Source organism: Stenotrophomonas sp. (assembly GCF_050737575.1).
GTDB lineage: Bacteria > Pseudomonadota > Gammaproteobacteria > Xanthomonadales > Xanthomonadaceae > Stenotrophomonas.
Map to the genome: position 1 here is coordinate 168,436 of NZ_JBOHXW010000007.1, position 57,088 is coordinate 225,523.

General features: G+C 64.0%; 52 protein-coding genes (2 of these 52 running past the window's edge). 17 read left to right on the top strand and 35 right to left on the bottom strand.

Annotated features, from left to right (window positions below):
• A protein-coding gene (locus ACREP4_RS14250; RefSeq protein WP_431596842.1) for a heavy metal translocating P-type ATPase crosses the window boundary here: on the bottom strand, nt 1-2,031 show its 5' portion. 468 nt of this gene lie to the left of the window's left edge; only the first 2,031 of its 2,499 coding nucleotides appear in the window; it begins with the start codon at nt 2,029-2,031; the stop codon falls past the left edge of the window.
• Nucleotides 2,032-2,234: 203 nt separating this feature from the next.
• Here ACREP4_RS14250 and ACREP4_RS14255 point away from each other — a divergent pair, with 203 nt between their 5' ends.
• On the top strand, nt 2,235-2,432 hold the full coding sequence (locus ACREP4_RS14255; protein ID WP_431596843.1) for a heavy-metal-associated domain-containing protein: 198 nt from the start codon (nt 2,235-2,237) through the stop codon (nt 2,430-2,432).
• 130 nt (nt 2,433-2,562) lie between these two features.
• Here ACREP4_RS14255 and ACREP4_RS14260 read toward each other — a convergent pair whose 3' ends face one another.
• Nucleotides 2,563-3,006, bottom strand: a complete 444-nt coding sequence (locus tag ACREP4_RS14260; RefSeq protein WP_431596844.1) for a hypothetical protein — start codon at nt 3,004-3,006, stop codon at nt 2,563-2,565.
• Nucleotides 3,007-3,150: 144 nt separating this feature from the next.
• On the opposite strand from ACREP4_RS14260, the gene ACREP4_RS14265 reads away from it, so the two are divergent.
• Entirely contained in the window at nt 3,151-3,540 is a 390-nt protein-coding gene (locus ACREP4_RS14265) for a DUF6165 family protein (protein ID WP_431596845.1), read from the top strand.
• Nucleotides 3,541-3,726: 186 nt separating this feature from the next.
• On the opposite strand, the gene ACREP4_RS14270 is transcribed toward ACREP4_RS14265, so the two are convergent.
• The 6 genes from ACREP4_RS14270 to ACREP4_RS14295 all read right to left on the bottom strand — a co-directional run bounded on the left by ACREP4_RS14270 (nt 3,727) and on the right by ACREP4_RS14295 (nt 9,779).
• Entirely contained in the window at nt 3,727-4,743 is a 1,017-nt protein-coding gene (locus ACREP4_RS14270; protein ID WP_431596846.1) for a hypothetical protein, read from the bottom strand.
• A 40-nt stretch (nt 4,744-4,783) separates the two neighbouring features.
• Nucleotides 4,784-5,692 (bottom strand): c-type cytochrome, encoded by a 909-nt coding sequence (locus tag ACREP4_RS14275; protein ID WP_431596847.1) that lies wholly within the window; start codon nt 5,690-5,692, stop codon nt 4,784-4,786.
• Nucleotides 5,689-7,035 carry a c-type cytochrome gene (locus tag ACREP4_RS14280; protein ID WP_431596848.1) on the bottom strand — a complete coding sequence of 449 codons (1,347 nt, stop codon included), beginning with the start codon at nt 7,033-7,035 and terminating at the stop codon, nt 5,689-5,691. Before ACREP4_RS14280 ends, ACREP4_RS14275 begins: the two co-directional genes overlap by 4 nt.
• 215 nt (nt 7,036-7,250) lie before the next feature.
• Entirely contained in the window at nt 7,251-7,412 is a 162-nt protein-coding gene (locus ACREP4_RS14285; RefSeq protein ID WP_431596849.1) for a hypothetical protein, read from the bottom strand.
• 82 nt (nt 7,413-7,494) lie between these two features.
• Nucleotides 7,495-8,700, bottom strand: a complete 1,206-nt coding sequence (locus ACREP4_RS14290) for a hypothetical protein (RefSeq protein WP_431596850.1) — start codon at nt 8,698-8,700, stop codon at nt 7,495-7,497.
• Nucleotides 8,700-9,779: an SPFH domain-containing protein gene (locus tag ACREP4_RS14295; RefSeq protein ID WP_431596851.1), complete on the bottom strand. Its 1,080-nt coding sequence runs from the start codon at nt 9,777-9,779 to the stop codon at nt 8,700-8,702. The genes ACREP4_RS14290 and ACREP4_RS14295 overlap by 1 nt, the downstream gene beginning before the upstream one ends.
• Before the next feature lie 122 nt (nt 9,780-9,901).
• On the opposite strand from ACREP4_RS14295, the gene ACREP4_RS14300 reads away from it, so the two are divergent.
• Nucleotides 9,902-12,244, top strand: a complete 2,343-nt coding sequence (locus ACREP4_RS14300) for a membrane-bound PQQ-dependent dehydrogenase, glucose/quinate/shikimate family (RefSeq protein ID WP_431596852.1) — start codon at nt 9,902-9,904, stop codon at nt 12,242-12,244.
• Between the two features lie 262 nt (nt 12,245-12,506).
• Here ACREP4_RS14300 and bioD read toward each other — a convergent pair whose 3' ends face one another.
• Together bioD and bioA are read right to left on the bottom strand one after the other, a co-directional pair.
• Nucleotides 12,507-13,157 (bottom strand): dethiobiotin synthase, encoded by a 651-nt coding sequence (gene bioD, locus ACREP4_RS14305; RefSeq protein WP_431596853.1) that lies wholly within the window; start codon nt 13,155-13,157, stop codon nt 12,507-12,509.
• Nucleotides 13,154-14,446, bottom strand: coding sequence for an adenosylmethionine--8-amino-7-oxononanoate transaminase (gene bioA, locus ACREP4_RS14310; protein ID WP_431596854.1), 1,293 nt, complete (start codon nt 14,444-14,446; stop codon nt 13,154-13,156). Before bioA ends, bioD begins: the two co-directional genes overlap by 4 nt.
• A 209-nt stretch (nt 14,447-14,655) precedes the next feature.
• Between bioA and ACREP4_RS14315 the strand changes: the two genes are divergently transcribed.
• The gene (locus ACREP4_RS14315; protein WP_431596855.1) at nt 14,656-14,940 is read left to right on the top strand and encodes a hypothetical protein; all 285 of its coding nucleotides are present in this window, start codon (nt 14,656-14,658) and stop codon (nt 14,938-14,940) included.
• 67 nt (nt 14,941-15,007) lie between these two features.
• On the opposite strand, the gene ACREP4_RS14320 is transcribed toward ACREP4_RS14315, so the two are convergent.
• The 4 genes from ACREP4_RS14320 to ACREP4_RS14335 form a co-directional block, all read right to left on the bottom strand.
• The gene (locus ACREP4_RS14320; RefSeq protein ID WP_431596856.1) at nt 15,008-16,060 is read right to left on the bottom strand and encodes an NAD(P)-dependent alcohol dehydrogenase; all 1,053 of its coding nucleotides are present in this window, start codon (nt 16,058-16,060) and stop codon (nt 15,008-15,010) included.
• Between the two features lie 218 nt (nt 16,061-16,278).
• Nucleotides 16,279-16,587, bottom strand: coding sequence for a hypothetical protein (locus ACREP4_RS14325; protein ID WP_431596857.1), 309 nt, complete (start codon nt 16,585-16,587; stop codon nt 16,279-16,281).
• 126 nt (nt 16,588-16,713) lie between these two features.
• Nucleotides 16,714-16,977: a hypothetical protein gene (locus ACREP4_RS14330; protein ID WP_431596858.1), complete on the bottom strand. Its 264-nt coding sequence runs from the start codon at nt 16,975-16,977 to the stop codon at nt 16,714-16,716.
• Nucleotides 16,978-17,225: 248 nt separating this feature from the next.
• Nucleotides 17,226-17,936: a TorF family putative porin gene (locus ACREP4_RS14335; RefSeq protein WP_431596859.1), complete on the bottom strand. Its 711-nt coding sequence runs from the start codon at nt 17,934-17,936 to the stop codon at nt 17,226-17,228.
• A 300-nt stretch (nt 17,937-18,236) separates the two neighbouring features.
• On the opposite strand from ACREP4_RS14335, the gene ACREP4_RS14340 reads away from it, so the two are divergent.
• On the top strand, nt 18,237-19,220 hold the full coding sequence (locus ACREP4_RS14340) for an HPP family protein (protein ID WP_431596860.1): 984 nt from the start codon (nt 18,237-18,239) through the stop codon (nt 19,218-19,220).
• Nucleotides 19,221-19,236: 16 nt separating this feature from the next.
• On the opposite strand, the gene ACREP4_RS14345 is transcribed toward ACREP4_RS14340, so the two are convergent.
• Nucleotides 19,237-19,755, bottom strand: a complete 519-nt coding sequence (locus ACREP4_RS14345; RefSeq protein WP_431596861.1) for a hypothetical protein — start codon at nt 19,753-19,755, stop codon at nt 19,237-19,239.
• Between the two features lie 206 nt (nt 19,756-19,961).
• On the opposite strand from ACREP4_RS14345, the gene ACREP4_RS14350 reads away from it, so the two are divergent.
• Complete coding sequence (locus tag ACREP4_RS14350) at nt 19,962-20,321, top strand: DUF1428 domain-containing protein (RefSeq protein WP_431596862.1); 360 nt, start codon at nt 19,962-19,964, stop codon at nt 20,319-20,321.
• A 48-nt stretch (nt 20,322-20,369) separates the two neighbouring features.
• On the opposite strand, the gene ACREP4_RS14355 is transcribed toward ACREP4_RS14350, so the two are convergent.
• The 12 genes from ACREP4_RS14355 to ACREP4_RS14410 form a co-directional block, all read right to left on the bottom strand.
• On the bottom strand, nt 20,370-21,029 hold the full coding sequence (locus ACREP4_RS14355) for a glutathione S-transferase family protein (protein ID WP_431596863.1): 660 nt from the start codon (nt 21,027-21,029) through the stop codon (nt 20,370-20,372).
• A gap of 87 nt (nt 21,030-21,116) precedes the next feature.
• On the bottom strand, nt 21,117-22,244 hold the full coding sequence (locus tag ACREP4_RS14360) for an alpha/beta fold hydrolase (RefSeq protein WP_431596864.1): 1,128 nt from the start codon (nt 22,242-22,244) through the stop codon (nt 21,117-21,119).
• Nucleotides 22,245-22,461: 217 nt separating this feature from the next.
• Nucleotides 22,462-23,964 (bottom strand): vWA domain-containing protein, encoded by a 1,503-nt coding sequence (locus tag ACREP4_RS14365; RefSeq protein ID WP_431596919.1) that lies wholly within the window; start codon nt 23,962-23,964, stop codon nt 22,462-22,464.
• A gap of 215 nt (nt 23,965-24,179) precedes the next feature.
• On the bottom strand, nt 24,180-25,544 hold the full coding sequence (gene hglS / locus ACREP4_RS14370) for a 2-oxoadipate dioxygenase/decarboxylase HglS (RefSeq protein WP_431596865.1): 1,365 nt from the start codon (nt 25,542-25,544) through the stop codon (nt 24,180-24,182).
• Nucleotides 25,545-25,741: 197 nt separating this feature from the next.
• Nucleotides 25,742-26,314, bottom strand: a complete 573-nt coding sequence (locus ACREP4_RS14375) for a hypothetical protein (RefSeq protein WP_431596866.1) — start codon at nt 26,312-26,314, stop codon at nt 25,742-25,744.
• A gap of 2 nt (nt 26,315-26,316) precedes the next feature.
• Nucleotides 26,317-27,060, bottom strand: coding sequence for an HAD family hydrolase (locus ACREP4_RS14380; protein WP_431596867.1), 744 nt, complete (start codon nt 27,058-27,060; stop codon nt 26,317-26,319).
• Between the two features lie 206 nt (nt 27,061-27,266).
• Nucleotides 27,267-27,596, bottom strand: coding sequence for an EF-hand domain-containing protein (locus ACREP4_RS14385; RefSeq protein ID WP_431596868.1), 330 nt, complete (start codon nt 27,594-27,596; stop codon nt 27,267-27,269).
• A gap of 222 nt (nt 27,597-27,818) precedes the next feature.
• A complete protein-coding gene (locus ACREP4_RS14390; RefSeq protein ID WP_431596869.1) occupies nt 27,819-28,199 on the bottom strand; it encodes a hypothetical protein in 381 nt (126 codons plus the stop codon).
• Between the two features lie 52 nt (nt 28,200-28,251).
• Entirely contained in the window at nt 28,252-28,986 is a 735-nt protein-coding gene (locus ACREP4_RS14395) for a M15 family metallopeptidase (RefSeq protein ID WP_431596870.1), read from the bottom strand.
• On the bottom strand, nt 28,940-30,496 hold the full coding sequence (locus tag ACREP4_RS14400; protein ID WP_431596871.1) for a serine hydrolase: 1,557 nt from the start codon (nt 30,494-30,496) through the stop codon (nt 28,940-28,942). Before ACREP4_RS14400 ends, ACREP4_RS14395 begins: the two co-directional genes overlap by 47 nt.
• 60 nt (nt 30,497-30,556) lie before the next feature.
• Entirely contained in the window at nt 30,557-33,598 is a 3,042-nt protein-coding gene (locus ACREP4_RS14405) for a TonB-dependent receptor (RefSeq protein ID WP_431596872.1), read from the bottom strand.
• Nucleotides 33,599-33,656: 58 nt separating this feature from the next.
• On the bottom strand, nt 33,657-35,075 hold the full coding sequence (locus ACREP4_RS14410) for a transglutaminase-like domain-containing protein (protein WP_431596920.1): 1,419 nt from the start codon (nt 35,073-35,075) through the stop codon (nt 33,657-33,659).
• Between the two features lie 211 nt (nt 35,076-35,286).
• Between ACREP4_RS14410 and ACREP4_RS14415 the strand changes: the two genes are divergently transcribed.
• From ACREP4_RS14415 to ACREP4_RS14430, 4 genes are all read left to right on the top strand, one after another.
• A complete protein-coding gene (locus ACREP4_RS14415) occupies nt 35,287-36,747 on the top strand; it encodes an SH3 domain-containing protein (RefSeq protein ID WP_431596873.1) in 1,461 nt (486 codons plus the stop codon).
• Entirely contained in the window at nt 36,744-37,841 is a 1,098-nt protein-coding gene (locus ACREP4_RS14420) for a dipeptide epimerase (RefSeq protein WP_431596874.1), read from the top strand. The genes ACREP4_RS14415 and ACREP4_RS14420 overlap by 4 nt, the downstream gene beginning before the upstream one ends.
• 1,015 nt (nt 37,842-38,856) lie before the next feature.
• Nucleotides 38,857-39,705: a MurR/RpiR family transcriptional regulator gene (locus ACREP4_RS14425; RefSeq protein ID WP_431596875.1), complete on the top strand. Its 849-nt coding sequence runs from the start codon at nt 38,857-38,859 to the stop codon at nt 39,703-39,705.
• A gap of 130 nt (nt 39,706-39,835) precedes the next feature.
• Nucleotides 39,836-41,125 (top strand): dicarboxylate/amino acid:cation symporter, encoded by a 1,290-nt coding sequence (locus ACREP4_RS14430; RefSeq protein WP_431596876.1) that lies wholly within the window; start codon nt 39,836-39,838, stop codon nt 41,123-41,125.
• A gap of 78 nt (nt 41,126-41,203) precedes the next feature.
• Here the strand turns inward: ACREP4_RS14430 and yiaA are convergent, their stop codons facing one another.
• The gene (yiaA, locus tag ACREP4_RS14435; RefSeq protein WP_431596877.1) at nt 41,204-41,650 is read right to left on the bottom strand and encodes an inner membrane protein YiaA; all 447 of its coding nucleotides are present in this window, start codon (nt 41,648-41,650) and stop codon (nt 41,204-41,206) included.
• Between the two features lie 160 nt (nt 41,651-41,810).
• On the opposite strand from yiaA, the gene ACREP4_RS14440 reads away from it, so the two are divergent.
• On the top strand, nt 41,811-42,968 hold the full coding sequence (locus tag ACREP4_RS14440) for a PQQ-dependent sugar dehydrogenase (protein ID WP_431596878.1): 1,158 nt from the start codon (nt 41,811-41,813) through the stop codon (nt 42,966-42,968).
• A gap of 254 nt (nt 42,969-43,222) precedes the next feature.
• Here the strand turns inward: ACREP4_RS14440 and bglX are convergent, their stop codons facing one another.
• The 4 genes from bglX to tsaD form a co-directional block, all read right to left on the bottom strand.
• Nucleotides 43,223-45,397 (bottom strand): beta-glucosidase BglX, encoded by a 2,175-nt coding sequence (gene bglX / locus ACREP4_RS14445; protein ID WP_431596879.1) that lies wholly within the window; start codon nt 45,395-45,397, stop codon nt 43,223-43,225.
• 155 nt (nt 45,398-45,552) lie between these two features.
• Entirely contained in the window at nt 45,553-46,815 is a 1,263-nt protein-coding gene (locus tag ACREP4_RS14450) for a mechanosensitive ion channel family protein (RefSeq protein WP_431596880.1), read from the bottom strand.
• 124 nt (nt 46,816-46,939) lie between these two features.
• Nucleotides 46,940-47,299 (bottom strand): dihydroneopterin aldolase, encoded by a 360-nt coding sequence (gene folB / locus ACREP4_RS14455; protein ID WP_431596881.1) that lies wholly within the window; start codon nt 47,297-47,299, stop codon nt 46,940-46,942.
• A 116-nt stretch (nt 47,300-47,415) separates the two neighbouring features.
• Nucleotides 47,416-48,450, bottom strand: a complete 1,035-nt coding sequence (gene tsaD, locus ACREP4_RS14460) for a tRNA (adenosine(37)-N6)-threonylcarbamoyltransferase complex transferase subunit TsaD (protein WP_431596882.1) — start codon at nt 48,448-48,450, stop codon at nt 47,416-47,418.
• 123 nt (nt 48,451-48,573) lie between these two features.
• On the opposite strand from tsaD, the gene rpsU reads away from it, so the two are divergent.
• From rpsU to ACREP4_RS14490, 6 genes are all read left to right on the top strand, one after another.
• The gene (gene rpsU, locus ACREP4_RS14465) at nt 48,574-48,789 is read left to right on the top strand and encodes a 30S ribosomal protein S21 (protein WP_002808376.1); all 216 of its coding nucleotides are present in this window, start codon (nt 48,574-48,576) and stop codon (nt 48,787-48,789) included.
• Between the two features lie 144 nt (nt 48,790-48,933).
• Complete coding sequence (locus ACREP4_RS14470; protein WP_431596883.1) at nt 48,934-49,380, top strand: GatB/YqeY domain-containing protein; 447 nt, start codon at nt 48,934-48,936, stop codon at nt 49,378-49,380.
• Nucleotides 49,381-49,652: 272 nt separating this feature from the next.
• Nucleotides 49,653-50,549 carry a YihY/virulence factor BrkB family protein gene (locus tag ACREP4_RS14475; protein WP_431596884.1) on the top strand — a complete coding sequence of 299 codons (897 nt, stop codon included), beginning with the start codon at nt 49,653-49,655 and terminating at the stop codon, nt 50,547-50,549.
• A 257-nt stretch (nt 50,550-50,806) separates the two neighbouring features.
• The gene (gene dnaG / locus ACREP4_RS14480; RefSeq protein WP_431596885.1) at nt 50,807-52,540 is read left to right on the top strand and encodes a DNA primase; all 1,734 of its coding nucleotides are present in this window, start codon (nt 50,807-50,809) and stop codon (nt 52,538-52,540) included.
• Between the two features lie 19 nt (nt 52,541-52,559).
• Nucleotides 52,560-53,048 carry a beta-lactamase hydrolase domain-containing protein gene (locus tag ACREP4_RS14485; protein ID WP_431596886.1) on the top strand — a complete coding sequence of 163 codons (489 nt, stop codon included), beginning with the start codon at nt 52,560-52,562 and terminating at the stop codon, nt 53,046-53,048.
• 43 nt (nt 53,049-53,091) lie between these two features.
• Nucleotides 53,092-54,066: a bile acid:sodium symporter family protein gene (locus tag ACREP4_RS14490; RefSeq protein WP_431596887.1), complete on the top strand. Its 975-nt coding sequence runs from the start codon at nt 53,092-53,094 to the stop codon at nt 54,064-54,066.
• Nucleotides 54,067-54,177: 111 nt separating this feature from the next.
• Here the strand turns inward: ACREP4_RS14490 and ACREP4_RS14495 are convergent, their stop codons facing one another.
• From ACREP4_RS14495 to ACREP4_RS14505, 3 genes are all read right to left on the bottom strand, one after another.
• Nucleotides 54,178-54,993, bottom strand: coding sequence for a calcium-binding protein (locus ACREP4_RS14495; protein WP_431596888.1), 816 nt, complete (start codon nt 54,991-54,993; stop codon nt 54,178-54,180).
• Between the two features lie 251 nt (nt 54,994-55,244).
• Nucleotides 55,245-56,138 carry a heme o synthase gene (cyoE, locus tag ACREP4_RS14500; RefSeq protein ID WP_431596889.1) on the bottom strand — a complete coding sequence of 298 codons (894 nt, stop codon included), beginning with the start codon at nt 56,136-56,138 and terminating at the stop codon, nt 55,245-55,247.
• 4 nt (nt 56,139-56,142) lie between these two features.
• Nucleotides 56,143-57,088, bottom strand: partial view of a COX15/CtaA family protein gene (locus ACREP4_RS14505; RefSeq protein WP_431596890.1) — the 3' portion only. Its footprint extends 218 nt past the window's final position; 946 of the gene's 1,164 nt are visible here — the last part of the coding sequence; its start codon lies off the right edge, out of view; the stop codon is at nt 56,143-56,145.

Sequence of the window (57,088 nt, forward strand, 5' to 3'; positions counted from 1 at the left end):
GGCTTCGGCCGTGCGGCGGTTGTCGCCGGTGATCATGGCGACCTTCAGGCCCAGCGCATGCAGGCTGGCGATGGCGGCGCGGGTGTCGTGCTTGATCGGATCGGACACGGCGATGATCGCCGCCAGCTTTCCGTCCAACGCGGCATACAGCGGCGACTTGCCCTCTTCGCCCAGTTGCTTGGCGATACCGGCAAAACCGCTGACGTCCACGCCCAGCGTCTGCATGAAGCGGTCTGCGCCCACTTCCACGCGCACGCCCTGCACCTGGGCACGCACGCCGTAACCGGTGACCGATTCAAAGGCATCCACGGCCGGCAACGGCAGGCCGTCCTGTTGCGCGGCGTTGACGATGGCGCGGGCGATGGGATGTTCGGAACGGTCTTCCACCGCCGCCACCTTGGCCAGCACGTCGCTACGCTCGAAGCCGCCGGCCAATTGCAGGTCGGTCAGCAACGGGCGGCCTTCGGTCAGCGTGCCGGTCTTGTCCACCGCCACGACCTGCGCTTCCTTCAGCAACTGCAGCGCCTCGCCCTTGCGGAACAGCACGCCCAGCTCAGCGCCGCGACCGGTGCCGACCATGATCGAGGTCGGCGTGGCCAAACCCATCGCACACGGGCAGGCAATGATCAGCACCGCCACCGCGTTGACCAGACCGAAAGTCAGCGCCGGCTCGGGGCCGAACAACAGCCACACCAGGAAGGTCAGCGCGGCCAGGCCCATCACCGCCGGCACGAACCACAGCGTGATACGGTCCACCAGCGCCTGGATCGGCAGCTTGGCGCTCTGCGCTTGCTCCACCAGGCGGATGATCTGCGCCAGCACCGTGGCGCCGCCCACGGCGGTAGCGCGCACGCCGAGCGTGCCGGTCTGATTGACGGTGCCGCCAATGACGCCGCTGCCGGGGGTTTTCTGCACCGGCACCGGCTCGCCGCTGATCATCGACTCATCGACATAACTGTCGCCGTCGATCACCTCGCCATCCACTGCGATGCGTTCACCCGGGCGCACGTCGATCACATCACCGTTGCTGATCTGCTCCAGCGGCAACTCGACCACGCTGCCATCGCGGCGCACGCGGGCGGTCTTGGCCTGCAGCGTGAGCAGCCGCTTGATGGCTTCGGAGGTGCGGCCCTTGGCCTTGGCTTCGAGCATGCGCCCGAGCAGGATCAGGGTGACGATCACCGCGGCGGCTTCGTAATACACGTTGACCGTACCGGCCGGCAGCAGGCGCGGGGCGAAGGTCGCCACCAGCGAGAAGCCATAGGCGGCCAGTGTGCCGACCGCCACCAGCGAGTTCATGTCCGGCGCGGCGCGCAGCAGCGCGGGAATGCCCTTCTGATAGAAGCGGCGGCCCGGGATCACCAGCACCAGCGTGGTCAACACGAACTGCAGCAGCCAGCTGTTCTGCATGCCCAGCGTGCCGGCGATGAAATGGTGGAACGCCGGCACCAGATGCCCGCCCATTTCCAGCGCGAACACCGGCAGGGTCAGCACCGTGGCCAACAGCAGGTCGCGTTTGAGCACGCGCAGTTCGTCGGCGTGGCGCTGGGCCTGTGCGTCTTCGTTGTTGACCGCGCGGTCGAGCAGCTTGGCGGTGTAGCCGGCCTTGGCGATGGCGGCCACCAGTGCGGCCGGCATCAGCGAGGCATCGCCCTGCACGGTTGCGCGTTCGGTGGCGAGGTTGACGCTGGCCGACTGCACACCGGGCAGCGCCAACAGCGCGCGCTCGACCCGGCCGACGCAGGACGCGCAGGTCATGCCTTCGATTTCCAGCTCCAGCGGCGCGGAGGCGGTGACGTTGTAGCCGGCCTTGCGGATGGCCTGCACCAAGGCTTGCCGGGGCACGCTGCCGTCGGTCTGCACGCTGGCGCGCTCGGTGGCCAGATTCACGCTGGCCTTGCTCACGCCCGGCACAGCGGCCAATGCCCGCTCCACTCGGCCCACGCAGGACGCGCAGGTCATGCCTTCAATCACCAGGTCTTCCATTTGTTGGGCGCCTGCTGCCTTGCCCATCTCGGCCGTGCTCGTCATCGGCATGTCTCCGCGTCTCTACTGTTGCCGGCACGGTAAAGCTTCCCATGACAGGAAGGTCAAGCAGGTGATGGAGCGGGTTCAGTTTGCGGCCATCAGAACGGGAAATCCCCGGCGCCGGGCAGCCGATGCACGTCGCACAGCGCTTGACCTTGCCATGATGGCAACCCACATCCTGCACCGGAACCCAACGGAGACACCCCATGAAACTGCATATTGAAAGCATGACCTGCGGCGGCTGCGCACGCAGCGTGACGGCCGCGGTGAAGGAAATCGACCCGGCTGCCACGGTGGAAATCGATGTGCCGAGCCGCATCGTGCAGGTGCAGACGAGCGAGCCGAGCGAGCGCATCACCCAGGCCCTGACCGAAGCCGGCTTCCCGCCCAAGCTGCAGGACTGACAGAAACTCCGGTAGGAGTGGCTTCAGCCGCGACGCAGGCGGTGTTGCGGATCGCAGGGCAACGTCGATCACGCGGTTGCATGGATGCGCCGCCGCAGATGGATTCGTGGCGTCGCGGCTGACGCCGCTCCTATCGGTTTGCAGCGTGAGTTGTGTCCACGGGCACGGCCCGCTTCCAGACTTCACGCTCCACGCGGCGCTCGCCTTCCCAGCGTTCCAGCGTCCACACATCGCCTTCCAGCGTGTAACGGAATTCATAGCTGCCGCCGTTTTCCAACGGGTAGGACGCCATCAGCGGCGTCTCCACATAGCGCCCGTCGTCAACGCGATACGTGCCCGAGCCGCCGGCCCAGAATTTGCCGTCGCTGGTGGTGGTGAAGGCAAAGCGGCCATCGGCCAATACCTTGGTGCCGGCCAGCTTCTGGCTGGCGTAGGCCACCGGCACGCCGTCCTTGTTGATGAATTCCCCGGACTGCAGCTGCCACGCGCCCTGCAACGACGTGGCTTGGCTTGCATCGGCACAAAACGCGGCAGCGGCCAACAGCACCGCACTCACACAGACACGCAACGACATCGGCAACTCCCCGGTGATCAGCAGCGCGCATTGTGCGCAAGGCGTGCGCGGCTTTGCCAACACCGGTTCATTGGCAACCTTTGCCCGGGCGGGCCGGTGCGGGGGCGCTATCATTGCCGCCATTCCTGAAACGGCAGCCGCAACGTGCAGACCATCCTGACCCCGGTATCGATTGGCGAACTGATCGACAAGATCACCATTCTCGAGATCAAGGCCGAGCGCATCACCGATGCCGCCAAGCTGGCCAACGTGCGCACCGAGCTGGACGGCCTGTGGCCGCTGTGGCTGGAACAGCAGACCGTGCGGCCGACGCTGGGTGCGCTCAAGGATCAGCTCAAGGCGATCAACGAGCGCATGTGGGACATCCAGGACCGGCTGCGCGACAAGGAAGCGGTGCAGGATTTCGGCGCGGAATTCATCACCCTGGCGCGTGGCGTATACGGCACCAACGGCGAGCGCGTGGCGGTGAAGAACGACATCAACCGCGTGGCCGGTTCGGCGCTGGTGGAAGAGAAGCAGTACCAGGGCGAGTGAGGGCTGCGGTTGAATCCTTCTCCCCCGGGAGAAGGTGGCCCGAAGGGGCGGATGAGGGCGACGTTGCCGGTTATCCATCACGGCGCGTGGCGGCGCGTTCGTCGTAAGCAACCTCAAAAGCGCCCCCTCACCCCAACCCCTCTCCCGCACGCGGGAGAGGGGCTTTAAGCAGGGCTTCAAGCTGCGCTAGAACGCAATCTGCGCCCACACGCCGGCTTCGTGGCTTTCCAGCTTCTTCTTTGCCGTCTGCTGCTCCACGCGCTTGCCGACCATTGCCAGACGCAGGTGTTTGCTCGGCTTCCACTCCACGCCCACCTGCTGATACCGCTCGCGGGTGCGCGGGTCGATATCCAGGCTCATGCGCGTGTCGTCGTAGCGGGCAAACATCGCGTATTGCGGGGTGAACTGGTAGCTGCTCCAGGCGGACCAGGCGCGCTGGTCGTCGTTGCCCGGCTTGGTGATGCGGGTCCAGTCTTCGGCACGGACGTACTGCGCGCCGACGCGTGCACGTTCGCCGACCCAACTGGCCATTGCGTTCCAGCGCTGCGCGGTGTGTTCGTGCGGCAGATCGCCTGAATCCTGCGCGCGGGTGCCGCGATAGCCGCCCATTGCCAGTTCGACGCCCTTGACCGGGGTCCAGCCCACGCGCGCTTCCACATCGGCACGGTTGCCCAAGCGCGGCTTCTGGAAGCCACCGCCGGTGACCACCGATGCGGCATAAACAAAATCACCTCGGCTGTACTGACCATGCACACCGTAATCGGCAGGCGTGCCCAGCTTGGTCCGCGCGATCAGGCCGGCGTCCACGTAGCGGAACCCTTCGCGTACCGATTCCTGTGCGATCCACGGCGTCGGTGCGTTGCCCAGCCGCAACCAGCTGCCCTTGCCGAAGCTGCGCTGCAGGTAGGCATGGCGCAACCACAGGTCGCTGACATCACTGTTGCGCAGCCACTGCACATCGGTGGTCACCTGCGCCGACCAGTTCGCGTTGAAGCGGTGGTCCACGGTGATGAAGGTGCGCTTGAGCTCCATCGCCAAGCCTTCGTCGGCGGTTTCCACACCGTCGCGATCCAGCTGGCTGGCGTTGACGAAAATCTGTGCCGATACCTTGGTGGCCGATGCGGACTCCTCGGCGTGGACCAGCATCGGCATACAGGCCAAGGCCAACGCGGCGGCCAACGTGCCACGGGAAACAAACTGCATCACTACTCTCCTGAAGCCAGCCCTTGCTGGCGGTATGCGCTCAATAACGTGCGTCTTTGGGTTTCTTGTCGCGCGGCCAATCGTTGGCCTTGCCGGCGAAATCGGGGCGTGGCTTGTGGATGAAGTACTCCGCCACATCCACCGCATCCTGGTCACTCATCACACCCTGCCCGTACGGCGGCTCGCGGTTCACGCCCAGCGGCATGTTGTGTTTGACGAACGCAGCGGCCTTGTACAGCCGGGCCATGCCGGCGCCGATGTTGAACGAGTCGTCCCCCCAGAGCGGCGGGAAGATGTACTCATTGAATTGATCTTTGATGCCCTCGCCGTTGTCGCCGTGGCAACTGGCGCATTGCGCGGCGTAGATCACCTCACCGCGCGCCATGTCCGGCTGCAGCGAGCTATCAATCGGCCCTTCGGTCTTGCCCGACACCTTGGCACCCTGCGGAATGCCGTTACCCAGCCAACGCATGTAGGCGAGCATGCCCTGCATTTCCGGTGACTCCACCGCCAACTTGGTGCCGTTCATCGAGCGCACGAAGCAGCCATTGATGCGCTCGGGCAGGTCGACTTCCTTGCTCGGGCGCGGCATGTAACGCGGATACGTGCTGCCGGTGTTGATGTAGTGATTGCGCAGCGGCGCCTTGCCCTGCGCCATGTGGCAGGAGTTGCAGTTCAGGCCATTGCCGACGTTGTCCGGCAACAGCCGCGCGGTATCGCTGAGCAGGCGCCGGCCCAGCATCACCGACTCGGCATTGGCCAAGCCGGCAATTTCCTCGGCGCTGGGCGCCAGGTAGTGGCCGATCACCGCGCCCTGTTTGTCGAGGATGTCCATCGGCTGCGGCGCGGGCGCGTCCAGATTCGGGTGCATATGCATGTACCAGGCGGCTGCGCCGGCACTGCCGACCAGTGCCACAGCAAGGGCCGCAATCATCAGTTTTGCGTTCATTGCGCGGCCTCCTCCGGCAGGTAATGCACGGGTTTGTCGGCCACCACGCGGCGCATGCGCGCGATGTCGTCGGCGCTGACGGCGCTGGCGTGGTTGCCCCAGCCATTGCGGATGAAGGTCATGATCTGCGCCAGCTCGCGATTGGAGACATGCGCGAAGCCGGGCATGGTGAACGCCATGCGATCGTGCGGCGTGTGCGGTGTTTCGCCGCCGGCCAGCGTCACTTGAATCAGTGAACTCGGGTCGTCGGCAAACACGATGGAGTTGCCGGCCAGCGCCGGGTAGATGCGCGGTGCGCCCTTGCCGTCGGCACGGTGACAGGCCTGGCAATGTTCCGAATAAGCCAAGGCACCGGGCACGCGGTAATCCCCGTTGCGCAACGCTTCGGTGGTGAGATCCTGCTTGGGTTTCCACTGCTGCGCATGGCCTTCGCGCGGCGGCAGTTGCTTGAGGTAATGCGCCATCGCCTGCAGGTCATCGGCGGTCATGTGCTGCGTGCTGTGCTCCACCACATCGGCCATGCCACCGAATGCCGCCGAGCGATCGGTACGCCCGGTGCGCAGGAACTGCACGATTTCATCCTCGTCCCATGACGCCAGGCCGGTGCCTTCGTCACGCAGATTCTTGGCGTACCAGCCTTCCAGCACCGAGCCGGACAGGAACTGGCGACTGCTGTCATCACCCAGCGCCTTTTCCTGGAACGCCAAGCCACGCGGCGTGTGGCACGCACCGCAATGGGCGAAGCCTTCCACCAGATACGCGCCGCGTTGTGCGCTGGCGTCCAGCGCTGGATCAGGCGTATGCGTGCGCGGGCGCGCAAACATCAGCTGCCAGTACGACAACGGCCAGCGCATGTTCGCCGGCCACGGAATGGTGGCATCTGCATTGCCCTGCGCCACCGGCTGCACCGACGACATGAAGTACGCGTACAGCGCCTTGATCTCGTCATCGGAGCTGATCATGTACGACACATACGGCATGGCCGGATACAGCGGCTGGCCATCGGCACGGATGCCGCGACGCACCGCGCGCTCGAAATCGGCATAGCTGTAGCTGCCGATGCCCTGCGTGCGGTCCGGGGTAATGTTGGTCGAATAGATCGTCCCCATCGGCGTCTGCATGCCCAAACCACCGGCATAGGGCTTTCCGCCCGGGGCGGTATGGCAGGCGGCGCAATCGGCGACCCGCGAAAGATACTCACCGCGCTGGATCAACTGCGGATCATTGATATCCACCGTGGCGCGCTGCGGTGGAGCAAACCACAACGGCGTTGAGCGCGCGATTCCATAGGCCGCCGCCACGCCGGTCACCATCACCAGCACCACTTTTGAGAGCTTTCTCATTGCATCTTTTCATTTGAAGCTGCCGCATTCTCGGCCGGCCCGCCAGGCGTTGCCCTGATCCAAATCAATAGAGACGCACTCGGTTGCAGCGCCGCGCACAGGCAACGCAACCGCAATGCAGTGCTCGGCAGGTCGTTATCGACACCACCGGCGTTGCAGCGCCCACAAAAAAGGCCAAGCAGTGCCTGGCCTCGTACGTTGCGTGATTGGGTGTTTCAGCCTGCGGCGCTGGCGCTGCAGAACGGTTGGCGGGCTTGCAGGATGACGGTTTTCATCGAAAGGCACTCCGGGCAAACCCGTTCCAGTACCTTGATCACCGGCGCATACACCGCCTTGCACTTGTTGCACTGGACGATTCCAGCCGTGTTGGCTTCCATGAGCCTCCCTCTTCTTCCATACGAACCCGCACGATATGCGGGCCATCGTGCGGTTTTTCAAGCTGCAACCTGAACGCGCCGGTTATTGCAGCATGCCCATCACGTACAGCAGCACCAGTAGACCAAGCATGCCGGCCAGCACCGCGAAGAAGATTTTCCACGCGCTGTACGGCCGCTCGCCTGCGATCTCGCCGGTATAGCCGTTACCCAGCACCTGGAAACTGCGCGAGCCGTAGGTGTAGCTGACCAGCCACACCGGCACCAGGATGTGCTTGAAGGTGCGGTTGCGGTAATCGGCCTGCACCTGCAGGTTGCGGTAGGTGTCGCCAGGCACCTGCTCGGCACACAACTGGCGTGTCTGCGACTGCATCTGCGCTTCGCCCTGCTGTGCGGCCTGACGCAGGTCAACCTGATAGCGTTCCACCGTCCAGCCGCGCACGAACTCGGGCGAATACGGCTTCAAATCGCTGGTGGTGGGGAAGCTGCCGATCTTCTGCAACAGCTCCGGATGCACGCCGACGGTGCCGGGCACCAGCTCATCGTCGAAGAAATGCTGTAGCGCGCCCGAGGCAGGTTCCCAGCGCGTGCGCTGTTCCTGCCGGGTCTGCGTGTTGCCCTGCGAATCGTGGTAACTGACGGTGACGTAGTAGTGATAGCCCGCCTCGGCCGTCCAACGCGCAGCGACATTCGCGTCGAACGTCCAGTACGGCAGGTACATGCCCTTTAGCGTGTCGGTGAGCGCGGCGCTCTTGAGCCGATTCGGCGCGAACCAACGGTTGCCATACCACTTGCGAATGGCATCACGCACCTGGCCGTCACTGATTCGGAACGGCAACAGGCTTTGCGGCGTGATCGCATCACCCAGCGATTCATGCGCGATGATCGATGGCGAGCCGCAGAACTCGCAGCGGTCGGCCACTTTGCCATCGACGAACACCGAGATGGCGTGGCAACTCTGGCATTGCACCTCGCGCGGTTGCGTACCGTAACCGCGTTGCGACTGCGGGGTGCTGGCCATGCTCTGCAACATGCCCAACACGCCGTTCTTGGCATCGCCGGTGGGCGGCAACGGCGGCGGTTGTGCGTCCTGCGCCTGCATCCGCGCCAGCGCTTCAAGCAGATCCTGCTCGACCACGCCGGCGCTGCCATCGCCCATCCCTTCAGCAGCCTCCGACAGCGGCACGATGGTGCCGCAGTACGGGCAGGCCAGTGCCTGCTTGGCCGCATTCCATTGCAGATCCCCGCCGCATTCCGGGCAGGGATGTTTACCGACCGTCACTTTGCCCATCAGCCGCGCAGGAACTCTTCAAGTGCCGAGCGCGCGATGCGGGTGGCGTTGCCGATCTTGCGGGCTTTCAGGTCACCCGCGGTGATGGCGGCCATGACGTCTTCCACCGACACCGACAGCGCCTGTGCGGCCTGCTCCGGAGTCAACACATCCAGCGTGGCAGCTGCATCGGCAGCGGCCGGCAACGGCGGCGGACCGCCTGCTGCAGGTGCGGCCGGGGCGCCTGTCTGCATGCTGCGCATCATTTCCTGCGCCATGCCAAAGCCCATCGCCATCTGCGCCGGCACCGCTGCGGCAGCGGCACCTTCGCCGCCCTCGCCCATGCCGTGGCCCATCTGGTATTTGACGTAGTCGTTGAGGTTGCCGATCACGCTCATGCTGGAACGCTTGTCGATGGCCTCTTCCACTTCCGGCGGCACCGACACGTTTTCCAGCACGAAGCTGGTGATCTCGATGCCGTACTTTCCGGTCATCGCCGGGTTGATGATCGGCAGCAGCGCTTCGCCCAGTTCGGAGTAACGCGTGGCCACATCCAACGCCGGCACACCGGCCTTGGCCAGTGCTTCAGTGAACACGCTGACGATGCGCGAACGCATGGTGTCGGCGAATTCGTCCAGGCGGAAATTCTGGTCGGTGCCGGCGACTTCCTTGAGGAACTTCGGCGGATCGACAATGCGGAAATCGTAGGTGCCGAACGCACGCAGACGCACCACGCCGAAATCGGCATCGCGCATCATCACCGGGTTGGACGTGCCCCACTTGTTGCCGGTGAACAGGCGCGTGTTGAGGTAATAGACGTCGCATTTGAACGGCGACTCAAAACCGTATTTCCAGCCCAGGATGGTGGACAGCACCGGGATGTTCTGGGTGCTGAGGGTGTGCTTGCCCGGGCCGAACAGATCGGCGTACTGGCCGGCGGCCACGAACTGCACGGTCTGCGATTCGCGCACGATCAACTGCGCGCCGTTCTTGATCTGGCGGTCGTCGTCCGGCCAGCGGTAGGACAGCGTGTCACGCGAGTCATCGGTCCATTCGATGATCTCGATCAGTTCCTTCTTGATGAAGCCCAGAATGCTCATGGCGGTTCCCCAGCGGACAGAGCGCCGATTCTACGTCGAGTGGATGCACGCCGCCGAGATGACACCGCGCATACAGGCAACAGCGCAGCATGACGGCATTGTCGAGGTCGCCGGAGCGCACCATGCGGATACTCACACTGCTTCTCACCACCCTGTTCGGGCTTGCCCTGGCCATCGGCGGTACGCGGCTGCTCACCCTGCACGGCAGCCCGTTCTACCTGTTCAGCGGCGTGCTGCTGTTGGCGGTGGCCTGGGGGCTGTGGCGGCACCGGCGCTGGGCGAGTTGGCTGTATGCCGGTTGGCTGCTGGTACTGCTGGCCTGGTCGTTGTGGGAAGCCGGCCTGTACTGGTGGCCGCTGGCCACCCGGTTGGGCGTACCGGTCTTGCTGGGCCTGCTGATCGCACTGCCGGCGTCGCGCCGCTCCAGCCCGCATGGCTATACCGGCCCGGCCGGCTGGCCGGTGCTGCTGTGTGCGCTGCTGATGGCGGCGGTGGCGTTTGCCGGCATTCCACGGCACCTGCATGAAATCGACGGCCAGCTGCCGATGGACATCGTCAACGCCGCTGCCTCACTGGGCGATGACGCGCCGCCGCCGGGCGAATGGCATGCCTATGGCCGCAGCGATTACGGCCAGCGCTTCTCGCCGCTGGAGCAGATCACCCCGGCCAATGTCGGCCAACTGCAACTGGCCTGGCAGATGCGTACTGGCGACATGCGCCTGCCTGAAGACGTGGGCGAAACCACCTATGAAGTCACCCCGCTGAAGATCGGCAACACGCTGTACCTGTGCACGCCGCACAGCCTGGCCATCGCGCTGGATGCCGACACCGGCAAGGAGCGTTGGCGCTTTGATCCGGCGGCGGGCATGGAGCCGCAACGTCAGCATCAAACCTGTCGTGGTTTGTCGTACTTCGTTGATCCGGTGACGCCGACTGCAACGACGACGGCCAGCAGTTGTGCCTCGCGCGTGTTTCTACCCAGCGCGGACGCAAAACTGCACGCACTGGATGCACAGACCGGCCAGCACTGCACCGACTTCGGCAACAACGGCGTGCTGGATCTGCTGCACAACATGCCATTCAAGCAGCCGGGGTATTACTACTCCACGTCGCCGCCGTTGGTTGCTGGCGGCAAGGTGATCGTGGCTGGTGCGGTCAATGACGACTACGCCATCGATTCGCCGTCCGGCGTGATCCGCGCCTACGACGTGCACTCCGGCAAGCTGCTGTGGAACTGGGATTCGGGCAACCCCACGCAGACCGCACCACTCGACCCGAACGACCCGACGCAAACCTACACCGCCAGTTCGCCGAACAGTTGGGCAGTGGCCAGTGCCGACGAAGCACTGGGCCTTGCGTACTTCCCGATGGGCAACCGCACGCCGGACCAACTGGGCATGTACCGCTCAGCGGCCGAGGAAAAATACGCCTCGTCGGTAGTCGCGCTGGATCTGGCCACCGGCCAGCCGCGCTGGGTACACCAGTTCGTCCATCACGATCTGTGGGACATGGACACGCCCGCGCAACCGGTGCTGGTGGATCTGGATCTGCCGCAAGGCCGCGTGCCCGCGCTGGTGCAGCCAACCAAACAGGGCGATGTGTACGTGCTCGACCGTCGCGACGGCAGCGCGTTGTTGCAGGTCAACGAACGCCCGGCATCGCAGCATGTGGATATTCCCAAGCAGACCACCTCGCCCACGCAGCCGTACTCGGCGTTGAGCTTCGAGCCCAAGCCGCTGCGTGAAGCCGACATGTGGGGCGCCAGCCTGGTGGACCAGATGCTGTGCCGCATCCAGTTCCGCACGCTGCGCTACGACGGCCGCTACACCCCGCCGACACTGCAGGGCAGCATCATCTACCCGGGCAATTTCGGTACGTTCAACTGGGGCAGCGTGGCCGTGGACCCGCGCCGACAAGTGATGTTCGGCATGCCGACGTATCTGGCGTTCGTCTCCCGGCTGGTGCCGAAACAAGACGCCAGCGGCCGCGAGATGAACAAGGGCGAGCACGGCCTCAACGAAAACAAGGGCGCTGATTACGCCGTGGAAATGACGCCCTTCATGTCGCCGCTCGGTGTGCCGTGTCATGTGCCGCCGTGGGGCACGGTCGCCGCAGCGGATCTGCGCACCGGCAAGATCGCCTACCAGCACCGCAACGGCACCATCCGCGATCTCTCTCCCCTGCCGCTGCCGATCCGCATCGGCGTACCGGGCATTGGCGGCCCGTTGCTGACCGCCAGCGGCGTGGCCTTCATGAGCGCGGCCACCGACAACAACTTCCGCGCCTATGACCTGGCGACCGGCAAGGTGCTTTGGGATGTACGCATTCCCGCCGGCGGGCAAGCCACACCGATGACCTACCTCAACAGCCGGGGTGAGCAGATGGTGCTGCTGGTGGCCGGCGGGCATGGCTCCACCGGGACCAAGGCGGGGGATTATGTGTTGGCTTATGGGTTGAGGAAGTAGTGCTTTAACCCCTCTCCCCTTGCGGGACGAAGAGGAGCGCTTGCGAACCACTGGTTCGCGCTCCGATGAGTGCCCTTGCGCTGGCGCGAGGGCCGGGGCGCGGAGCGGGGGTTGGGGAGAGGGGCGACCAAAGCCGTGGAGTTCTTCGATCTTCTCGATTGGTTCGAAGATCAGAGTGTCGCTGTTGCTGTTGCTGTAGAAGACAAGAAGCAACCCCTCTCCCCAACCCCTCTCCCACAAGGGGAGAGGGGCTTTACGCTCCTTACCCCAGATCCATCTGCGGCACGTCATACCACTGCGCCGACGGGAAGCGCTGCGTTACCCACTCACGAATGAAGTTGCGGCTATCCGCCGCAATCACCTCGTCACTGCTGTCATCACGGCTGTTCCAGGCCACGCCATGCAGTGAAATGCCACGCGCGGCGATCGCCTCCAGCGACAGCAAGGTGTGGTTGATGCTGCCCAATCGGCCGGACGTCACCAGCAACAACGGCCAACCCTGTTGCGCGACGTAATCAATCGTCAGCAGCTGTTCGGTCAACGGCACCATCAGGCCGCCGGCGCCTTCCAGCAGCACCTTTTCGTAGCGTTCGCACAGCCGCGCGGTCGCGCGTTCGATGGCGGCGACATCCAGCGTGCGGTTCTCCAGTCGCGCCGACAGATGCGGCGAGGCCGGATACGCGAACAACACCGGCATCGTGGTGCCGTCGCGGTCTTCGTCGAACAAGCCCGTGCCCATGATGCGACGGTGCAGCAGGATGTCGTCCGAGGCGCCCACGCACCCGGTCTGCACCAGCTTCTGGGTGATGACCTCCTCGCCCTGCTCGGCCCATTGCCGCGCCAGCCAGCCCGTCACCACGGTCTTGCCGATTTCGGTGTCGATACCGCTGACGAAAATCACCTGGCCGTTCATGCGCGCATATCCTCTGCTTCCAATCCGGCCACCAACGCGACCATGCCGTCGCACAGCTGCTGCAGCTGTGCATCGTTGATCACATACGGCGGCATCACGTACACCAATCGGCCAAACGGGCGGATCCAGATGCCCTGCTCCAGCATGCGCTGCTGGATGCGTTCCAGCCGCAGTGACGCCTTCAATTCGATCACGCCAATCGCACCGAGCACGCGGACGTCGGCCACTTGCGGCAGCGCGCGGGCCGGCGCCAAACGTTCCTGCAATGTCTGTTCGATGGATGCCACACGCGCTTTCCAATCCTGCGACAACAGCAACTGCGTGGATGCCAATGCCACCGCGCAGGCCAACGGGTTGGCCATGAAGGTCGGGCCGTGCATGAACACGCCGGGATCGCCGGACGCGATGACATCGGCGATCTCGCGCCGGGTGATCGTCGCGGCCATCGTCATGTAGCCGCCGGTCAATGCCTTGCCGATGCACAGAATGTCCGGGGTGATGCCGGCGTGTTCGCAGGCGAACAAACGTCCGCTGCGACCGAAGCCGGTGGCGATCTCATCGCAGATCAGCAGCACCTCATGTTCGCGACACAGCCGCGCCAGTTCGCGCAGGTACTGCGGGTGATAGAAGCGCATGCCACCGGCGCCCTGCACGATGGGCTCGATGATGAAGGCGGCCAGTTCATCGCCGCGCTCGGCGAACAATTGCTCCACCGGTGCGATATCGGCAGCGTCCCACTTACCGTCGAACGGTGTCTGCGGCGCAGGTACAAAGCAGCGCGCGGGCAAGGACGCGCCAAACAAACCATGCATGCCGTTGACCGGATCACACACCGACATCGCGTTCCAGGTATCGCCGTGATAGCCCGAGCGCGTGGTGGCGATATTGTTCTTGCGCGGCATGCCGCGTGCGGCCTGATATTGAACCGCCATCTTCAGCGCCACTTCCACCGACACCGAGCCGGAGTCGGCATAGAAAATCGCATCCAGCGGTTTGGGCACGATTTCCAGCAACAGCTTGCCCAGTGCGATGGCCGGCTCGTGGGTCAGGCCGCCGAACATCACATGCGACATGCGCCCGAGCTGGTCGATGGCGGCCTGGTTCAACACCGGGTGGTTGTAACCGTGGATGGCGCACCACCACGAGGCCATGCCGTCGATCAACTTCGGGCCGTCCTCCAGCTGCAGCAACACGCCATCGGCGCGCGCGACCTTGAGCACCGGCACCGGGCTGCCGAGCGCGCTGTACGGGTGCCACAAATGCTCACGGTCGAAGGAATCAATCAGCATCGTTCATCAATCACGCCGCTGAGGGGCGGCTTGGGGGCCGTACCTTACCGCTTGCCGGGGCCGCCTGCATGCATCAGCAGGCGCTGGCAATGGAAGCGGTGTCGCCACTTCCCATTCACTTCACGCTGGCCCCATCGAATGCGCACACGGCCTCGGTAGTTTCAGTCAACTGCAGCGCATGTCGCGCTGCCTTGCCAGTGAGCAGCGCCATGATGGAAGTTCTGATCTCGATATTCGCCCTGCCCGCCGCGCTCTACTTCATGTTGATGTTGATCGTGGGCTTCTTCAGCCGGCTGCTCTTTGACGCCATCGCCGTGTTGAGTTTCCTGTTCCTGCTGATGTCGTGGCTGGCCAGCAGTGGGCTTGATGCGCTGGTGCTGTTCGCCATGACCTGCGCGCATGCTGCCATCACCGGCTTTGCACGATCACGACTGCCGCACATGGAACGCAGTTACCAGCGCGAAGCGGGTTCGCAAGCGGACGGCAGTCGCTGAAGACCGCCGTCCGTTCGCAGGTTCAGCGTCGGTAGTGCGAGTACACGCGTCCGCAGTGCGATATCGCTTACTGCTGTGCCGGCAACGACGCCATGTCGATCACGAAGCGGTAGCGCACATCGGATTTCTCCATGCGCTCATAGGCGTGGTTGATCTCGTCCATGCGGATCATTTCGCAGTCCGGCAGGATGTTCTTTTCCGCGCAGAAATCCAGCATTTCCTGGGTTTCACGGATGCCGCCAATCGGCGAGCCAGCAACACGGCGACGGCCCAGCAACAGCGGCACGCTGCTGATCTCATCCATCGGGCCAACCTGGCCGACGATCACCAAGGTGCCGTCCACATCCAGCAGCGGCAGGTAGGGATTCAGTTCGTGCTTGACCGGCACGGTGTCGATGATCAGGTCGAACGCCGACTGTGCCTGCGCCATCGCCTGCGCATCGCTGGACACCAGCAGACGGTCGGCGCCCAACGCCAAGGCATCTTCCTGCTTGGACGGGCTGCGGCTGAGGACGGTGACTTCAGCACCCAGGCCCACGGCCAGCTTCACCGCCATGTGGCCCAGGCCACCGAGACCGATCACGCCAACGCGGCTGCTCGGCCCAACATTCCAGGTGCGCAGCGGCGACCAGGTGGTGATGCCGGCGCACAGCAGCGGGGCAGCACGCGCCAGATCCAAACCTTCCGGCATGCGCAGGCAGAACTCTTCGCGCACCACCAGGTGCTTGGAATAGCCGCCGTGCGTGTGCTCACCGGTGATGCGGTCCGCGCCGGCGTAGGTGCCGGTGTTGCCTTCGCGGCACAGCTGTTCTTCGCCCTTATGGCACTGGTCGCACGCCATGCAGCTGTCGACCATGCAACCGACCGCGACGTGATCGCCCAGCTTGTAGCGGGTGACATCGGGGCCGACCTCGATCACCCGGCCGACGATTTCATGGCCCGGCACGATCGGGTAATAGCTCCAGCCCCAGTCATTGCGCGCGGTGTGCAGGTCCGAATGGCAGACGCCGCAGTAAAGGATTTCCATCGCCACATCATTGCCACGCAGTTCGCGGCGCTCGAAGGCATACGGCGCCAGCGGTGAGGTGGTATCGAAAGCGGCATAACCGAGGGTTTTCATGGATGACATCCTGTGACGGGCAAAACGGGAAACCCGTGCGGGGCCGGCAACAACGGCCAGTCAGCACGGGACAGGCGACAAGTCTAGACAGTTGTCCGTGACGGATTAAGCCGTGCCGGTGGTTTCCGGTCATGCGTGGCTCATCCGTCGTGCGGCGGCTTCGACCCTTTCACAGGCCGGCGACATTCCGGCTTCCGTCGCCGACTACGCGCAGCGCGTCATGGCACTTCCGCAGGATTGGGCGCCGTTACATCACCGAGCCGCTCCCAGCACAGCTGGGCGATCTGGGCAGAAACACCCGCGCTGTTCTTCGACTGCGGCAAAGGAAGATGTGCATGCAGGTCTGTAAGCCGTGCATTGCGTGATCCGCGCGGGTCGCGCAGGTAGATGTCGCAGGCAAGCTTGATGACGGGCGCGCAATCGTTGCGGAACGAGTCACCCATCATTGATCCGCCGTTGAAGCGCTCCTGCCAGTACGACAGCTCGCTGACCACGTTGACAAAGTCACGGTCTCTCAAGCCATTCATGTGTGTGCTCCAGATGCTGCCAGCTCACGCACAGTCGCTGCATTGTCGATGAAGGGGCCTGGTGCGGCGCTCCGTTTCCGATCTGCGCGAAAGTACCTGCCTGGCTATGTCGCTTCCACGTCGGGATCAGCGTTGCTTGTAACCGGCCTGCAGTTCTTCAAGCTGCGCGGCAGCGGACATCATGCCGCCGATCCGATCAAGCAGTGAATCGATACTGCTGCGATGCGCAGGTTCGTTGGGTGAGCCGGAAGTGGCTCGCAGCGCACGCCGGGTAAGAATTGCCAGAGACCGGAGCTTGTCCAGTCGCTGTGAGTACGACCACGTGTGCGTGGATGTGACCATCTCCTGCGCCAACTCATCCAGGTCGGCACGGGCTTCTTCATAGTTCATACGTCACATCCTGAGCACAAGAAGCACTCAATGTCTTTGCAGCATAGGCCCTTTGTGCGTCGAAGGCGTGACGATGAAGATGAACGACGCTTTCAACGCACCGCGCACAGCAGGCGTCCCGCACCTGCGGCCTGCTTGAGAGCACCGCAAGGTTGCCGCGATGCCACTCACGGCGCCGGTCCTTACGTTCGTCAGAGCGGCCCGGACATCGCAATTCCCCGGCCGCCTTGACAAAAAAAGTACGGTACTCAGAAGGCGCCCTGCACCGCCACTTCCCAACGGCTGCCGGCGAAATCGTCGCCAAACAGATCACGCGCGTGCCGGTCGGTGGCATGAGCGCTGACCCGCAGCTCCAACGGTGCGGCAATCGCCCAGATTGCACTCACCTGCCCGTGGGCGTAACCGCCGCCGGGCGCGTCCTGCAGCGTGTAGTAGCCGGCCATCGCTTCCAGACGCAGGCGCTCCTTCACCGGCACGCGCGCGCCGAGCTGGCTGTACAGGCCATCCTGCGTGGTGCCCAGTGCTTCCGGCGACCATGCCAGCGACAGCCAGTAGTTGTTCTTCCAGGTGAGCGTGGTGTTGAGCTCGGTCCAGTTCAAATCGACCGTGGTGGACGGATAGCGGTAATGCAGCACGTTGGCATCCAGCGCCCAGTCCTCGCTCAGCTGCTTGCCCCAGCCCACGGTGAAATCCAGTTCGCTGCTGGCATGGGTGTCGGGTGCGAACTCGACACTGGAGCCCCATGCCGATGCATAGAAGCCGCTTTCGGTGGGGACTTTGAAACCGGCCTGCGCCGCGGCATCGCCGTGGCTTTGGGTGGAACCACGCCAGACATAGTCGCTGGTGAGGGCTGCATTGCCGCTGATGTCGTGCGCGGTGGCCATACCGGCAGCGGCCAGCAGGATCAGCAGAACGTGGCTACGACGCAGCATGCGCCGTGAATGTTGAAAGGCGTTCATCGGGTTTCCAAAGTGGCCACGCACACTGCGCGGCCCTGTGGAAATGATGTCGCCACGGCCCGTAAACCGACGATGGCGAGGCCGCCACTGCGCCATCAAATCTGCGTAAAAGATCGCCGCTCGCAGGCGCGGAACAGGCCGCGAAGCGGATGAAGCCGCTCCTACAATCCGTGGCGTGCTGCCTTGCCGGCATATCGACCCAACCCATCGCTATCAGCCATAGGGCCATTGGCCTGCAAACGCACGTTACGGCGGCCGATAACACCGGCAAAATAGCCCGCCCTCCCCTGCCCCATGCTGATGAAGTCCCTGTCCCCGCTCCTGCAATCGCTGCGCAATTGGCTGAGCATTGAGCGCAACCAGACCAATCACGGCGAGAAGTGGATATCGGCGGTGGGCGCGTTGATCGGCATCACCGTGGTCTACCAGTTGACCCATTGGTGCTTCCCGGATGGCTTTGGCGGCTCGCCCGGCGGCGCGATCCTGCTGGCCTCGATGGGTGCTTCAGCGGTCCTGGTGTTTGCCGTGCCGCACGGTGCGTTGTCGCAGCCGTGGTCGGTGATGGCCGGGCACCTGGCTTCGGCGTTCATCGGCGTGAGCTGCCAGAAACTGGCGCCCGATCAGGTCTGGACCGGCGCGCTGGCGGTGGGCCTGGCGGTCGGTGCCATGCATTACCTGCGCTGCATCCATCCGCCCGGCGGCGCCACCGCGCTGGCGGCGGTGATCGGCGGCAGCGACGTGCACGCCTTGGGCTACCAGTACCTGCTGACGCCGGTGGCGATCAATGTCGCCGCCATCCTGACCGCAGCGGTGTTGTTCAACGCTTGCTTTGCGTGGCGGCGTTATCCGGTGCACCTGCATCGCCGGCGGCAACACGCCGCGCCGCCAGTGGCCTCGGCGCAACGCAGCGTTGATCTCACCCAGGAAGACTTCCACGCCGCGATCAGCCAGCTCAACTCGTTCGTGGACATCACCGACGACAACCTCACCGAGCTGTTGGAACTGGCCAAGCAGCATGCCGAACGCGATGCGCTGCACCCGGCGCTGATCGAAGCCGGACGCTATTACAGCAATGGCCGCCTGGGCCGCGCCTGGAGCGTGCGCCGTGTCTCGGTGACGCCGGCGCTGGACGGCCCCGCGCCGCAGCGGCTGGTGTACGCCGTGGTGGCCGGCAACGGCATCGGCGACATCGGCCATGCCACGGCGAACGATCTGCGCCAATGGGCGCGGTTCGAGGTGGAACTGCAGCAGGGTGGCCGCTGGGCCAAATTGCAGCCCAGCTGACCCGACAGCGGTGTAATCAGCCCGCGTTCCAGTGACCGCCGCCGTGCGCACAGCTGGCAGGCAAGTCCGCCAGATCCTGCCCGGTACGCTCGTAGTAATAGCCGTCGAACTTGCCGCCAAACAGCTGCGCGCAGCTGCCCTGTGACGGCGACGGGCAGGCGTCCATGTACGTCACCTCGCCGGCCTTGCCGCCCATCTGTGCGGAAGTCTGCGCCAGCCCTTCGCAAACGCGCTTCAGATCCGCTTCGCTGGAAGCAGCGGTGGTCTGCACGCAATCGCGCGAGCGGATGGTCTTGCCCATGAGCGTGAACTCACCGGCGATCATGCAGGCATGCGTGTCTGCTGCAGCCGGCGCTACCGGCTTGTGGATGACGCTACCTTCGCTGGCTACCGGTGCGGGCGAGGCCGGTGCTTCCGGCGCGGCCTCGGGCGCTGTGCTCGCGGCGGGTGCCGGTGCGCTGCCGCCACAGGCGGCCAAGCCCAACAGACACGTCATTGCCAACACGGTGTACCGGTATTGCCTGGTGATTTTCATACTGCCTCCATGCGTGATTGGATGAAGTGCCCGATGGTAAACCGCAGTCGCAACATGAATCGGCACTGCCGCACAGACAGCTTTTACCCTTCGCACCGTCTCGACACTTTCACAACGGCCCGGGGTGGACAGTGTTCGCCCCGGCGCGCCCACTGCCGTGGACTTGAAGGCGGCCATGACGGCTGCCGTTATCAGCGGAGATTCCCATGTCCTACATCGATGGTTTCGTTGCCGCCGTGCCCACGGCCAACAAAGAAAAATTCCTTGCGCATGCACGCACCGGCGATGCGGTATTCATCGAATTTGGCGCCTTGCGCGTGGTGGAATGCTGGGGTGATGACGTGCCACACGGCCAGCTCACCGACTTCTTCCGCGCCGTGCAGGCCAAGGACGACGAAACCGTGCTGTTCTCCTGGATCGAATGGCCCGACAAGGCCACGCGCGATGTCGGCATGCAGAAAATGATGGACGACCCGCGCATGGATCCGGCCAAAAACCCGATGCCGTTCGACGGCAAGCGGTTGATCTATGGCGGCTTCACGCCGTTGCTTGAACTGAGCAGATAACCCACGCCAGCCGCTGCGGTCCGCGTGATCGTTACCGCGACAAGCACATCAATCGCGGTCCGGTGCGCCCAGTGGAAACAGCGGTCGATACGGCCGCGCTTCTTCCACGGCGCGCGCGAAAGATGGGCGCGCCAACAGGCGTGCGCGGTAGGCGCGCAGCAACGGGTACGCCTCGCCAATGCGATGCACCCAGTCGGCATAGAACAACGATGGTGCGGCGGCACAGTCGGCCAGGGTGAAGGCATCGCCGCAGGCCCAATTGCGACCCGGCAATTGTGTTTCGGCCCAGGCGTAGCCCAGCTCCAACTTGTCGCGCGCGTGCGCCAGTGCATCGCGCGCCTTGTCCACATCGCCGGTCAGTGCGCCGCCCACTGCATGCTGCACCGGGCTCATCACATGCAGGTCGAAGAAGCGATCAAGAAAGCGCGCGTCCAGCGCTTGTTGTGCATCGTCTGGCAGCAGGCGCACCGCGCCGGGCCGGGTCTGCTGCAGGTACTCGATGATGATGCTGGTCTCCACCACCGCGTTGTCGCCATCCAGCAATAACGGAAACTTGCCGACCGGCCAACGCCGCAGCCATTCGGCGGCATGCTCGGGCGTTTCCGGGCCAAGACAGCGGAACTCGAAGGGAATGTCGTTCTCGTACAGCGCAATCAACACCTTCTGCGTGTACGAAGAGAACGGATGTCCATAGAACGCCAGTGACATGACCTCACTCCTTCGGGGGACAAACATGCCCCGGCGGCGACCGTTGTAACGCTGCCCTGCAGACCATGCAACTGCCGCCGTCGGCGATCAGATCGGTGCCGGGCAATCACTGCGTGCGGGCTGGCCGGCAAAGCGCTGCGCGATCCAATCCAGTGCGTCATTGGCCGAGGCGATAGCCGTGGTCGCATGGCCGGTGCCGGGCAAAATCAGGTAGCGCGCAACCACACCGCGTTGACAACTGCGCTCAAAAAAACCACGCGTCACCGGCGAGGTAACCAGCTTGTCACCGTCGGATTGAACCACCAGCAACGGCGGGCTGCCGGCTTCCAGCGCATGCAACGAGTTACGCGCGATCAAGCCGTCCCACGGCGCCCGCCCACTCAGGTCCAGGCTGCCCAAGCGCACGCGCAGCCGCAGCACCCGCAGCAGCGCGGCGGCGGACAGTCGATCGCCTTCGCAGGCGTTGGTCGCACGTTCGATGACCCCGCGCGTGGTGCGGTCGGCAATGGTGGAAATATCCGCGCCATACACCTTCGACCAACTTTCTGCGGTGAAGGCGGTAAGCATCGCGCGCACCGTGACATCGGCCTGCTTCATGTTCTCGGCCAGATCGGTGGGCGGCGATACCGCGGCGATGCCCAGCAACTGCAATTCCGGCGCATACGACGCGGCGCGCCGACCGCTGAACAACGCCGCATGGCCGCCTTGCGAATGACCCCACGCAACCACGCGCTGCCCGGCGTGCGCCGCTGCGAAGTTGCGGGCGGCGCGTACTGAATCCAGCACCGCCGCTGCCGCCGCATCGCCCACCAGATACGCATGCGGGCCACGCGTCCCCAAACCCGGATAGTCGCTGGCCACCACCACCCAACCGCGCGCGAGCATGTCGGCAAGGCCGGGAATCTGATCCAGCGTGCGGATCGGCGTGCAACTGGGGGCAATGCCCACGGTGCCGTGCGCCCAGGCCACCACCTCGCGGCCGGCCGCCGGCGCTGCGCCATCGGGCACCACCAGCACGCCGCTGGAGTGCGTGCTGTCGCCGTCAACATCGGTGGTTTCGTAGCGGATGCGCCATGCCTTGGCGCCAACGGGTGCATCACTCATGGACTTGGCACTGAGCAACCGCCCAGGCGCGGCGGTAACAGACATCGATGCCATGCCGCACATCGCGATCAACAACACGCACGCCAGCACTCGATGGAACGCCATTTCCATGCCACCCGCTCCATTGAACAAAGGATCTCCCGCCCTGCTCCCCGCAATCACTGCCGGCGGCTGTGGCGGATCGTAACGGAACGGCTGTGAATGGGCGTCATGCGGCCGGACCGGCCGCCGTTGCTTGGCCGAACGCGAGCGCGCTGCACAAGCCGCTCCCGTCGTTCAGTGGCGGCGAGCCGCCACGATCATCTTACGAACGCAATCGTTGCCAACTTCAATCGGCGATGTTGGCGACCGGCTTGGCCGGTTCAATCATCGCCTTGCCCGCGCGCAGCAGCTGGATGAACTGCGCACGCTCCCCTTCAGCATCCTCACCACGCGCGGCGCGTGCGGTTGCTTCAATCTGATCCCAGTTCCAACCCGGCATGCGCTCGCCGCCGCGCAGCGCGTCGGCAAAGCCGGCCACCGCCGAGGCAAAGCGCAGTGATTCGCTGGGCGTGGCCTGCAGGCTGCTGGCCAGGATCGGGCGGGTGATCAAGGCGCTGGTGTCGTTGCCCGGCAGCTTGTAACGCAGCCGCACCTCGGCCACTTCATTGCCGTGCGCGGTGGTGCCGCTGGGCTTGTCGCCATAACGCAACGCCGGGAGCTGCTCGGCGCCACTGCCAACCGGCACGATTTCGTACAGCGCGGTCACTTCGTGGCCCGGGCCGATATCGCCGGCATCCACCTTGTCGTTGGCAAAATCTTCGTTGTTGAGCACGCGGTTTTCATAGCCGATCAAGCGGTACTCGGACACACGCGCCGGGTTGAACTCGACCTGGATTTTCACGTCGCGGGCAATGGTGAACAAGGTGCTGCCCATCTCACGCACCAGCACCCGGCGCGCTTCGGACAGGCTGTCGATATAGGCGTGATTGCCATCGCCGACATCGGCCAGCCGCTCAGCCATCGCATCGTTGTAGTTGCCGGTGCCAAAGCCCAGCGTGGTCAGTGCCACGCCGCTCTTGCGCTGGTCGGCCACCAGCGTTTCCAGTGCCTGACGATTGGCCACGCCCACGTTGAAATCACCATCGGTCGCCAGGATCACGCGGTTGGCGCCGCCGGGCACAAACGATTGCTTGGCCATGGCATAGGCCAGTTCGATGCCGGCACCGCCGTTGGTGCTGCCACCGGCCTGCAACTGCTCCAGTGCGGCGAGAATCTTGCCGCGCTGATCGCCGCTGGTCGGCTCCAGCACAAGCCCGGCCGAGCCGGCGTAGGCAACAATGGCGACACGATCCTGCTTGCGCAGCTGCGGTATCAACTGTGCGAACGCGCGCTTGAGCAGCGGCAGTTTGTCGTCCGAATACATCGAGCCGGACGTATCGATCAGGAACACCAGGTTCATCGGCGGCAGGCTGTCCTGCGCCTGCTCGTAGCCCTTGATGCCGATCATCAGCACCTGCTTGCGCTTGTCCCACGGCGCGCTGGCCAGCTCGGTGTGCACGCGGAACGGTACGGCTTTGTCGGCCGGCACGGCGTAGTGGTAATCGAAGTAGTTGATGAACTCTTCGGCGCGCACCGCATCGGCTGGCGGTCGCACGCCACTTTCAAGCATGCGCCGCACATTGCTGTAGCTGCCGGTGTCTACATCCACCGAGAACGTGGAAACCGGCTGTTCGGTAGTGCGTTTGACCGGATTGTCCTCCGGCCGCTCGTAGACCTCGGTATTGACCTCAGGCACCACGCGCGCGCCCGACACGGCAATCGGACTCTGGCGCGGGGCCGCCGACCGCATCATTCGTGCCGGCGCCGGTGGCGAGGGCGGTGCAACCATGTAGTGGCTCGCAGGTGCTTCAGCGACCTTCTTTGAACACGCGACCAGCAGCATCGCCGCCATCACTACCACGACACCTGTGTGCAACCGCATGGGCCAACTCCTTGCCTCGGGATGGGCCGGAGCATACCGCTCCGACCTCGACATTCAAGTCATCGCCCAGGCTTTTGCCCGATTCACGCCGTCAGGTTGGCCAACGATTCAGCCTGCAGCCGCGAGTAGATGGCGAACTCATCACTGACGCTCGCACCCAGTGCCTGCTCGAACGCATCGCGGTTGGCGCGTGCGGCATAGGCGCGCTGTTCGCCGCCGCCCAGGTTGGACTGGAAGATGCCTGCGGCGCTGACTGGCAGGAAATCCTCGTAGATGATCGGGTCGGCCGTTGCCAGCCCGCGTTCGATCAGCACCTCGGCGGGCAGGTTTCGCTCGCTGGCCGGCACGGCGTGCCCTGCTTCGGTCAAGGCATAGCGGTAGTAGCCCAGACCTTCGCGACGCAGCACCGCGTGGTCATCGGGGAAGCCCGCGAAGGCCGCTTCAAGGCGCTGCACATAATCGCCGCCCGTGCTGCCCGCACCGCCGTTGTCACGCGCCTGTGCCAGCAGCGTGTCGTACAAGGCGCGACCCTTCGGCGTCAGCGCCAGGCCGCGCTGTTCAATCTCACCGAAGCGCGCGGTGTGGGTGCCGGCTTCGTTGTCGTCGCTGCCGGGGAAATGCACCATTTCCTCCAACGCCTTGAAGCTGGTCTGGCGCAGCAGAATCGGGCAGGCACGACGCGGCGGGCCTTCAATCACTGCCTTGGCCGCCAAGCCACGCGTCTGCATCTGCGCCTGCGCTGCATCGATGTCCAGCGTGCGCGGGGTGAGGTGATTGATGTGCGGGCCACGGAAGCTGACCACATCGGCCACCAGACGATGCGCGCCGTGCAGCGCGTGGTAGGTCTGCAGCGACACGGTGGCCTCGTTGTGCCAACGGAAGGTTTCCAGCGCCTCGACCACAAAACGCCAGGCGTCGTCTTCGCTCAGACCGCCGTCACGCTCGCACTGTTCAATGAGCTGCAGCGCGCCGGGCGTAAAGATATTGCGGCGGGAAAGAATCTCCGCCGCCTGCGCACGCAGGGCTTCGTTCTCGATCAGCTCAAGGCGCAGCAACGAGGTGAACACCCGGAACGGATTGCGGTTGAGCGACTCGCCGTCCACCGGCCGGAACGCGGTGGAATGCACCGGCACCCCCGCAACCGACAAGTCGTAATAGCCCACCGGCTGCATGCCCATCACCGCGAACAGGCGGCCCAGCGTGGCCAGTTCCTGCGCGGTGCCGACGCGGATCGCGCCGTGGCGTTCCACGTCCAGCCGATCACGTTCGCCGCTGCGCTGCATCTGCTCGGCCAGCGCCGGCTGCGCGGCAAGCACATCGGCATTCACCTCCCCCACCAATTCCACCAGCGTGCCGTACAGCGGCACCTCGGTGCGGTACATATGCGACATCGCCTGCGAGAACAGGCTACGAATGTGATCGGAGGAAACGAAACGGTCGGCAGTCATGACGAAGTGCGCAGGTACTGAATCGAAGGAACCGGCATTTTCGCCCGGAATGGCAGGCGGCGACCATCTGCAGGGCAGCAATTGGCGTAGGAGCGGCCTCGGCCGCGAAGCTCGCAATGCAATCGCAGGCAAAGCCGCGGGCAATTACAGACGATCAGGCGTCGGCATCCGTGTCGACTTTGCGCCTGAAAGCGCTGCTACCCGCCCGTCTTGCGAGCAGCCGCATCGCGTTGTGCGCGGTCGCCCAGCTGCCGCTTGAGCAGCGTATCCAGCGTGATCGGGCGGTCCCAATGGTCGTAGCTGGCGACGATGGCGTGACGCAGCGCGCGCCACTGCAGGTTTTCCGGCGGTGGCTGCAGGCTTTCCAGCACCGCCTTCCAGGTGGCGCCGGGCATGCTGCTGCGGGCGCGCACCAGGGTGCTGCATGACATGTCGGCCACATGTGCCCAGAAGCAGGCGAAATACGCATCCGCCGGCTTCCAGCCGTGGTTGCGCAGCAGTGCTTCCACATAGGCCGGGCGTGCACCGGCATAACGCGAGAGTTCGTCAATGAACGCGTCGGGATAGCGCACCGCATAGGCGTTGATGTCCGCCAGTTGCCGATCAACCCAGGCGTCACCGGTTGCCGCCGCGTACTCGGCAACAGCGGGAGTCGCTGCAGTCGATTGCTGCGCCTGTACCGCCAATGGCATCGCGGTCAACGCGCCCAGCAGCAGTGCGCAGCAGACAGGCCACTGCCACCTGCAACGCGGGGCGCGCGATGCCGTCATCGTCAGTTGCCCGTTGCCTGTGCGGCGATGGCACGCACCGCTTGCGGCCACTGGTGCGCGGTATCGGCGTGATGCAGGCGCGGTGCGTCGTCGGACACGCCGTGCTCGGCTTCATGCGCCCAGGTGACCGCGTATGGCGTGTACACGCCCCAGCCACCGAGGCCCAGCACCGGCTCGATATCCGAGCGCAGCGAATTGCCGATCATCACAAAGCGTTCGGCCGGCAGATTGAACTCGGCCAGCACGCGCGCGTAGGTGGATTGATCCTTCTCCGAGACGATTTCGATACGCGGAAACAGATCACGCAGGCCGGAGCGCTCGATCTTCTGCTCCTGGTGGAACAGATCGCCCTTGGTGATCAGCACCACCGGGTAGTCGGCGGCGATGGCCGCCACTGCCTCGCGCACGCCGTCGATCACGTCGACCGGATGCTGCAGGGTGCGGCGGCCGATTTCGATGATCTGGTGCAGGTCGTGGGCGGAGATCTTTTCGCTGGTCAACTCGATGGCTGCTTCCAGCATCGACAGGGTCATGCCCTTGGCGCCGTAGCCGAAGATTTCCAGGTTGCGACGTTCGACCTTGAGCAGGTGCTGCGCGGTCTGCGCGTCGTGCAGGTCGATGTAGTGGCCAAGGATGGCCTCGAATTCCTGCTCGGCCTGACGGTAATAGTCTTCGCTCTTCCAGAGCGTGTCATCGCCATCAAAGCCGACCAGGCCGATGGCGGAAGGGGAGGTGTTCTGGTTCATGCCGCACAGGATAACGCGTGGCTGCGGCGGGGTGTTTTTTGCAGCGGGTGACGCGTGAAAGGCCCCCCTCACCCCAACCCCCGCTCTGCGTCCCGGCCCTTGCGCTGGCGCCAGGGCGTTCGAGGGACAGTGAACCGGTGGTTCAAAACCTGTCCCTCTCACCTCGCAGGCGGGAGAGGGGCTATCAGCAACCGCGAGCCGCAGCGTTACTTCTGCTGCTTTGCCGCGTAGCTGCGGTATTCCTCCTGAGTCAGCTTGCCGTCCTTGTCGGCATCGGCGTCATCAAACACCTGGGCAAGGCCGGCATTGGCCTGCGACTCGGCCTTGCTGATGCTGCCGTCAGCATCGGCGTCGACACTGGCCCAGGTCTGCCCGCCATTGCTCGCCGCTGCTGCGTCCTGGGTCAGTGCAGCCTGCTCCTGCTGCGCCTGAGCCGCAGCCTGATCCTGTGCATCCTGAGCCATCGCCGGCAGGGCCAGCGCGGAACCTACAACGGCAACCAGGGCAAACAGCGGGGCGCGATTAAGAAGGGTCATCAGGTGTTCCTCGTCTTTTGGGGAAACGTACGGAAACTCCGCACGGCCCTACCCTGACAAGCGGCAACTGAATCGTTCTGCCCCCGCAAATCCCCTGAAACATCGTGTTAACCCGCGCCACGACGAATGCGGTTACCGCCGTGGTTAGACCGCCGTGAAGTGGATGTAACACGGGGATTCGGGCGTTCCATTCATCGCGCTTAAGTACGCATGCAATCGCACTTAAGGCGCATCGGTGGGGTCACGCAAAGATTGCCGCGAACTGAACAAGCCCCATCCCAAACCGACACCGACCACGGCGCCAATCAATTCCAACACCACGCGCGTACCCAGTTGATCCGGATCGTGGATGCTGGCCAGGGCCAATCTGACGTACAGCGGCGACTCCAAGCCCATCATGCCCAGATAGAACAGGTTCCACGTATCCACGCCGGCAGCGATCACCGCAGCTGCCAGGCAAGCCCACGCAATCGCATGCCCGTTCGACAAGCCGGTGCGTTTGCACACTTGCCACCACAGCGCGAACACCACAAAGCCGATCGCCAGCGCAATCAGGGCCGCTTCCAGGGAGCCCAACAGGCCGTAATGCAGAACCAGATTCATGCGCGTGGTGTGGTCGAGGCAAGGACGCGCAGTCTACCTGCCCGGCCCGCGTTCAACGCACCGGAAAGTCGTAGGCGGTGTCGGGCGTCGGCTCGGGTTTGAAGGTGAAGTGCCACCATTCCATCGGATAGTTGGCAAAGCCTTCGGCAGCCATCGCCTGCAACAACCGTTGGCGGTTGTGCTGCTGGGCGGTGCTGATGTCTGGGCTGTCGGTATGCGCCAAGGGATCAAAACGGTCGAAGCCGGTGCCCATGTCCAACGGCAGGCACTCGCCCTGCCGGCAATCCAACAGCCCCAGATCAACGGTGGCACCGCGACTGTGGCCCGAGGTTTCAGCGATGTAGCCATCAAGCAATCGGGTCTTGTCGACGTTGGGGTAATAGCGCGCCTTGGCTTGCTGGTCATTCAAGTCGTGCGCCCACGCCACGAACGATTTCACCGAATGCGCCGGGCGGTAGCAGTCAAACAACTGCAAGGCGTACCCCTGCGCACGCAGGTCGTTCTGCACCCGCGCCAGGGCCTGCGCCACCGGCTGCAGCAGATAGCAACGTGGCGCGTCATAGCCTGGCACCACGCGCCCGGTGAAGTTGTCCGTGGTGGCGTAGCGCATGTCCAACGCAAAGCCCGGCGCCAGTGTGGTGACATCGACCATGTTGGCGTCGGCAGGGGTGGTGGCCGGCGATATCTCCACGGCCAACACGCCGCCGCTGGTGAGCGCCAATGCGGCCGCGGTCAGCGCACTACGGGCAGTTGCCGACACGCTGGAAGTCCAGATCCTGGTAGTCATAGCTGAAGTCGATCTCCGGGTCGATGGCGCGCATGCGCATGACAGGGTGCGTCGCATCGCCGGAAAATTCCAGCCACGCTTCGGCGTCTTCGCCCTGCGTGTCCCAGGCGACGAACCAACGTTGCTCGCTGTGCATCACCTGCCCACGCATCTGCGGCGACTTGGTCGATGCGAAGCGCAGCGCACCGTCCTGCGGACACAGCTTCACCTCGCCAAACCAGGCATCACGCCAGATGCCGGTATAGGCAGAGGACGCATCGTCCAGTGTCATTGGCGTTCGGCCCGGCATGGCCGGGCGCACATGGCCGGCGGTACGTCGCTGTGCTGCTTCAGCATCGATGCGCTGTGCGTAATACAGCACATCGTGACTTTCCTTTGGCGCGGTGAAGTGCTTGAGCATGGCCTGCATCAAGGCCGTGCGTGCGTCCTCGGCTTCGCCGTTGATCAGGATCACCACACCATCGCGGCTATCGGGCAGCAAGGCCAGCGACGAGTACATGCCCGACAACGTACCGGTATGCGCCACCTTCCATTGGCCATCCATGTCCGACAGGCGCCAGCCGTAACCGTAGGCAAGAAAGTGGGTGTTGTCCCAGTCGCGCAGGCGCTGGCTGATCGGCATCGGCATATGCGCCGTCCACAGCACACGTCGCTGGGTTGCGTCGAGCCAGCCGGGTGCCTGTGCCGGATCAAGCAGCACCTGCATCCAGCGCAGCATGTCGTTGAGACTGCAGCGGACGCCACCGGCCGCCATCGACGGGAAATCCTCCACGCGTGCGTCATCCGCAGCAGCGGCGATGTTCTTGCTGGCTTGGCGATAATGCGCCCGGGCGACATTGCCGATTTCAGCCGGCGACCACTCACCGACCTGACAACGCTGCATGCCCAACGGCATGAAGATTTCTTCCCGCACCAGCACCGAATACGGCTTGCCCGCCGCCGCGGCCGCCACTTCACCGGCCACCACATACAACAGATTGTCGTATGCATAGTCGGCACGGAAACTGCCGGTCGGCTTCAGATGTGCCAGCCCGGCAATGATGTCATTGCGATCAAAATGATTCGGCTCGGGCCACAACATCAAGTCGCCCGCGCCCAAACCGAGGCCACTGTTGTGAATCAACAGATCACGCACCTGCATGTTGCGCGTCACCCACGGGTCGTACATGCGGAACTGCGGCAGGTGCTTGGTGACCGGATCATCCCAACGCAACGTGCCCGCCTGCACCAAGCGCGCAAGCACCGCAGCGGTCATCGCCTTGGTGTTGGAGGCGATCTTGAACAAGGTGTCGTCATTGATCGCCGCCCCCTCACCCACCGCCAACTCACCGCGGGTGATGCGACGGACGACCTTGCCATTCTCGATCACGCCCACCGCGATCCCGGGCAGCTGATAGCGTTGCACCGCCTGGTCGACCAGCGCCTCCATCCGCGCGGTGTCCGCGTCGGCGGCGAGCACCGGGCCGCTCAGGAATGCGGCGGTGGCAAGCAGCAGAAGTTTCAGTCGCATCGTCATGCCTCTCCACAAAAACGAACGGCCCGCCGAAGCGGGCCGTTCTCACACGTCAGATCAGAAGTTCCAGGTCACGACCAGCTGCGCATAGCGCGGCGACTGCCAGCGCGTGCCGGTGCCGTACAGACCACGGGTCACGCCAGGGCCCTTCTCGTAACGGGCGCGTTGGTTGATCACTTCCTGGTCATTGAGCAGGTTGAACACCGACAAACGCACCTTCAGATCAACATCTTCCACAGGCAACGTCCAAGTGACATTGGCACCGAGATTGTACGTCCAGGGCATACGCCCACCCGAACCACGACCGGCGTACTTGAACTCACGCTGGTCCCATGATCCATCGCAGTTCTTCACGCAGTGCCAGAACGAGCCACCACCGGAACCTTCGGTCACAAAACTTCCTGCGCCGAGACTGTCATCCGGCCATGCAACGCCCAGTGCAGTGATCGGGCCGCCAGACAATGCTGTGAACGTTCCACCAAACTCCCACATTTCGTTCAACTTGTAGCTGCCGCGCAACTTGATCTGATGCTCATGGTCGTTGAACAGCGGGCCGTAGTCCTGATTGTTGGCGGGATGATCCCAGTGCTGGACCATGCCCGTGTCACCATAATTCGTGTCCGAGTTCACGGGACCTTCGTGATTACCCTCAGACTTCGACCAGAGATAGGACGCATTGAACGCCCACTTGTCGTCCCATGCGCGATCAATCTGGAACTCAATTGCTTTATACGTCCGCTTCGGCTTGGAATAGCCAATGATCTTGTTGCTGCCTGTGGTCATGTAGCCTTCCTTGGACGTATCGATGGTTACCCATCCGTCCTGGGCGCAGCCCATATCCGTCGTACCCCAGAGCGTCAGTTTCTCGCCCGGGTTTGCAATCGGCCAAAGCGTGCCATGGCGAACACCACACAGCGCGTTGATGCGCATGTCATCCATGGTGTTGGCCATGCGGCGATAGGTTGCGTTGACGCCCCATGACCATTCTTGGTTGATCATCTGCTGATATCCGAGGATCGCCTCATCCTGATAGACCGCATCCAAATCGCGGCTCACGCTCTGCCGCAGATCATCCACCGGCAGGTTGTAGGAATCATCGATTGGACCGATCTGCGAACCAAGGTTTGGCTGCATGTAACCCGAGCCGGTGATCGGGTTCGTCGCCGCACTCCAGCCATTCATTTCATAGAACGTCCGCTCGTCGGTCAAGCCACCGGCGAAGTTGTAGTTGATGATGTTGGTGACCGGCAGGTAGTAGCGACCCAAGTTGCCGAACAACTTCGACCCGCCATCACCCTTCATGTCCCAGCTGAAGCCGAAACGTGGAGAGACCAGGTTGTCCATCTTGATGAAGCTGGCGCCGGAAGCGGTCTTGTTGTCGAAGCCGTCCACACGCACACCCAGATTCAATACAAAGTTGGGAGTGACATTCCACACGTCTTCCAGGTAATACGCATTCGCGGTGGTCTCGAACACTCCGCCGTCAACGCGGCGACGCCCCATCACAATTGCATCAACACCCGCCGGAACGGTCGATCCGTTGTCCAGGATCGCACCCGGAGTGGCGGCAAAGACCGTGTAACGCATACCGGTTGAACCCGGATAGTGCGTAGTGCGATCGGTGGTCATTTCTTCACGATCAAGACCAAAGCGCAGCAGGTGATCACCCAGCTGCCATTCAAAGTCGAGACGACCGACCTTGCGCTCATCATGGTGATCAACCACAGACGCAGAACTGTCTGGATGACAGCTGACGGCAGGCTTTCCCATTGCGGAGTAGGCAGCGTTGTAGCTGCTGTCGATAAGCACCTGCGAACACGCCATATCCGCAGGCGAAGCGCTCAATGCCTGGCTGCGGTTGAAGCCGTACATGGCTTTGGCAGTGAAGGTCTCACCGAAATGACCGGTGTAGGTAAGCGAGCCATTCTTTCCGCCACCATCGTCGACGCTGGTACCCATGGCGTCGCCCACGGTTGAGGTGTCGAAGTCGTATTCATTGGTGGCATTGTCAGTGCTGGCTTCATCCGAGAACGCCAACAACTCCAAGCGGTGATCATCACTGATGTTCCAGTCCAGCTTGGCGCCCCAGAACCCGTTGTCCGCCTTGGCACGGGACCACTCAGTGCCCGCATTATTGGTATTACCGTAGGTGCCCTGCCGTTGCTCATACATACCGAAGAAGAACAACTTGTCTTTCACCAGCGGACCCGACGCCCATACGTTCGCCTTCATGAAGCTGCTGGTGTCGTGGCTGGCTTTGTATACAGCGGATGCCGCCTTGCCATCACCATCGACGCGGTCAAACTGGTGATCCTCTGCCTTGGAGCGCAAGGCATTGGGCTCGAACGTCAATTCCATGCCACTTTTGAACTCGTTGCTACCGGAACGGGTTACTGCATTGATCACGCCGCCCGTGCTACGTCCGAACTCCACCGAGTAACCGCCAGTCTTTACCTGGAATTCTTGGAAAAATGCAAACGGGGCGCTGGAGAAGCTCTGTCGGCGATAGAAGTCGGTAACGTTAAGCCCATTGATAAAGGCCGAGTTCTCCGCCACCGATGAGCCGCCGAAGGAAAGACCACCCAGCGATGAATTGCCGCCGATCACGCCAGGCGCAAGCAGTGCAACCGAACCCAAACTCTGGTCCACCGGCAAACGTGCAAGGTCTTCGCGGGACACGTTCGTAGCGGTTTCGGTGGAGCTGACGTCCACACGATTCATGACGCGATTTCCGACAACCTGCACCGAATCGAGCGTGACCGCCCCACCCGTTCCTCCGCTGCCAAGATTGACGGTGGTGGTGCCGCCCAGCGACACGTTGACCGCCACCGGCTCCTTATCGGTTTGTCCTGCACGCTTCACCTGCAGGCTGTAATCGCCCACTGGCAGCTGGCTCAGGCGGTAAGCGCCATCTGCGCCCACCGTGACCGTGCGGGTCAGGCCCGTGGAGTTGCTGACGATGGTGATCTGGTCACCGGCACTTGCGCGGCCGGCGATGGCGCCTGTGGCGCTCTGCGCCATCACGCTCGGCGCCATGACGCCCAGGCAGGCACCCAATGCGACGGTCAGTGCCGCCCTTTTCAACATTTTCCTGTTCATCCCCTGCTCTCTCCTGCAGATGTTGATCGGTAAGTAAAACAACGGTTACGACGTGCGGTTACTTGGACTCCGGCGCGAGCACCTGCGTCTGGAAGTCGTATTGCCATTGGTTGAAGTAGAGGTTCCCCCCGGCCCACTCCACTTCACCGCGCTGCAGATCGACGGTCTCCGAACGGAAGTGCTGCTTGGCAGGCACAAACGCGCGCGAGTAGTCGTCATTGAATGCAATCCGGTAGGCATCAAGCCCACCGAAATAGAAGTCGCGCTCAGCCGGCTTGGTGCTGGCCAGCGCCCCTGTGCTCACGTCCATGGGCACCCAGCCATAGGGCGCCAGGTACATCGCGCCCCAGTCATGCAGGTTGTTGTAACCCACCTCGTTATCGGAGAAGACCATGCCCGACTGCCAACGCGCGGGGATGCCGTTCAACCGCAACAGCGAGATCAACAACAAGGTCTGCTGGCCGCAATCGGCATGGCCAGCGTGCAACGCGTAATCCGAAATATTGCTGATGGTGGAGTACTCACGCGCGCCCCCCCACGGAATGGCATCGACCGCAGCGAACAACTTCCGCGCGATGCGATACGGATTGGTTTCGTCACCGACCACCTTGCGCGAAAACTCGCGCAGCGCCGGGGTGAACACCACGTGCGGCGCACGCGCGGCCAGAAACGGCGCCAATGCCGGGTCGGCCGGCGTCGGCAACACCTTGTCGGGATCAATGATGAAGCGGCGCGCGGAGATGGTGAGTTCGTAGCTGATCGTGAACTCGGTCGGCGTGCCGGCCACCGCTTTGCGCTCCAGGTACGCGGTGCGCTGCATCGTTTCTTCCGGCGCAATCTGCGCACCTTCAGGGTCGCTGCTCAGCCAGTGAATGTTTTCCTGCTGGCCGGGAATCGAGCGCGGATACGGAATCCATGCGCGTACCGTTTCGCCCGCGGGCACCGCATCGGCATCCACGGTGATCGACTGGGTAACGCGCAGGCGATTCGGAGTGAGGCTGGTCAAGCCGCTCTGCTCGGACGCGCTGATGACCGCTGCGTGGTGCGGGCCCATTCGTTCATACGGTCCGGGCTTCGACGGTTGCACATTCGGCGCACGGCGAGCGACGGCTTCCGGGCTGAACAAGAACAGATTGTTCGGCGCGCGCTTGAACCAGCGGCGCTGGCCGTCGATGTCCAAATGTTCGATCAGGCCAGCGTCATCCCAGGCCTTGAATTCGGCATCGCGCAGATCGGGAATCGACTTGCGCACCGCCGCCTTGGCCTGCGTTTCATCCAGCGAAAAATCCAGGCGCATGCGCCGCATCCGTTCCTGCTGGAAGGCATACGCATCACGCGTGGCGGCATCTGTACCCGGCGCGGCCAGGGCCCTGTCTATTTCGGCCTGTGCGCCAGCAAAATCTCCACGGTCAACGCGTGCTTCCAATTCCGGCAATGGTACGGCCGGGGCGTCGCCTGCCTGCGCCGACCAGGCCATCGCCATGCACAGGGCGGCAACAACCGCCTTGCGGGCGAACGGGACTCGGGCAAAGCATGCAGAATCAACGGTTGAAGCCACAGCGACACATCCAGAGGTGCAGGGTGGGTAGTCGCTGTGTAACACGCACCCGGAAGCGGGTCAATAATTTATTCTTGCTTTCGCTGGCGAAAGGAATAAATATTCCGAGGCATCTTTGAGGGGAGCACTCATGTCCGCCATCCCAGCGCTATCCCAGCGCCGACGCCTTGCCCCGCTGTCCCGGGCGCTGCTGCTAGCCGTGGCCTTGTCGGCCGGGCCGGCATTCGCACTGTCGCCATCGTCGCCGCCCGCAGCCACGGTCGCGCCGAGCCATGCCGGCATCATCGGGCTGGAGGAGCGTTTCCTCGCGCCGCAGCACTGGATCGCGCAGCTGCCCAACCCCAATGCGGTGATCCTGGATCGCGCCGGCATCGACGCACAGAACGCGCGCATGCGCCAGCTCGACGCCTCCATCCACGACCTGCAGGCATTGCCAGCCAACCTGCCCCGCGCGTTCGTGCAGGAACAGATCAACAGCATCTCCCGCGCGCCGACCCGCCCGCTGTACGACGCACAGGGCAAGCAGATCAGCGCTGCACAGTTGAAGACGGTCAGCGACAACCTGGCATTGGCCAGCGTTCCTGCCACGCGACCGCTGCAGTACGGCCTGGTCGTACACCGCGCCGCGCTGCGTGCCTTCCCAACCGAGCTGCGCGTGTTCAGCACGCAGGGTGACACCGACATCGACCGCTTCCAGGAGTCGGCGCTGTTCCCCGGCGACGCGGTGGCGGTGCTGCATGAAAGTGCGGACGGCAAGTGGGTGTTCGTCACCAGCGAGCGCTACGCGGCGTGGATGGAAAAACGTTTCGTCGGCGTCGGTAGCGCCGAGCAGGTGTTTGGTTACGGCAAAGCCGCCGAACACCGGGTGATTACCGGCGCCACCGCGCGCACCGTGCATTCGCCGGAAGCACCGCGCGTGTCGAACCTGCAGCTGGAAATGGGCGTGCGCGTACCGGTGCTCAGCGACTGGCCGGCAATGACCCCGGTCAACGGCCAGCAAGCGCACGCCAGCCACGTCATCCAGTTGCCGGTGCGCAATGACGACGGCAGCCTGGCGCTGGTGCCGGCCCTGTTGCCGCGCTCGCAGGACACCGCGGCCGATTACCTGCCGCTGACCCAGGCCAACCTCATCACCCAGGCCTTCAAGTTCCTCGGCGAGCGTTATGGCTGGGGCCATTCCTACGACACCCGCGACTGCAGCGGCTTCGTCTCCGAGATCTACCGCAGCTTCGGCGTGCTGTTGCCGCGCAATACCAGCGCGCAGGCAATCAGCCCGGCGCTGGATCGCGTCGCCTTCAGCGACAAGGACAGCAAGGCCCAGCGTGATGCCGCCATCGGCAACCTGCAGGTCGGCGACCTGATCTACATTCCGGGCCACGTGATGATGGCCATCGGCCAATCCAACGGCATGACCTGGGTGATCCACGACACCTCCGGTGGCAGCTGGTTCGACGCCAGCGGCAAGCGCGTACACGCCAGCCTCAACGGCGTTTCGGTAACCCCGCTGCAGCCGATGATGGCCAGTGACACGGCCAGCTACATCGACCGCATGACCAACATTCAGCGCATCCGCCCACAAGCGACCAAATGAAGATCACCGACATCGAACTGGGCATGCTGCGCGTGCCCCTGAAAACCCCGTTCAAGACCGCGCTGCGCACTGTGGAGACCATGGAAGACGTGGTGGTGCTGATCCGCACCGACACCGGCCACACCGGCTACGGCGAAGCACCGCCGACGGCGGTGATCACCGGCGACACGCACGGCTCGATCATTGAAGCCATCAACACCTTCATCAAGCCGCGTTTGATTGGTGAGGACATCGCCAACCTCAACCGCATCTGCGGGCTCATCCAGTCTTCGCTGGAGCGCAACACCAGCGCCAAGGCCGCGGTGGAAATCGCCGTCTACGACTTGTGGGCGCAGCTGCACGGCGCACCGCTGTACCAGATGCTCGGTGGCGGCGATCCGGTGATCACCACCGACATCACCATCAGCGTGGATTACATCGACAAGATGGTGTCCGACTCGCTGTCGGCACTGGACCGCGGCTTTGAGTCGTTGAAGATCAAAGTAGGCAAGGACATCGGCCTGGATATCGAACGGGTCAAGGCAATCCACGCCGCCGTCGAAGGCCGTGCACTGCTGCGTCTGGACGCCAACCAGGGCTGGACCGCCAAGCAGGCGGTGTACGCGATGCGCGAGCTGGAAAACGCCGGCGTGATTCTGGAGCTGCTGGAGCAGCCGGTGAAAGCGGCCGACATCGCCGGCATGAAGTACGTGACCGAGCGCGTCAACACGCCGGTGATGGCCGACGAAAGCGTGTTCAGCCCGAACCAGGTGTTCGACCTGATCCAGCAAGGCGCGGCGGACATCATCAACATCAAGCTGATGAAGACCGGCGGCATTTCCAATGCGATCAAGATTGCCGACATCGCTTCGCTGTACGGCGTGCCCTGCATGATCGGCTGCATGCTGGAATCCAGCATCAGCGTGGCTGCGGCGGTGCATCTGGCGGTAGCCAAGGCCGGCGTGATCACCAAGGTGGATCTGGATGGCCCGTCGTTGAGCCAGTTCAATCCGGTGGAAGGCGGCGTGATCTTCAACGAATCGGAGATCAGCATCACCGATGCACCGGGGTTGGGCATCGTGGAGGTACGTGGGCTGGAGATGATCAAGCCGTGACCGCACCGGCGACAGCACGCTGCACAGACGCAGTCGCTGTCGCTGCCCCGACGCGCGCCAGAAGAACTGAAACAGCACCTGCCAACGCAGGTGCTTTTTTGTTTTGGGGCAAAGCCGCAACCGCAGCAACCCATCGCGAAGCCGCAGCTTCTGCCCCCTCCCTTTGGCGAAGCCAAGGGGAGGGTTGGGGAGGGGTGCAGTTGCTCGGCTTTGGCTTTGGCTTTGGCTTTGGCTTTGGCTTCGGCCGTTGCCGTGGCTCTGCTCCACCGGGTTCCCTTCCGCAGCGACGGAGCCGACGGACAAGACCCCGCAGGGGCGGCGTGCATGGATGTACGTCGTTTTTCGACGAGACAGGGATGTCTCGTCGAAAAATCCCGGCGGCGCAGTGGACCCGCGACGCGCAGCGGCGTGGGCGCGGAGGCAGGGCGTGCTTTCTTTTGGTTAGCTTTTCTTTGCACGAGCAAAGAAAAGTAACTCGCTCCCCGAAGGGGAGTGAAAGCCCTTGTCTCTGCTTCTGTCGTTCCGAAGCAGGAGCGCAAACCGAAGCAGGAGCTTTCGCCCCCCTTCGGGGTGCGAGCGCACCTTTCTTTGCTTGTGCAAAGAAACGTGGCCCAAAGAAAGCACACCCTGCCTACGCGCCTTCCGCGCTGCGCGCTACAGGTCCACTCCACTGGCAGGATTTTTCGACGAGACATCCCTGTCTCGTCGAAAAACGACGCACATCCGTGTGCGTCGCCCCGTTCGGGGTCTTGTCTGCCAGCTCCGTCGCTGCGGAAGGGAACCCGGTAAAACCAGAGCAACAGCAACAGCAGGAGCAGGAGCAGGAACAACAGCAAGGACAACAGCAGAAGCAACAGCGAGAGCTACCCCTCCCCGGCCCTCCCCTGCGCTTTGCGCAAGGGAGGGGGCTGGAGCAAGTCCAACAGCAACGGCCAATGCAACACCACCGCCCCCACCCGCACCACAACCGCCCGCAATCCCTTAGAGTCGCCACCGGACAACCGACAGCCCGCCCATGCCACCCCTGCTGAAAATCCGCTCAGAACGCGAACAGATGTCGGCCATCGAACGGCGTATCGCCGACTTCATCCTCGACAACGCCCACCTGCTGCGCGACTACTCCTCGCAACAACTGGCCAATGCCTTGGGCATCAGCCAGTCCAGCGTGGTCAAGTTCAGCCAGAAACTCGGCTTCAAGGGCTACCCGGATCTCAAGTATTCCGTCGGTGCCGCCGTCGCCCTGACCGGCAATGGCGACACCACCGACTGGCCGCCGGAAGAACAACCCGGCGGCTACCTGCAGGCCGCAGAAACCCTGCGCCGCGCCAAAGCGGCGGCCGAAGAAGAAACCATGGTGGCCAACCCGCAGGCCGATGTGGAAGCCGTGATCGCGCTGCTCGACAACGCGCCCAAAGTCTTCATTTACGGACTCGGCGATGACGGCCTGTACGCGCGTGAATTCGCGATGCGGTTGTCGCTGCTGGGCATTCTCACCGTGCAGCACGCCGATCCCATCCTGATGACCGCCAACCTGTCGGCCGCGCGTCCTGGCGATGTGCTGCTGGTGTTTTCCGAATTCGGCAAGTTGCCGCAGCTGTGGCAGCTGTCGCGGCAGTTCCAGGAAGTCGGCGGAAAAGTGGTGTCGATCACACGCCACACTGCCAACCCGCTGCGTGCGCACGCCGATGCATCGCTGGCCATCTGCGCGCATGATCCGCAGCCGCCCATCGCGCAACTGTTGTACCGTTGCTCGCTGCAATACCTGCTCGATTTCGTGTTCGTGCTGCTGTGCCAGTCCAATCCGGACAAGCAACGCCAACTGGCCGTGAACCAGGAACGCATCCAGCACTTGATCGACAACTGATCGCCGGAGCCGCCGCCGTGTCTTCTTTTTCCCGTTCCACCACACGGCACCGGCTGCGGGTCACACCTTGAGCATCAGCCGCGTGCGCAACCACCGTCCTTCTTACCACTTTCAGTAAACGCCTCTGCCCATGACCGCCAGCACACCCGCTTCCCGTTTCACGCTTTCCGCACCGGTCAAAGTGCTGATCGCCTTGGTGATCGCTGCGATCGTGGGCTTATCGCTCACCGCCTACGACCAGACACTCGCGCTGAAAGTCGCCGACGTGGTGCGACCGATCGGCCGGCTCTGGCTCAATGCGCTGCAGATGACGGTGGTGCCGTTGGTCACCGCACTGGTCATTGTTGGCGTCAACACCGCCAGCAATGCAGCGGCGTCCGGGCGTACGGCACGCAACGCGATCATCGTGTTTCTGGTGCTGCTGGTGGGTTCGGCCGCGTTCGCTGCGGTGATCACACCGGCATTGCTGGACCTGCTGCCGCGTGATGCGGCCACCATCCAGACATTCCGTGAGGCACTGCATTCGCCGACCACCGCCGCCACGCCCCTCAGCGCCGCGCAGTGGATCGGCTCGTTGATCCCCAGCAATGCCATCTCCGCGGCGGCATCGGCGGCGATGCTGCCGCTGGTGGTGTTCGCCATGTTCTTCGGCTTTGCATTGAGCCGGCAGGAGGCCGACCGTCGCGACCGCATTCTGGACATCATCCGCATCATCGCCGACACCATGATCACCATCGTGCGCTGGGTGCTGTGGGCGGCGCCGGTGGGCGTTTTCGCACTGGTGCTGGTGGTCTGCGCCGAAGTCGGCATGAGCGTGCTCGGCGTGCTCGGCTATTACATCGTGTTGATGTGCGTGATCTACATCCTGATCACGCTGCTGCTGTACGTGGTGGCACGCGTCGCCGCCGGTGAGCCGCTGCGTCGCTTCGCCAGCGCGCTGGTGCCGGTGCAGGTGATCGCCGGCAGCACGCAGTCCTCGCTCGCCTCCTTGCCGGCAATGATCGACAGCGCGCGCAACCGGCTCGGTTACCCGGCCGCATTGACCGCACTGGTGTTGCCGATGGCGGTGTCGCTGTTCCGCATCACCAGCCCGGCGCAGTACATCGCCGTGGCCAGCTTCATCGCCTGGTTGTACGGCATTGACGTGCACGCCTCGCAGTACGCGGTGGCGGTGTTGCTGGCGGCGGTCATCAGCATGGGCTCGACCGGCTTGCCGGGCCAGGCCAATTTCATGACCAACAACCTGCCGATCACGCAAAGCCTCGGCCTGCCGGTGGAACCGCTGGGCGTGCTGTTGGCGGTGGACACCATTCCCGATGTGTTCTGCACCATCGGCAACGCCACGGGCGGCGTGACCGCCACCGGCATCGTTGCCCGGCACACGCGCGCAACCGAGCAGGACGATCCCGCGGAAAGCTGAAACACGCCGGGACGTTGAAATGCAGAAGGGCGGGAGCTGTGCTCCCGCCCTTCCTGTTTTACGACTACCGCATGACGCTTATTCCTGCGGCGGCAACGGCGGCAGCGGGGCGTCGCGATAATCCGCAGCATCGGCTGCCATCAGGTCACGCGTGTTCTTCTGCACCGCCACGGCACCAAACAAGGCCAGCGCATAGGCCATGCCGTAGAAGCCCTTTTCGCTGAGCATCAGCGTCGCGTTCCACAAGCCGACCACCAGCAACAGCAGCGCCGACAGCAACGCGAACCACGCCAGCGCGTAGTACAGACCACTCACCGGCACGCCTTCCACCCGGTCACGCACACTCTTCTGCAGCGACACCGCTGCAAACAGACCAAACAACATCACCGCCAGGTAGTAGCCCTTTTCGTTGAGCAGCATCTCGGCGTTGAACAGGCCGATGAGGTAGGACGCCGCGCCCAGCAACAGCGCGCACCACGATGCGGCAATGAATGCTGCGGACGGTCGGTTGGCTTGCTTGTTCATTTCGATTCCTTTCCTTGGAGACAAAGGCACCACCGATGGCGCCCGGGCGACCACGGTAGGTGATTGCGGAAAAATCTCCTACCCCAAACGGACAGCAAATCTGACCGCCATGCTGTAAAAAAGCCACTTGGACATCGCTTCCCCGCATCCGGAGATCCTCATGGCCCGTCCCCTTCTGCTTTCCATGACGCTGGCGCTTGCGCCGGTCCTGTTCACCAGCGCCTGCTCCGCCGGCCCGGCAGACCCCGCCGCCGAAGCAGCGCTGAAAGCCCCGCAATGGCCGTTCACCGCCACGGAAACCGCCCGCTTCAACGAGCCCTGGGCGATGACGTTCCTGCCAGACGGCAGCGCGCTCATCACCGAGAAAGCCGGCAAGCTGATCCACTTCGACCCGGCCAGCGGCAAGAAGCAGGAGATCAGCGGCGTGCCGGCCGTGGCCTATGGCGGCCAGGGCGGCTTGGGTGATGTGATCGTGCATCCGCAGTTCGCCAGCAATGGGCTCGTGTATTACAGCTATGCCGAAGAAGGCGAAGCTGACACCCGCGGCGCGGCCGTCGCGCGCGCCAAGCTGGTACTCAATGCCGATGGCGGTGGCCAGCTCAGCGATGCGCAGGTGATCTGGCGGCAGACGCCGAAGGTCAGCGGGCGCGGTCACTACGGTCATCGCATGGCGTTCGGCCCGGACGGCAAATTGTGGATCAGCTCCAGCGAGCGGCAGAAGTTCGATCCGGCCCAGGACATGACCAGCAATCTGGGCAAGATCATCCGCATCAACGACGACGGCAGCATTCCGACTGACAACCCGTTCGTCGCACAGGGCTCGCCGGCCGATCAGGTGTGGTCACTGGGTCACCGCAGCGTGCTCGGCCTGGCCTTCGACGGCAACGGCAAGCTGTGGGAGCACGAAATGGGCCCGAAGGGTGGCGATGAGCTGAATCTGATCCAGCGCGGCGGCAATTACGGTTACCCCATCGTTTCCAATGGCGACCATTACGACGGCCGCACCATCCCCGACCACGACACCCGCCCGGAATTCATTGCCCCGGTGGTGACCTGGCGCCAGGTGATCTCACCGGCCGGTTTCATCATCTACACCGGCACGCAGTTCCCGCAGTGGCAGGGCAGCGGTTTCATCGGCGGGCTGTCGTCCAAGTCGCTGGTGCGCGTGGCGTTTGACGGCGACAGCGCACGCGAGGCCGAACGTTTCGACATGGGCAACCGCATCCGCGAAGTGGAACAAGGCCCGGATGGCGCGCTGTGGCTGCTGGAAGACGGCAGCGAGGGCCGCTTGTTGAAGCTGACGCCCAAGGCCGGCTGAAGCAACACACCGCGGCAGGAGCGGCCTCGGCCACGAAGCACGCAACGCTTCGGGCACATCGGCTTCGCGACTGAAGTCGCTCCTGCGCAACAACGCACACTCTGGCTGCAGGAGCAGCCTTGGCCGCGAAATGTGCGCGGCTTCCGGCGTATGCGATCTGGATAGAAACAGGTTTGCGGATGCTGCGATCAGCGATGACAGGGCGATTCACACATCGCCTGCTTCGCGGCCAAGGCCGCGCCTACGCCGTCACCTTATTCGCCCAGCAACTCGAACGTCACTGCTTCACCGCTTGCCGATGACGCGCAGGCCCACACGTCGAACAAGCCCGGCTCGGCGCGGAACGCACCGTCCACGCCGGTGAAGGCAAGCTGCTCGCGCTGTAGACGGAACTGCACCTGCTTCGATTCACCCGGTGCCAAGGCGATCTTGCGGAAGTCTTTCAACTCGCGCACCGGACGCACGCGGCTGGCGACACGGTCATGCACATACAGCTGCACCACCTCCTCGCCCGCGACCGTACCGGTGTTGGTGACGGTGGTACTGATGACCAGCTCGCCGTTCCAATCCATCTGCGGCGTGCTCACGCGCGGCACGTCATAGGCGAATGTGGTGTACGTCAGGCCGTGACCAAACGCATACGCCGGCGCGTTCGGAATCTCGCGCCAACGTGACTTGAATTCGGTGATGCCCGGCAACTCCGGGCGGCCGCTGCGCGGGTGGTTGTAGAAGAACGGCTGCTGCCCCGACGCCAGCGGAAAACTGATCGGCAAGCGCGCCGACGGGCTGTAGTCGCCGAACAACACATCGGCCACCGCCGGGCCGGTCTGCGTGCCGAGATACCACGTCACCGCGATGGCCTGTGCATCACGCACCGCGCCCTGCAAGGCGAGTGCGCGACCATTGCGCAGCAACACCACCACCGGCGTGCCGGTGGCGGCCACGGCATCAGCCAGCGCCTGCTGTGCGGGCGGCAACGTCAGCTCCACCCGCGACTGCGCTTCACCGGTGTACCGCTGCGGTTCGCCCAGCGCCAGCACCACCACATCGGCGCGCTGCGCGGCGGCCACGGCCGCGTCGATGCCGCCATCGATCGGCGCTTCAAGCGCGCAACCGGGCACGATCTCCAACACGGATTCGTCGTCCAACGCGCCGCGCACGCCGCTTTCCAGCGTGACGTATCGCGTCTTGTCGCCGAACAGGGTCCAGCAGCCTTCGATGTTGTCGCGGTCCTGCACGAACGGCCCGATCAGCGCGATCTTCTGCCCGCGCTTGCGCAACGGCAGCACCGCGTCGTCGTTCTTCAGCAGCACGATCGAACGGCGTGCCGCATCACGCGACAAGGCATCGTGTGCGGCGATATGCGACTGATCGGCTTCGCGCGCCGGGTCCAGCGAACGATACGGATCATCGAATAGTCCAATCGCTTCTTTCAGCTGCAGCATGCGCCGCACCGAGGCATCGAGCACCGCCATCGGCACCTCGCCCGCTGCCACCAAGCCGGCCAGATGCTGGTCGTAGAAACCACTCTGCATGCTCAGGTCCAGGCCCGCCATGAAAGCCTTGCGGGTGGCGTCCACTTCATCGGCGGCGTAACCGTGCGCGATCAATTCCATGTCGGCGGTGTAGTCGGAAACCACCACGCCCTCGAACTTCCATTCCTCACGCAGCAGCTCGGTGAGCAGCGCGCGGTTGGCGCTGGCCGGCACCCCGTTGATGTCGTTGAAGGCGCTCATCACCGCCAATGCACCGGCCTCCAATGCGGCCTTGAACGGCGGCAGATGGGTGTCGCGCAAGGTCTGCGGCGCGATGTCCACCTGCGCGTATTCCATGCCCGCCGCCACCGCACCATAGGCGGCGAAATGCTTGGGCGTGGACAGCAACGCGTCGTCGGCCTTCAGGTCGTCGCCCTGGAAGCCGCGCACGCGCGCCACGGCAAACGCCGTGCCCAGCACCACGTCTTCGCCGGCACCTTCGGCACCGCGCCCCCAGCGTTGGTCGCGGGCGATATCCACCGCCGGTGCGTACGTCCAATGAATGCCGGCGGCGGTGGCTTCGATGGCCGTGGCGCGCGCGGTGCGTTGGGCCAGGTCCGGTTCAAAGCTGGCCGCTTCGCCCAGCGGAATCGGAAACACCGTGCGCATGCCGTGAATGACATCGGCCGCCAGAATCACCGGAATGCCCAGGCGGCTCTCTTCCACCGCCACCTGCTGGATGCGGCGTCCGGCTTCCGCACCGACGCCGTTGAACAGTGAACCCACCCGGCCGGCGCGCACCTGCTCCAACACCTGCTCGGCGTTGCGCATATTGGCGTCCGGGTTCACGTCGGGGGCGAACGGGCGAACCATGTCGGCGAACACGCCCAATTGGCCGACCTTCTCTTCGACGGTCATCCGGGCGATCAGCGATTCGATACGGTCTGCAGCCACCGACAATCCTTACTCAAATGAAAACGTTTGCACGGCGCGGATTCTAGCGCCCCCGCCGTGAAGCACGGGCAGGGGGGGGCCTAACCGTGCAGGGTGGCTCCGTTCCATCCCGCACCGTTGCCGGAAAGACCCCGACACCGCCTGGCTACGCGCGGTTACTCGCGCAGCTCGCGCAGCTCGCGGGCGCGCATCAGCATCGCGTCGCTGGACTCCTGGAACACGTTCAGGCCGAACTCCGGCAGGATCGCCAGCAGGTGATCGAACACGTCGGACTGCGTCGCTTCGTAGTTCGCCCACGCCGTGGACGAGGTGAAGCAATAGATCTCCAGCGGCAGGCCCTGCGGCGTGGGCGCCATCTGCCGCACCAGCAAGGTCATGTCCTGATGGATACCGGTGTTGTGGCGCAGATAGCGCTCCACATAGGCGCGGAAGGTGCCCAGGTTGGTCAGCCGGCGTGCATTGACCTCTTCCGGATGATCCTGCGCCACCTGCGCGTTCCATTGCTGCAGTTCCTGCTGCTTGCCGGCCAGGTAATCGTCGAGCAGTGCGAACTGGCTCAGCCGCTGCAGCCCATCACCATCCACAAAGCGCACGCTGTGCTGATCCAGGTAGATCGAGCGCTTGATCCGCCGCCCGCCCGATTCCTGCATGCCGCGCCAGTTCTTGAACGACTCGGTCACCAGCTTCTTGGTTGGAATGGTGGTGACGGTCTTATCCCAGTTCTGCACCGTGACCGTGTGCAGCGCGATGTCGATCACGTCGCCATCGGCGTTCTGGCTGGGCATTTCGATCCAGTCACCAATGCGCACGCGGCCATCGCCGCTGATCTGCACGCTGGCCACCAGCGACAGAATGGTGTCCTGGAAAATCAGCATGAATACCGCCGTCGCCGCGCCCAGGCCAGTGACCAGATGCAGCAGCTCCACGCCCACCAGAATCGCCACGATCGACAGGCCGGCAAACACGAACACCACGATCTTGACGACCTGCAGGTAGCCCTTGATCGGCTTGTTGCGGGCGTCGGCGCGGCGTTCGTAGAAATCGTTGAAGGCGTCCAACGCGTGCGACACCGCCATCGCGATGGTCAGCACCGTCCACGCATGACATAGCGCCTTCAAGCCGTTGACCAGGCCCGGTGGCAGCTCCGGCACGATGCTCAAGCCTGCGGCAAGCACCACCGACGGCACGATGTTGGACAGCCGCGCGATCACCCGCAGCGGCTGCTTGGCGTTGTGATTGGGGCCGGAGAAGCGTTCGATCATCGAACGCAGGCCTGCAAGCAGAATGCGCTTGGTGACGAAGTTGGCCAGCCACGCCACCAGCACCAGCGCGGCCAGCGCCACCGCCGGGTACGCCATCGGATACGGCGCCAAGGTGTTTTCCAGCTCAGCCAGCCAACGGATTCCCATTACCGCCATCAGTGTTCATTCCTCTTGTTTCAATGGTTCGTCGCGGCCGCTGCAACTGGCTGCCGCGAGGTGTCACGCACGCACCGGCCGATGGGCTGCACACCGTGCCGCCCGCCAGGATCACTGCGTGAAATTATTCGACAGCGCGCGAGCGCTCGATGATCACACCCACCGCACGCGCACCGCGCACTGCGCCGGGCTTGCTCAGCTTCAAGCGCAACCACTGCACGTTGAACTCGTCCAGCACGATCTGCGCGCAGCGCTCGGCCAGCGTTTCCACCAGGCCAAAATCGGAAGCGCGTACGAATTCCATCAAGCGTTTGCTGACGGCTTTGTAGTTCAGGGTGTGGGCGATGTCGTCAGTCGCCGCCGGCTTGCGGTTGTCGAAGCCCATTTCCAGGTCGAACACCAGCGTCTGGCGGATACGCCGTTCCCAGTCGTAGATGCCGATCAGGGCGTCGATCTCGAGCCCTTCAATAAATACTTTGTCCATGTAAAGCGGGGAACCGGAATTGGAGAACAGGGAATGGTAAGTGCAGGGGCGTTAAAAGCGGGGGATCACACTCACGAACCCACATTCCCCGCTCCCTGCTCCCCCATTCCCTGCGCTTACTCGGCCACCAACGGCGGCAACAACGCCATGTCCCAACGCGGGGTGACCTTGACCTCGGCCGGGCTGCGTTGGCCGGCCTGCAGCCGCAACGCACCGGCAAAGGCGATCATCGCGCCGTTGTCGGTGCACAGCTCCGGGCGCGGGAAACACACCCGGCCGCCACGGCGCTGCGCCGCTTCCTGCAGCTTGGCGCGCAGGCGCTTGTTGGCGCCGACACCGCCGGCCACCACCAATACGTCGCAGCCGGCCGCATCCAGCGCGCGGCCACACTTGATGGCCAGTGTATCGACCACCGCATCCTCGAAGCCGCGCGCGATGTCGGCGCGGGTCTGCTCGGTCTGGTCGCTGTCGCGCCAGGCCAGCAGCACCTGGGTCTTGAGCCCGGAGAAGCTGAAATCCACGCCTGGGCGGTCGGTCATCGGCCGCGCGAACTTGAAGCGCCCCGGCGTGCCGGCTTCGGCCAGACGGGCCAGCTGCGGTCCGCCCGGATACGGCAAGCCCATCATCTTGGCAGTCTTGTCGAAGGCTTCACCGGCCGCGTCGTCGAGCGTCTCGCCCAGCAAGCGGTACTTGCCAATCGCGTCCACCGCGATCAGCTGGGTATGCCCGCCGGACACCAACAGCGCCACAAACGGCGGCTCGGGCGGGTTGTCTTCCATCAGCGGCGCCAGCAGGTGGCCTTCCATGTGATGGACGGCGATGGCCGGCACATCCAGCCCCCAGGCCAGCGACCGTGCCACCCCAGCGCCCACCAACAAGGCACCGACCAGGCCGGGACCGGCCGTATAGGCCACTCCTTCAATGTCAGAGATGGCGATGCCCGCTTCGTCCAGCGTCTGTCGGATCAGCGGCAAGGTCTTGCGCACGTGATCGCGGCTGGCCAGCTCAGGCACCACGCCGCCGTATTCAGCATGCAGCGCGATCTGGCTGTAAACCGCATGCGCACGCAGCGCCGCAGCGCCGGAGAGGGCCGTGTCATAGACCGCTACGCCGGTCTCATCACAGGATGATTCAATGCCGAGAACTTTCATGGGGCCCATTGTGGACCTCTCCCGCCGCCCCGCAAACCCCGGGGGACTTGCACCCATTTTCAAAGGGACTATAATGCGCGGCTCGCCGGGCGTGACCCGGTTTCATTGTGTCCCGGAGATTCCATGCCCAGCGTTAAAGTCCGCGAGAACGAGCCTTTCGAGTTTGCTCTTCGCCGCTTCAAGCGCACTTGCGAGAAGGCCGGCGTGCTGGCCGAAACCCGCAAGCGCGAGTTCTACGAAAAGCCGACCCAGGAACGCAAGCGCAAGGCCGCTGCTGCCGTCAAGCGCCAGCTGCGTCGTTCTTCGCGCGACGTCACCAAGCGTCAGCGCCTGTACTGATCGGACGCAACTCCTGAACGGGGGGCTCCGGCCTTCCGTACTTGAGTGAAAGCCGGCACGCGCAAGCGTAGCCGGCTTTTTGCGTTCCCGACATAACTGAATCCGCCATTCAACCCGCAATCCGACCCCGACATGAGGTGATCCATGAGCATGAAGCAACAGCTGACCGATGACATGAAGGCCGCCATGAAGGCAGGCGAAAAGCACACCCTGGGCGTGATCCGCCTGATCAACGCCGCCATCAAGCAGCGTGAAGTGGACGAGCGCATCGAGCTGACCGACGCCGACGTGATTGCCGTGCTCGACAAGATGGTCAAGCAGCGCAAGGACTCGGTCACCCAGTTTGAAGCGGCCAACCGTGAAGACCTGGCCGTGATCGAGCGCGACGAGATTGTCGTGATCGAGCGCTACCTGCCGGCCAAGATGGGCGAAGCCGAGATCCAGGCCGCCGTCGCCGCCGCCATCGCCGAAACCGGCGCGGCCAGCGCGGCCGACATGGGCAAGCTGATGGGCGTGCTCAAGCCCAAGCTGGCAGGCCAGGCCGACATGGGCGTGGTCTCCAAGCTGGTCAAGCAGGCCCTGGGCGGCTGATCCAGCCGCACCATTGCCGCATGCGACAAGGCCCGCCTCAAGCGGGCCTTGTTGTTTCCAGCGCCGTTGCACACACGCAGGAGCGGCCTCGGCCGCGAAACCCGCAATCCGAGCGACCACGAGCTTCGCGGCTGAAGCCGCTCCTACGATCAAGGGGCTGACGGCAATACCAGCGACATGCCGGCCCCTCGAAAACCAGCCTTCACCCGCATAAAAGCCGCTTTCCACTACAACATCCGCATCCCCCCAACTTCAAAGGCGAATCCCTCCGCATGCAAGGCCGTACGTCCATCGATTCCCTGCGCTCGCGTTTCGACCAACTGCAACAGAGCCTGCCTGCCGCCCTGGTAAAGCGTTTCGTCGAGACCGATGTGATGACCCAGGCAGCTTCGCTGGCGTTCTACACGCTGCTCTCGCTGGCCCCCTTGCTGGTGTTGCTGCTGTGGCTGACTGCCTCGCTGTATCCGCCCGCACAACAGGCGCTGATCGACCAGATCGCTTCATTGGCCGGGCAAAGCGTGGCGGAGGTCGCACGGACGGTCATCGCCAATGCCTCGGCGCAGCCGGATCTGGGCTCGCTGGCCGGGCTGTGGAGCCTGCTGCTGTTGTTCATCGGCGCCACGGTGGTGTTCGCGCAGTTGCAGGCCGCGTTGAACCTGATCTTCCATTCCGACTCGCGACGCTTCGAGGGCCTTATTGGCTGGCTGAAGAAGCGCGTGTTCTCCGCCGGCGTGGTGTTGGCGCTGGGCTTCCTGCTGATCGTGTCGATGGTGGCCACCACCACACTGCAGGTGATCTTCGCGCACCTGCCTTCGGTACTGCCGGCGGTGGCCTACGTCACCACGGTGCTGCTGTACGCGCTGGGTTTCGCCTTCCTCTATCACTACCTGCCCGACCGCCCGGTCAGCTGGCGCCAGGCCTTCGTCGGCGGTGCGATCACCGCCGTGCTGTTCGTGCTGGGCCGCTATGGCATTGGCCTGTACATCGCCAACGCTGCGCCCGGCAGCGCTTACGGCTCGATGGGCACGCTGGTGATCATGCTGGTGTGGATCTACTACGCCAGCGTGGTGTTCTTTGGCGGCGCGCTGATCACCGCCGTGATTGATGAGCGGGCGCAGGCGCGCAGGGAGCAGGTGTTGTCGCCGGACGAGTCGCACCTTCCTGGCTGAGAGTTTTACCCCTCCCCAGCCCTCCTCTTCGCGATGCGAAAGGGAGAGGGCGAATCGACGGCGCCGCAAACTGATTGATCACCGGGAACAACTCCCTCCCTTGCGCCGAAGGCGAAGGGGAGGCCCGGGGAGGGGTGCCTTCGCCTTTGCTTTCGCCGCTGAACCGAGCACCCGTCCCGCCTCCACCGACGCGGGCTAGTACACTTCCCACCCATCCTTGTTGTGCCCCGCCCTCCGGCGGCGCTGTCCTTTGCCGCATGGCCCGACTCCCCGACGCGTTCATCGACGACCTGCTGGCCCGCACCGACATTGTCGAGGTGGTTGGCACGCGCGTGCCGCTCAAACGCCAGGGCAAGGAATATTCCGCTCGCTGCCCGTTCCATGACGAGCGCTCGGCGTCGTTCACGGTTTCGCCGACCAAGCAGTTCTATCACTGCTTTGGTTGCGGCGCGCACGGCACCGCGATCAGCTTTCTGATGAACTACGACCGCCTCGAATTCCTCGATGCGGTGGATGAACTGGCCAAGCGCGCGGGCATGGAAATCCCGCGCGAGACCAATAGCCGCACACCGCAGCAGCAGGACGACAGCCGCGACCAGTACTCGGCGCTGGATGCCGCCACCCGCTTCTTCCAGAAGCAGCTGGAACTCAGCGACAAGGCCCGCGCCTACCTTGACGGTCGCAACGTGGATGCCGACACCCGCGCGCGCTTCGCCATTGGTTACGCACCGGACGGCTACAGCGCGCTGAAGGATGCACTGGGCAAGGACGAGCGGCGCATGAAGCTGCTCGAGCGCGTCGGCCTGTTCTCCAAGAACGACCGTGGCCACGTCTACGACAAGTTCCGCGACCGGGTGATGTTCCCGATCTTCGACCGCCGTGGCCGCGTCATCGCCTTCGGTGGCCGGGTCATGGAAAAGGACGACGGCCCCAAGTACCTCAACTCGCCGGAAACCGCGCTGTTCCACAAGGGCCGTGAGTTGTACGGCCTGTGGCAGGTGCGCCAGGCCAACCAGAAGATCGAACGCCTGATCGTGGTCGAGGGCTACATGGACGTGGTCAGCCTGTTCCAGTTCGGCGTCACCCAGGCGGTGGCGACACTGGGCACGGCGACCACGCCCGATCACGCCGAGCTGCTGTTCCGCAACGCGCCGGATGTGTACTTCTGTTTCGACGGCGATGCCGCCGGACGTCGCGCCGGTTGGCGTGCGCTGGAATCGGTGCTGCCGCGCATGAAGGACGGACGCCAGGCGTTCTTCCTGTTCCTGCCCGATGGCGAAGACCCGGACACCATCGTGCGCAAGGAAGGCGCCGAAGCATTCGACGCGCGCCTGAAGCAGGGCACGCCGCTGTCGCAGTTCTTCTTCGATGAACTCAGCCGCGAGATCAACCTCGGCACGCTGGATGGCAAGGCGCGCCTGGCCGAACACGCCAAGCCGATGCTGGCGCAGATTCCCGACGGCGCCTTTGGCGACCTGATGAAGCAGGAACTCGCGCGCCTGACCGGCATCGGCAGCCGCAGCAGTGCCGCGCCTGCCGCCACGCGTGCACCATCGCGCGCCAGCGCCGCACCGGTCGCCAAACGCAGTCTGGTGCGCGCCGCCATCGCGATCCTGCTGCAGCAGCCGTCGCTGGCGATGACTCTGGAAAGCCACCACGCCATCGGTGGCCTGCGCCTGCCCGGCATCGAGCTGTTGCTGGAACTGCTGGAGCTGGTGCAGCAACGTCCGGACATCAGCACCGGCGCGCTGCTGGAACATTTCAACGAGCGCGAAGAACAAACCGCGCTGCACAAGCTGGCGGCCATGGACCTGCCCGGCGATGAAGCCAGCCTCGGACAGGAACTGCAGGACGCCATCAACCAGCTGGAAAAGCAGCTGCTGCAGCAACGTCTGGACGAACTGCAGGCCAAGCAACGCCAGCAGGGACTGGATGACACCGACAAATACGAACTGCGCGAGCTGCTCAAGGCACGCGCAGGCATGCGCTGACCCGAAGAGGAAGAGCACCATGACCGCCTACCGACCGTTCCTGCTGCTTCTCCTGCTCGTCTCCAGCGCCGCGTTTGCCGGCGAGACGACGCTACGTCAGCCACGACCAAACCTGATCACCGCCGGCCAGCCCAGCGCGCAGCAACTGCGTGATGCCGCCGCGTCCGGCGTCACCACCATCATCGATCTGCGCCAGCCCGATGAAGACCGCGGCTTTGATGAAGCCGCGCTGGCCGAACAACTCGGCCTGCGCTATGTGCGCCTGCCCATTGCCGGCGCCAGAGGCATCACCGACGACAACGCACGCGCATTGCAGCGTGTGCTCAAGCAGGACGATGGCACGACGCTGCTGCATTGCGCCTCGGGCAATCGCGCCGGTGCGCTGTTGTCGTTGATCCATGCACGCATCGAAGGCGCACCGCTTGATGCGGCATTGCAGTTGGGCCGCGACGCCGGCATGACCTCGTTGGAACCGGCCGCGCGCGCCGCGCTGGAAGCCAAGCCCTGACCTGATCACCCCGAACCACCCACGCCTCAGGAGGCCTCTGCCAATGACCCGCTGGTGGTCGCGACTGCGACCGGACAACTTCACCCTCGCCCTGCTCGGCACCGTGGTACTGGCCAGCGTATTGCCGATGACCGGCGCCGCCGCGCGCTGCTTCGATCACTTCACCGACTTCGCCATCGCCGCGCTGTTCTTCCTGCACGGCGCACGCCTGCCGCGCGAATCGATCATTGCCGGCATGCTGCACTGGCGCCTGCACATCGTGATCCTGGTCTGCACGTTCGCGCTGTTTCCGCTGCTGGGACTGGCGTTCAAACCCTTGTCTGGCACCTTGCTGACGCCCGAGCTGTACATCGGCGTGCTGTTTCTGTGCGCGTTGCCGTCCACGGTGCAGTCGTCCATCGCCTTCACCTCGATGGCCGGCGGCAACGTGCCTGCAGCGGTGTGTGCGGCGTCGCTGTCGAGCATCCTCGGCGTGTTCCTGACGCCACTGTTGATGACCGCGCTGGCCGGTTCGCAGGGCGGCATGGCCAACCCGCTGCACGCGGTGGGCGCAATCATGTTGCAGCTGCTGGTGCCATTCGTCGCCGGCCATCTGCTGCGGCCGTGGATTGCCAAATGGGTGGAGAAACAACGCGCGTTGCTGCGTTACACCGACCAGGGCACGGTGTTGCTGGTGGTGTACGCCGCGTTCGGTGAATCGGTCACCGACGGCCTGTGGAGCAAGACGCCAATCAGCTCCCTGCTCACTGCGGCGGTGGTGGCGGTGGTGCTGTTGGCCATCGCCATGCCCGGCATCACCTGGCTCGCTCGGCGGCTGGGCTTCAGTCGCTTCGATGAGATTCCCATCGTGTTCTGCGGCTCCAAAAAAAGCCTGGCTACCGGCGTACCAATCGCCAAGGTGTTGTTCGCCGGCGGCAGCCTCGGCGCCATCGTGCTGCCGATCATGATCTACCACCAGATCCAGCTGATCGTCTGCTCGGTGATTGCACAGCGGTATGCCCGCCAGAACACTCAATAGCCAGCACGACAGAAGCGACGTAAGCCACGACCACACATCCCGCGCTTGCATCTGCGGCCACCGCCGGAAAGACACGCAGTTCGGGGCATACACCGCCCCTGCCGGCTCACGCTATGGCATGGCTTCCCCAGCACCCAGCAACCGCGCCACGGTGAAGCGCGGCAACCACACCTGCAGGTCGTAGTTGCGATCATCAGCGTCATCACGCCTTGGTGAAGGACCACCGTAGGCAACCAGCGTGATACGGCCGCATCCCTGCCCGGGCCGGCAGCCCCAGATTTCCCCGCCGCGTGCACCAATGCGCACGTTGTAGACATCCAGGTCCTGCAGCAGCATCGTCATTGGCGGATACGCCAGGTAGCGCGGCTGCCTGCGCATGCCATGCACATTGCCCGTCAGCACTACCATCCGGCCATCGACTGGCAGCGCGGCGTAGCGTGCACGCAACTCGGTCGCCATCGCTGCATCCCGTGCACCGGCTTGGGCGGGTGTGGACGCCGCAGTTTGATCGAAACCAAACACCTGTATGTCGTTGCCTTGCCGACGCAGCTTTCGCATTGCGTCGATCAACCCCAACATCTCTTCACTTCGCCGGCCATCGTGGAAGCGGGTACTGGCGTTCCAGTAAGGTCTCGCCCTCAGCGCGGCCATCGCCATGACCCCTCCATCGGACTGAAGGTAGGCAGCCAGTGCCGGGCTCTCGGACGTAGGCAGCTCCAACGCCAGATGCAACGGCTTGCCGTCAGCGAGGTACGACTCCACCAGGGCCTGCACCAAGAGCGGTGTTTCATGGGTCCCGTGCTGCTCCCCAAGCACCACCAAGCGATGGTCTGCAGCGTGACGACGGATCTGCGACTCCGTCTGCTCTGCGTGCACCACTCCGATGCCCGCAAGCGCCATCAACAAGCCTGTAATCCGGTGAATCATGGCATGCATCCTTGCACCCTCACGTTTGTGCCAAAAGCAACACTGACAGCCGCAGGTGAGGGAATCAATGCACCGTGCCTGCGCTCGGCAGGATCGGCGCAAGTCGCAAAGCCACAAATGCATCCGCGTCCTGCGCTTGCATCTCCGACCGCAACAGGAAATATCCCCCGCTTCGCGGCTTGCGCCACTCCTACCGTTCGGCAATGAAAAGGCCGGCAATCGCCGGCCTTTTCATTGCTACCTGCCCCGGCTCACAGCCAAGGCATCAACCAGTGGTCGACCAGCAGGAAGGCGAACAGCGCCATCAGGTAGACGATCGAGTAACCGAACATCTTCATGTTGAACATTTCATCCGGCGGGTTCTGCATCTTCCATGCGTACCAGAGGAACACGAGGTTCAACACCGTCGCGCCGCCCAGGTAGAACATGCCGCTCATGCCGATGGCCACCGGCAGCAAAGTCACCAGCGCCAGCACCACCGAGTACGCCAGGATCTGCTTGCGCGTATGCGGCACGCCGTGGGTCACCGGCAGCATCGGCACGTCGGCCTTGGCGTAATCGGCACGACGGAAGATCGCCAGCGCCCAGAAGTGCGGCGGCGTCCAGATGAAGATGATCAACACCAGCAGCGAGGCATACGCCCAATCCGAGCTGCCCTGCATACCCGTCACCGCCGCCCAGCCCAGCAGCGGCGGCGTGGCGCCGGCCAGACCGCCGATGACGATGTTCTGCGAGGTCGCACGCTTCAGGTACACGGTGTAGATCACCGCGTAGCCAATCAGCGAGGCAAACGTGAGCACCGCGGTGATCACATTCACCCACAGCACCAGGATGGTCATCGACAGCGCGGTCAACGCGCCGGCAAACACCAGCACCTGGCGCGGCGATACCTTGCCCACCACCAGCGGCCGCCACGACGTCCGTGCCATCTGCGCGTCGATGCGCGCATCCAGCAGTTGGTTGATCGCCGCCGCGGCCGACGCCGCCAGCCAGATACCCAGGAAACCCAACACGCCCGACACCGCCTGCGCGGCGGTCGGCACTGTTGGAACGGCCAGAAACATGCCCACCAACGCGGTGAACACAATCAAGGCCACCACCTTGGGCTTGGTCAGATCCCAATAATCACGCCACGTCGTCTTCATGCCATCACTCCGGAGCGCGCAGTCGCGCCAGCAGCGTGACCAATACGAACAACAAGGCCACCGCACCCGCGCTGTGCAGCACGGCCACCAGCAGCGGCAGGGCCAGCTTGACGTTGAGCACGCCCAGCGTGACCTGCAGCAACACCAACACACCCAACGTGGTCGCCCAGTTGCGCATGCCCGGGATACGGAACAGACGCACCGACAGCACCAGCAGGTACAGCGAAACCACGATGGCCATCATCCGGTGCGCCATCTGAATCGCGATGCGCGAGGCACCGTCCAGCACGCCACCTTCATAGTCCACGCCGATGCCGCGCCACAGGGTGAAACCTTCGCTGTAATTCTGTTGCGGCCACCATTGGCTGACGCAACGCGGGAAGTTGTCCAGCGATGCACTGCCGCCGCCGCAAGCCAGCGCCGCGTAGTTGGAACTGACCCAGCCGCCCAGTGCGATCTGCAACACCAGCAACGCCACACCGGCGCGCAGCCACCAGCGCAGGCGCGAGGCCTCGGCCTGGATAAGCGGCAGGTTGGTCGCTTTCCACGCCATCCACACCAGCATGCCGAACATCAACATGCCGCCGAGTAGATGCCCCATCACCACGATGGGTTTGAGCAGCCACGTCACCGTCCACATGCCCAGCAATGCCTGGAACACCACCACCGCCAGCGTCAGCACCGCAGCGCGCGCCAGGTCGATGTTGGACCAGCGCAACGCTGCCAGCAGCAGGATCGCTTCACCCCCAATGGCCAACACGCTGGCGGCGACATGTTCACCGCGCATGTACAGCGGTATCGCCACCGCCACCAGCACCGAGGCGGTGACGATCTGCGCAATACCGCGCTTGCGTCGCCGTGCCGCCATCAACGCCAAGGTCAGCACCTCCACGCCGAGCAGGCCGGCCAGGAAGCGGTGCACCTGCTCACGCCAGGCCTTGTGGCTTTCC

Bases quoted from the DNA above. Each gene is read 5' to 3' on its own strand.
- ACREP4_RS14280 (WP_431596848.1), bottom strand. From the start codon at position 7,035: ATGAGAAAGCTCTCAAAAGTGGTGCTGGTGATGGTGACCGGCGTGGCG.
- ACREP4_RS14450 (WP_431596880.1), bottom strand. From the start codon at position 46,815: ATGGCGGTAATGGGAATCCGTTGGCTGGCTGAGCTGGAAAACACCTTG.
- ACREP4_RS14295 (WP_431596851.1), bottom strand. From the start codon at position 9,779: ATGAGCATTCTGGGCTTCATCAAGAAGGAACTGATCGAGATCATCGAA.
- ACREP4_RS14425 (WP_431596875.1), top strand. From the start codon at position 38,857: ATGCCACCCCTGCTGAAAATCCGCTCAGAACGCGAACAGATGTCGGCC.
- ACREP4_RS14380 (WP_431596867.1), bottom strand. From the start codon at position 27,060: ATGAACCAGAACACCTCCCCTTCCGCCATCGGCCTGGTCGGCTTTGAT.
- bioA (WP_431596854.1), bottom strand. From the start codon at position 14,446: ATGCTGATTGATTCCTTCGACCGTGAGCATTTGTGGCACCCGTACAGC.
- ACREP4_RS14330 (WP_431596858.1), bottom strand. From the start codon at position 16,977: ATGAACTATGAAGAAGCCCGTGCCGACCTGGATGAGTTGGCGCAGGAG.
- ACREP4_RS14485 (WP_431596886.1), top strand. From the start codon at position 52,560: ATGACCGCCTACCGACCGTTCCTGCTGCTTCTCCTGCTCGTCTCCAGC.
- ACREP4_RS14390 (WP_431596869.1), bottom strand. From the start codon at position 28,199: ATGAATCTGGTTCTGCATTACGGCCTGTTGGGCTCCCTGGAAGCGGCC.
- ACREP4_RS14475 (WP_431596884.1), top strand. From the start codon at position 49,653: ATGCAAGGCCGTACGTCCATCGATTCCCTGCGCTCGCGTTTCGACCAA.
- ACREP4_RS14420 (WP_431596874.1), top strand. From the start codon at position 36,744: ATGAAGATCACCGACATCGAACTGGGCATGCTGCGCGTGCCCCTGAAA.
- ACREP4_RS14345 (WP_431596861.1), bottom strand. From the start codon at position 19,755: ATGAAAATCACCAGGCAATACCGGTACACCGTGTTGGCAATGACGTGT.
- cyoE (WP_431596889.1), bottom strand. From the start codon at position 56,138: ATGAAGACGACGTGGCGTGATTATTGGGATCTGACCAAGCCCAAGGTG.
- ACREP4_RS14365 (WP_431596919.1), bottom strand. From the start codon at position 23,964: ATGCGGTCGGCGGCCCCGCGCCAGAGTCCGATTGCCGTGTCGGGCGCG.
- ACREP4_RS14490 (WP_431596887.1), top strand. From the start codon at position 53,092: ATGACCCGCTGGTGGTCGCGACTGCGACCGGACAACTTCACCCTCGCC.
- ACREP4_RS14430 (WP_431596876.1), top strand. From the start codon at position 39,836: ATGACCGCCAGCACACCCGCTTCCCGTTTCACGCTTTCCGCACCGGTC.
- ACREP4_RS14470 (WP_431596883.1), top strand. From the start codon at position 48,934: ATGAGCATGAAGCAACAGCTGACCGATGACATGAAGGCCGCCATGAAG.
- ACREP4_RS14335 (WP_431596859.1), bottom strand. From the start codon at position 17,936: ATGAACGCCTTTCAACATTCACGGCGCATGCTGCGTCGTAGCCACGTT.
- yiaA (WP_431596877.1), bottom strand. From the start codon at position 41,650: ATGAACAAGCAAGCCAACCGACCGTCCGCAGCATTCATTGCCGCATCG.
- ACREP4_RS14400 (WP_431596871.1), bottom strand. From the start codon at position 30,496: ATGCGACTGAAACTTCTGCTGCTTGCCACCGCCGCATTCCTGAGCGGC.
- ACREP4_RS14360 (WP_431596864.1), bottom strand. From the start codon at position 22,244: ATGGAAATGGCGTTCCATCGAGTGCTGGCGTGCGTGTTGTTGATCGCG.
- ACREP4_RS14395 (WP_431596870.1), bottom strand. From the start codon at position 28,986: ATGACTACCAGGATCTGGACTTCCAGCGTGTCGGCAACTGCCCGTAGT.
- ACREP4_RS14255 (WP_431596843.1), top strand. From the start codon at position 2,235: ATGAAACTGCATATTGAAAGCATGACCTGCGGCGGCTGCGCACGCAGC.
- ACREP4_RS14410 (WP_431596920.1), bottom strand. From the start codon at position 35,075: ATGGCCTGGTCGGCGCAGGCAGGCGACGCCCCGGCCGTACCATTGCCG.
- ACREP4_RS14495 (WP_431596888.1), bottom strand. From the start codon at position 54,993: ATGATTCACCGGATTACAGGCTTGTTGATGGCGCTTGCGGGCATCGGA.
- ACREP4_RS14275 (WP_431596847.1), bottom strand. From the start codon at position 5,692: ATGAACGCAAAACTGATGATTGCGGCCCTTGCTGTGGCACTGGTCGGC.
- ACREP4_RS14260 (WP_431596844.1), bottom strand. From the start codon at position 3,006: ATGTCGTTGCGTGTCTGTGTGAGTGCGGTGCTGTTGGCCGCTGCCGCG.
- rpsU (WP_002808376.1), top strand. From the start codon at position 48,574: ATGCCCAGCGTTAAAGTCCGCGAGAACGAGCCTTTCGAGTTTGCTCTT.
- ACREP4_RS14285 (WP_431596849.1), bottom strand. From the start codon at position 7,412: ATGGAAGCCAACACGGCTGGAATCGTCCAGTGCAACAAGTGCAAGGCG.
- ACREP4_RS14340 (WP_431596860.1), top strand. From the start codon at position 18,237: ATGAAGTCCCTGTCCCCGCTCCTGCAATCGCTGCGCAATTGGCTGAGC.
- tsaD (WP_431596882.1), bottom strand. From the start codon at position 48,450: ATGAAAGTTCTCGGCATTGAATCATCCTGTGATGAGACCGGCGTAGCG.
- ACREP4_RS14290 (WP_431596850.1), bottom strand. From the start codon at position 8,700: ATGGGCAAAGTGACGGTCGGTAAACATCCCTGCCCGGAATGCGGCGGG.
- ACREP4_RS14270 (WP_431596846.1), bottom strand. From the start codon at position 4,743: ATGCAGTTTGTTTCCCGTGGCACGTTGGCCGCCGCGTTGGCCTTGGCC.
- ACREP4_RS14325 (WP_431596857.1), bottom strand. From the start codon at position 16,587: ATGAATGGCTTGAGAGACCGTGACTTTGTCAACGTGGTCAGCGAGCTG.
- ACREP4_RS14440 (WP_431596878.1), top strand. From the start codon at position 41,811: ATGGCCCGTCCCCTTCTGCTTTCCATGACGCTGGCGCTTGCGCCGGTC.
- ACREP4_RS14315 (WP_431596855.1), top strand. From the start codon at position 14,656: ATGATGGAAGTTCTGATCTCGATATTCGCCCTGCCCGCCGCGCTCTAC.
- ACREP4_RS14350 (WP_431596862.1), top strand. From the start codon at position 19,962: ATGTCCTACATCGATGGTTTCGTTGCCGCCGTGCCCACGGCCAACAAA.
- dnaG (WP_431596885.1), top strand. From the start codon at position 50,807: ATGGCCCGACTCCCCGACGCGTTCATCGACGACCTGCTGGCCCGCACC.
- ACREP4_RS14415 (WP_431596873.1), top strand. From the start codon at position 35,287: ATGTCCGCCATCCCAGCGCTATCCCAGCGCCGACGCCTTGCCCCGCTG.
- ACREP4_RS14375 (WP_431596866.1), bottom strand. From the start codon at position 26,314: ATGACGGCATCGCGCGCCCCGCGTTGCAGGTGGCAGTGGCCTGTCTGC.
- ACREP4_RS14385 (WP_431596868.1), bottom strand. From the start codon at position 27,596: ATGACCCTTCTTAATCGCGCCCCGCTGTTTGCCCTGGTTGCCGTTGTA.
- ACREP4_RS14355 (WP_431596863.1), bottom strand. From the start codon at position 21,029: ATGTCACTGGCGTTCTATGGACATCCGTTCTCTTCGTACACGCAGAAG.
- ACREP4_RS14320 (WP_431596856.1), bottom strand. From the start codon at position 16,060: ATGAAAACCCTCGGTTATGCCGCTTTCGATACCACCTCACCGCTGGCG.
- ACREP4_RS14405 (WP_431596872.1), bottom strand. From the start codon at position 33,598: ATGAACAGGAAAATGTTGAAAAGGGCGGCACTGACCGTCGCATTGGGT.
- bioD (WP_431596853.1), bottom strand. From the start codon at position 13,157: ATGAACGGCCAGGTGATTTTCGTCAGCGGTATCGACACCGAAATCGGC.
- hglS (WP_431596865.1), bottom strand. From the start codon at position 25,544: ATGACTGCCGACCGTTTCGTTTCCTCCGATCACATTCGTAGCCTGTTC.
- folB (WP_431596881.1), bottom strand. From the start codon at position 47,299: ATGGACAAAGTATTTATTGAAGGGCTCGAGATCGACGCCCTGATCGGC.
- ACREP4_RS14300 (WP_431596852.1), top strand. From the start codon at position 9,902: ATGCGGATACTCACACTGCTTCTCACCACCCTGTTCGGGCTTGCCCTG.